53 protein-coding genes and 5 tRNA genes (1 of these 58 running past the window's edge) are annotated in these 57059 nt (G+C 57.6%); 47 read left to right on the plus strand and 11 right to left on the minus strand.

Going from position 1 to position 57059, the window contains the following annotated elements; translation table 11 throughout:
* Nucleotides 1-85: 85 nt before the first annotated feature.
* The 5 genes from QLG03_RS19525 (at nt 86) to QLG03_RS19545 (ending at nt 641) form a co-directional block, all read left to right on the plus strand.
* Nucleotides 86-170, plus strand: a tRNA-Leu gene (locus QLG03_RS19525).
* A gap of 23 nt (nt 171-193) precedes the next feature.
* A tRNA-Gln gene (locus QLG03_RS19530) sits at nt 194-268 on the plus strand.
* A gap of 23 nt (nt 269-291) precedes the next feature.
* Nucleotides 292-368, plus strand: a tRNA-Met gene (locus tag QLG03_RS19535).
* A 47-nt stretch (nt 369-415) separates the two neighbouring features.
* Nucleotides 416-490: transfer RNA gene (locus QLG03_RS19540), tRNA-Gln, on the plus strand.
* Nucleotides 491-566: 76 nt separating this feature from the next.
* Nucleotides 567-641 (plus strand) — tRNA-Gln (locus QLG03_RS19545).
* A 118-nt stretch (nt 642-759) separates the two neighbouring features.
* Here the strand turns inward: QLG03_RS19545 and ubiF are convergent.
* Entirely contained in the window at nt 760-1935 is a 1176-nt protein-coding gene (ubiF, locus tag QLG03_RS19550; RefSeq protein ID WP_101989802.1) for a 3-demethoxyubiquinol 3-hydroxylase, read from the minus strand.
* Between the two features lie 179 nt (nt 1936-2114).
* Here ubiF and miaB point away from each other — a divergent pair, with 179 nt between their 5' ends.
* From miaB to QLG03_RS19605, 11 genes are all read left to right on the plus strand, one after another.
* Nucleotides 2115-3539, plus strand: a complete 1425-nt coding sequence (gene miaB, locus QLG03_RS19555) for a tRNA (N6-isopentenyl adenosine(37)-C2)-methylthiotransferase MiaB (RefSeq protein ID WP_004885906.1) — start codon at nt 2115-2117, stop codon at nt 3537-3539.
* Between the two features lie 153 nt (nt 3540-3692).
* A complete protein-coding gene (locus QLG03_RS19560) occupies nt 3693-4739 on the plus strand; it encodes a PhoH family protein (RefSeq protein WP_004176871.1) in 1047 nt (348 codons plus the stop codon).
* A complete protein-coding gene (gene ybeY / locus QLG03_RS19565; protein WP_023288844.1) occupies nt 4736-5209 on the plus strand; it encodes an rRNA maturation RNase YbeY in 474 nt (157 codons plus the stop codon). Before QLG03_RS19560 ends, ybeY begins: the two co-directional genes overlap by 4 nt.
* A 145-nt stretch (nt 5210-5354) precedes the next feature.
* Nucleotides 5355-6233, plus strand: coding sequence for a CNNM family magnesium/cobalt transport protein CorC (gene corC / locus QLG03_RS19570; RefSeq protein ID WP_004197606.1), 879 nt, complete (start codon nt 5355-5357; stop codon nt 6231-6233).
* A gap of 128 nt (nt 6234-6361) precedes the next feature.
* Complete coding sequence (gene lnt / locus QLG03_RS19575; protein ID WP_217259388.1) at nt 6362-7900, plus strand: apolipoprotein N-acyltransferase; 1539 nt, start codon at nt 6362-6364, stop codon at nt 7898-7900.
* Between the two features lie 356 nt (nt 7901-8256).
* Nucleotides 8257-9168 (plus strand): amino acid ABC transporter substrate-binding protein, encoded by a 912-nt coding sequence (locus tag QLG03_RS19580; RefSeq protein WP_023288842.1) that lies wholly within the window; start codon nt 8257-8259, stop codon nt 9166-9168.
* 164 nt (nt 9169-9332) lie between these two features.
* A complete protein-coding gene (locus tag QLG03_RS19585) occupies nt 9333-10073 on the plus strand; it encodes an amino acid ABC transporter permease (protein ID WP_032455129.1) in 741 nt (246 codons plus the stop codon).
* Entirely contained in the window at nt 10073-10747 is a 675-nt protein-coding gene (gene gltK / locus QLG03_RS19590; protein ID WP_002894707.1) for a glutamate/aspartate ABC transporter permease GltK, read from the plus strand. The genes QLG03_RS19585 and gltK overlap by 1 nt, the downstream gene beginning before the upstream one ends.
* Entirely contained in the window at nt 10747-11472 is a 726-nt protein-coding gene (locus tag QLG03_RS19595; protein ID WP_004885898.1) for an amino acid ABC transporter ATP-binding protein, read from the plus strand. The genes gltK and QLG03_RS19595 overlap by 1 nt, the downstream gene beginning before the upstream one ends.
* A gap of 300 nt (nt 11473-11772) precedes the next feature.
* Complete coding sequence (locus QLG03_RS19600) at nt 11773-13443, plus strand: ShlB/FhaC/HecB family hemolysin secretion/activation protein (protein ID WP_023288840.1); 1671 nt, start codon at nt 11773-11775, stop codon at nt 13441-13443.
* A gap of 63 nt (nt 13444-13506) precedes the next feature.
* On the plus strand, nt 13507-15285 hold the full coding sequence (locus tag QLG03_RS19605; RefSeq protein ID WP_255988259.1) for a filamentous hemagglutinin N-terminal domain-containing protein: 1779 nt from the start codon (nt 13507-13509) through the stop codon (nt 15283-15285).
* Between the two features lie 309 nt (nt 15286-15594).
* On the opposite strand, the gene QLG03_RS19610 is transcribed toward QLG03_RS19605, so the two are convergent.
* Nucleotides 15595-16077: a zinc ribbon-containing protein gene (locus tag QLG03_RS19610; protein WP_025999140.1), complete on the minus strand. Its 483-nt coding sequence runs from the start codon at nt 16075-16077 to the stop codon at nt 15595-15597.
* Between the two features lie 226 nt (nt 16078-16303).
* Here QLG03_RS19610 and leuS point away from each other — a divergent pair, with 226 nt between their 5' ends.
* The 15 genes from leuS to lipA all read left to right on the plus strand — a co-directional run bounded on the left by leuS (nt 16304) and on the right by lipA (nt 31778).
* On the plus strand, nt 16304-18886 hold the full coding sequence (leuS, locus tag QLG03_RS19615) for a leucine--tRNA ligase (protein WP_044521615.1): 2583 nt from the start codon (nt 16304-16306) through the stop codon (nt 18884-18886).
* 14 nt (nt 18887-18900) lie between these two features.
* Nucleotides 18901-19491, plus strand: coding sequence for an LPS assembly lipoprotein LptE (gene lptE, locus QLG03_RS19620; RefSeq protein ID WP_004885890.1), 591 nt, complete (start codon nt 18901-18903; stop codon nt 19489-19491).
* A complete protein-coding gene (gene holA, locus QLG03_RS19625) occupies nt 19491-20522 on the plus strand; it encodes a DNA polymerase III subunit delta (RefSeq protein ID WP_255988521.1) in 1032 nt (343 codons plus the stop codon). Before lptE ends, holA begins: the two co-directional genes overlap by 1 nt.
* Nucleotides 20515-21165 carry a nicotinate-nucleotide adenylyltransferase gene (nadD, locus tag QLG03_RS19630; protein ID WP_032455122.1) on the plus strand — a complete coding sequence of 217 codons (651 nt, stop codon included), beginning with the start codon at nt 20515-20517 and terminating at the stop codon, nt 21163-21165. Before holA ends, nadD begins: the two co-directional genes overlap by 8 nt.
* A gap of 72 nt (nt 21166-21237) precedes the next feature.
* Entirely contained in the window at nt 21238-21867 is a 630-nt protein-coding gene (locus tag QLG03_RS19635; protein WP_023288835.1) for an adenosylcobalamin/alpha-ribazole phosphatase, read from the plus strand.
* 222 nt (nt 21868-22089) lie between these two features.
* Nucleotides 22090-22407 carry a ribosome silencing factor gene (rsfS, locus tag QLG03_RS19640; protein WP_023288834.1) on the plus strand — a complete coding sequence of 106 codons (318 nt, stop codon included), beginning with the start codon at nt 22090-22092 and terminating at the stop codon, nt 22405-22407.
* A 3-nt stretch (nt 22408-22410) separates the two neighbouring features.
* Nucleotides 22411-22878, plus strand: a complete 468-nt coding sequence (gene rlmH / locus QLG03_RS19645) for a 23S rRNA (pseudouridine(1915)-N(3))-methyltransferase RlmH (protein WP_002894620.1) — start codon at nt 22411-22413, stop codon at nt 22876-22878.
* A gap of 27 nt (nt 22879-22905) precedes the next feature.
* Nucleotides 22906-24807: a peptidoglycan DD-transpeptidase MrdA gene (mrdA, locus tag QLG03_RS19650; RefSeq protein ID WP_023288833.1), complete on the plus strand. Its 1902-nt coding sequence runs from the start codon at nt 22906-22908 to the stop codon at nt 24805-24807.
* Nucleotides 24807-25919 carry a peptidoglycan glycosyltransferase MrdB gene (mrdB, locus tag QLG03_RS19655; RefSeq protein ID WP_004885876.1) on the plus strand — a complete coding sequence of 371 codons (1113 nt, stop codon included), beginning with the start codon at nt 24807-24809 and terminating at the stop codon, nt 25917-25919. Before mrdA ends, mrdB begins: the two co-directional genes overlap by 1 nt.
* Nucleotides 25920-25930: 11 nt before the next feature.
* On the plus strand, nt 25931-27079 hold the full coding sequence (gene rlpA, locus QLG03_RS19660; RefSeq protein WP_060589627.1) for an endolytic peptidoglycan transglycosylase RlpA: 1149 nt from the start codon (nt 25931-25933) through the stop codon (nt 27077-27079).
* Between the two features lie 139 nt (nt 27080-27218).
* Nucleotides 27219-28418 carry a D-alanyl-D-alanine carboxypeptidase DacA gene (gene dacA / locus QLG03_RS19665; protein ID WP_255988263.1) on the plus strand — a complete coding sequence of 400 codons (1200 nt, stop codon included), beginning with the start codon at nt 27219-27221 and terminating at the stop codon, nt 28416-28418.
* A gap of 112 nt (nt 28419-28530) precedes the next feature.
* Nucleotides 28531-28794: a DUF493 family protein YbeD gene (gene ybeD, locus QLG03_RS19670; RefSeq protein WP_002894474.1), complete on the plus strand. Its 264-nt coding sequence runs from the start codon at nt 28531-28533 to the stop codon at nt 28792-28794.
* A gap of 104 nt (nt 28795-28898) precedes the next feature.
* On the plus strand, nt 28899-29543 hold the full coding sequence (lipB, locus tag QLG03_RS19675; protein WP_023288830.1) for a lipoyl(octanoyl) transferase LipB: 645 nt from the start codon (nt 28899-28901) through the stop codon (nt 29541-29543).
* 129 nt (nt 29544-29672) lie between these two features.
* Nucleotides 29673-30632: a YbeF family transcriptional regulator gene (locus QLG03_RS19680; RefSeq protein ID WP_023288829.1), complete on the plus strand. Its 960-nt coding sequence runs from the start codon at nt 29673-29675 to the stop codon at nt 30630-30632.
* 180 nt (nt 30633-30812) lie between these two features.
* The gene (gene lipA / locus QLG03_RS19685; RefSeq protein WP_023288828.1) at nt 30813-31778 is read left to right on the plus strand and encodes a lipoyl synthase; all 966 of its coding nucleotides are present in this window, start codon (nt 30813-30815) and stop codon (nt 31776-31778) included.
* Between the two features lie 190 nt (nt 31779-31968).
* Here the strand turns inward: lipA and tatE are convergent, their stop codons facing one another.
* Together tatE and QLG03_RS19695 are read right to left on the minus strand one after the other, a co-directional pair.
* Nucleotides 31969-32175, minus strand: a complete 207-nt coding sequence (gene tatE / locus QLG03_RS19690) for a twin-arginine translocase subunit TatE (protein WP_023288827.1) — start codon at nt 32173-32175, stop codon at nt 31969-31971.
* A gap of 242 nt (nt 32176-32417) precedes the next feature.
* On the minus strand, nt 32418-33206 hold the full coding sequence (locus QLG03_RS19695; protein ID WP_032455116.1) for a deaminated glutathione amidase: 789 nt from the start codon (nt 33204-33206) through the stop codon (nt 32418-32420).
* An 89-nt stretch (nt 33207-33295) separates the two neighbouring features.
* Between QLG03_RS19695 and crcB the strand changes: the two genes are divergently transcribed.
* On the plus strand, nt 33296-33679 hold the full coding sequence (gene crcB / locus QLG03_RS19700; RefSeq protein ID WP_002894459.1) for a fluoride efflux transporter CrcB: 384 nt from the start codon (nt 33296-33298) through the stop codon (nt 33677-33679).
* A gap of 67 nt (nt 33680-33746) precedes the next feature.
* Here crcB and cspE read toward each other — a convergent pair whose 3' ends face one another.
* Nucleotides 33747-33956, minus strand: a complete 210-nt coding sequence (cspE, locus tag QLG03_RS19705; protein ID WP_002439184.1) for a transcription antiterminator/RNA stability regulator CspE — start codon at nt 33954-33956, stop codon at nt 33747-33749.
* 194 nt (nt 33957-34150) lie between these two features.
* Nucleotides 34151-34672 carry a lipid IV(A) palmitoyltransferase PagP gene (pagP, locus tag QLG03_RS19710; RefSeq protein WP_223171797.1) on the minus strand — a complete coding sequence of 174 codons (522 nt, stop codon included), beginning with the start codon at nt 34670-34672 and terminating at the stop codon, nt 34151-34153.
* A 335-nt stretch (nt 34673-35007) separates the two neighbouring features.
* Between pagP and dcuC the strand changes: the two genes are divergently transcribed.
* The 4 genes from dcuC (at nt 35008) to uspG (ending at nt 38475) form a co-directional block, all read left to right on the plus strand.
* Nucleotides 35008-36381, plus strand: a complete 1374-nt coding sequence (dcuC, locus tag QLG03_RS19715) for an anaerobic C4-dicarboxylate transporter DcuC (RefSeq protein ID WP_023288824.1) — start codon at nt 35008-35010, stop codon at nt 36379-36381.
* Nucleotides 36382-36473: 92 nt separating this feature from the next.
* Nucleotides 36474-37271, plus strand: coding sequence for a ribonuclease I (rna, locus tag QLG03_RS19720; RefSeq protein WP_023288823.1), 798 nt, complete (start codon nt 36474-36476; stop codon nt 37269-37271).
* A 177-nt stretch (nt 37272-37448) separates the two neighbouring features.
* Nucleotides 37449-37859 carry a nucleoside diphosphate kinase regulator gene (gene rnk, locus QLG03_RS19725; RefSeq protein WP_032455114.1) on the plus strand — a complete coding sequence of 137 codons (411 nt, stop codon included), beginning with the start codon at nt 37449-37451 and terminating at the stop codon, nt 37857-37859.
* 187 nt (nt 37860-38046) lie between these two features.
* A complete protein-coding gene (gene uspG / locus QLG03_RS19730; protein ID WP_002894401.1) occupies nt 38047-38475 on the plus strand; it encodes a universal stress protein UspG in 429 nt (142 codons plus the stop codon).
* Between the two features lie 76 nt (nt 38476-38551).
* Here uspG and ahpF read toward each other — a convergent pair whose 3' ends face one another.
* The gene (gene ahpF, locus QLG03_RS19735) at nt 38552-40117 is read right to left on the minus strand and encodes an alkyl hydroperoxide reductase subunit F (RefSeq protein ID WP_255988269.1); all 1566 of its coding nucleotides are present in this window, start codon (nt 40115-40117) and stop codon (nt 38552-38554) included.
* Between the two features lie 370 nt (nt 40118-40487).
* On the minus strand, nt 40488-41051 hold the full coding sequence (gene ahpC, locus QLG03_RS19740; protein WP_002894394.1) for an alkyl hydroperoxide reductase subunit C: 564 nt from the start codon (nt 41049-41051) through the stop codon (nt 40488-40490).
* Between the two features lie 410 nt (nt 41052-41461).
* Between ahpC and dsbG the strand changes: the two genes are divergently transcribed.
* From dsbG to QLG03_RS19760, 4 genes are all read left to right on the plus strand, one after another.
* On the plus strand, nt 41462-42211 hold the full coding sequence (gene dsbG / locus QLG03_RS19745) for a thiol:disulfide interchange protein DsbG (protein WP_255988271.1): 750 nt from the start codon (nt 41462-41464) through the stop codon (nt 42209-42211).
* A gap of 180 nt (nt 42212-42391) precedes the next feature.
* Nucleotides 42392-43324, plus strand: coding sequence for a LysR family transcriptional regulator (locus QLG03_RS19750; RefSeq protein WP_044521604.1), 933 nt, complete (start codon nt 42392-42394; stop codon nt 43322-43324).
* A gap of 113 nt (nt 43325-43437) precedes the next feature.
* Nucleotides 43438-44661 (plus strand): DUF3440 domain-containing protein, encoded by a 1224-nt coding sequence (locus tag QLG03_RS19755; RefSeq protein ID WP_048334386.1) that lies wholly within the window; start codon nt 43438-43440, stop codon nt 44659-44661.
* Nucleotides 44646-45272 (plus strand): ParB/RepB/Spo0J family partition protein, encoded by a 627-nt coding sequence (locus tag QLG03_RS19760; RefSeq protein ID WP_023288818.1) that lies wholly within the window; start codon nt 44646-44648, stop codon nt 45270-45272. The genes QLG03_RS19755 and QLG03_RS19760 overlap by 16 nt, the downstream gene beginning before the upstream one ends.
* Here the strand turns inward: QLG03_RS19760 and QLG03_RS19765 are convergent, their stop codons facing one another.
* Nucleotides 45273-46418, minus strand: coding sequence for a pyridoxal phosphate-dependent aminotransferase (locus QLG03_RS19765; protein ID WP_074186690.1), 1146 nt, complete (start codon nt 46416-46418; stop codon nt 45273-45275).
* Nucleotides 46419-46559: 141 nt separating this feature from the next.
* Here QLG03_RS19765 and mtnC point away from each other — a divergent pair, with 141 nt between their 5' ends.
* Nucleotides 46560-47249 (plus strand): acireductone synthase, encoded by a 690-nt coding sequence (gene mtnC / locus QLG03_RS19770; RefSeq protein ID WP_023288816.1) that lies wholly within the window; start codon nt 46560-46562, stop codon nt 47247-47249.
* Nucleotides 47246-47788, plus strand: a complete 543-nt coding sequence (locus QLG03_RS19775) for an acireductone dioxygenase (RefSeq protein ID WP_255988276.1) — start codon at nt 47246-47248, stop codon at nt 47786-47788. The genes mtnC and QLG03_RS19775 overlap by 4 nt, the downstream gene beginning before the upstream one ends.
* A 107-nt stretch (nt 47789-47895) precedes the next feature.
* On the opposite strand, the gene QLG03_RS19780 is transcribed toward QLG03_RS19775, so the two are convergent.
* A complete protein-coding gene (locus QLG03_RS19780; RefSeq protein ID WP_255988278.1) occupies nt 47896-50205 on the minus strand; it encodes a molybdopterin-dependent oxidoreductase in 2310 nt (769 codons plus the stop codon).
* Between the two features lie 408 nt (nt 50206-50613).
* On the opposite strand from QLG03_RS19780, the gene QLG03_RS19785 reads away from it, so the two are divergent.
* The 5 genes from QLG03_RS19785 to QLG03_RS19805 are packed head-to-tail and all read left to right on the plus strand — an operon-like array spanning nt 50614 to nt 56081.
* The gene (locus QLG03_RS19785) at nt 50614-51594 is read left to right on the plus strand and encodes a sugar ABC transporter substrate-binding protein (RefSeq protein ID WP_023288813.1); all 981 of its coding nucleotides are present in this window, start codon (nt 50614-50616) and stop codon (nt 51592-51594) included.
* Between the two features lie 44 nt (nt 51595-51638).
* Nucleotides 51639-53141, plus strand: a complete 1503-nt coding sequence (locus QLG03_RS19790) for a sugar ABC transporter ATP-binding protein (RefSeq protein ID WP_074186689.1) — start codon at nt 51639-51641, stop codon at nt 53139-53141.
* Entirely contained in the window at nt 53138-54127 is a 990-nt protein-coding gene (locus QLG03_RS19795; protein WP_132134030.1) for an ABC transporter permease, read from the plus strand. The genes QLG03_RS19790 and QLG03_RS19795 overlap by 4 nt, the downstream gene beginning before the upstream one ends.
* Complete coding sequence (locus QLG03_RS19800; RefSeq protein WP_132134033.1) at nt 54124-55128, plus strand: ABC transporter permease; 1005 nt, start codon at nt 54124-54126, stop codon at nt 55126-55128. The genes QLG03_RS19795 and QLG03_RS19800 overlap by 4 nt, the downstream gene beginning before the upstream one ends.
* 11 nt (nt 55129-55139) lie before the next feature.
* Nucleotides 55140-56081, plus strand: a complete 942-nt coding sequence (locus tag QLG03_RS19805; protein WP_132134036.1) for a sugar kinase — start codon at nt 55140-55142, stop codon at nt 56079-56081.
* A 41-nt stretch (nt 56082-56122) separates the two neighbouring features.
* On the opposite strand, the gene QLG03_RS19810 is transcribed toward QLG03_RS19805, so the two are convergent.
* Nucleotides 56123-57059: the 3' portion of a 2-hydroxyacid dehydrogenase gene (locus QLG03_RS19810; protein ID WP_255988284.1), read on the minus strand. 92 nt of this gene lie beyond the right edge of the window; 937 of the gene's 1029 nt are visible here — the last part of the coding sequence; the start codon falls outside the window, past its right edge — the gene reads right to left on this strand; it ends in the stop codon at nt 56123-56125.

Raw genomic sequence — 57059 nt, forward strand, 5'->3', positions numbered from 1 at the left:
GCTACGTAGCTCAGCTGGTTAGAGCACATCACTCATAATGATGGGGTCACAGGTTCGAATCCCGTCGTAGCCACCATCTTTTTTTGCGGGAGTGGCGAAATTGGTAGACGCACCAGATTTAGGTTCTGGCGCCGCAAGGTGTGCGAGTTCAAGTCTCGCCTCCCGCACCATTCACCAGTCAGCGTTGTACGGATGGGGTATCGCCAAGCGGTAAGGCACCGGTTTTTGATACCGGCATTCCCTGGTTCGAATCCAGGTACCCCAGCCATCGAAGAAACAGTAAGACAATTTGGCTACGTAGCTCAGCTGGTTAGAGCACATCACTCATAATGATGGGGTCACAGGTTCGAATCCCGTCGTAGCCACCATATTCGGGACGTATCGATACACATCGATAAATCCGCAAACAATTTGTTGGGGTATCGCCAAGCGGTAAGGCACCGGATTCTGATTCCGGCATTCCGAGGTTCGAATCCTCGTACCCCAGCCAAATTAAAAAGTCGTTCAGCAATGAACGCACTGTTGCGCTAAAACCGGGGTAGTGACGGTTAAATGCAACAGACAATTGGGGTATCGCCAAGCGGTAAGGCACCGGATTCTGATTCCGGCATTCCGAGGTTCGAATCCTCGTACCCCAGCCACTTCAATGCAAAAAAGCCCACCTCGGTGGGCTTTTTTGTTATTGGCGTTTTGCCATCCTGGCGCATCACTGACTGCCGGGCAGGCGCTTTCCACGACGCCCCTGCCCGCGACGCCGGTTTACAAGCCTAACGCATACTTCAGCGCCTGACGCTTCAGCACCCCGGCGCGTTCGGCCGCCATCAGGCCAATATTGCGCAGCATCCGCACCGGCGCCAGGTCATTGCTGAATCCGGCGTAAAACAGATCCATCCCCGACTGCATAATAAAATTATCCGCCCGCCGCCGCCCCTGGTAGCGCTTGAGCACCGGCAGGCTGGCCCACTCTTCGCCGCGGCCGCGCGCTTGCGTCAGGACCTCCAGCAGGGCGTCGACATCACGATAGCCAAGGTTAACCCCCTGCCCCGCCAGCGGATGAATGGTGTGCGCCGCATCGCCCACCAGCGCCAGACCAGGCTGAACATACTGCAGCGCATGACGCCGGGTGAGCGGGAAGGCGCCGGCCGCCTGCGGCGTCACCCGCCCGAGACGCGCCGGGAAATGGCGGGCGATCTCCTGCTGGAGCTGGGGCATGGACATACCCTGCAGCTGACGGATCCGCGCCGGGGCGTCATACCACACCAGCGAGGCCCAGTTGTCGAACAGCGGCAGGAAAGCGCGCGGTCCGCTGGGGGTAAACTGCTGCCAGGTGCTGTCGCCGGGATCGTCGGCGCATTTGACGCTAATGAGCATACAGGATTGCTGATATTGCCAGGCATGCACGCCGATGCCGGCCATCTCCCGCACCTGAGAGCTGGCGCCGTCGGCGCCGATAACCAGCCGGGCGTGGATCGTCTCCCCGTCGCGTAAACGCAACGCCGTCTCCGCCTCGCCGCGCTGCATCGCCTCCAGTTCGCCGCCAACACGCAGGGTAACCCCTTCGTGCGCCGTCAGCGCTTGCCACAGGCCCCACTGCAGGACCTTGTTCTCGACCATATAGCCCAGCTCCGGCAGCTTAAGCTCGGCGGCGTCAAAGGCGACGTGGGCGCTCTCCCACTCCCAGGTCTCCAGACGACGGTAAGCGTGGACGCGCATCGCCCGCACGGCATCCCAGACGCCAAGGCTTTTCAGCAGGCCGACCGAGGCCGCGCTGATCGCCGAGATCCGCACATCCGGAGCGGATGCCGGATCGAAAGCCGGAGGCGCCGTTTTCTCAAGCACCGTCACGGTAAATCCCTGTTGCGCCAGCCCCAACGCCAGGGCGCCGCCGACCATGCCGCCGCCCACGATGGCGACATCTGTTGCGTGAATTGTCATGGCTATTATCCTTAAAGCAGAATCCGTTAAGTTTACCGGATTTTTCGCCCTCTTGCGGTGATAACGCTCGCACTGGTCAGGGGGCGACCAAAGCATTACAATACGCGCCCTGGAATGCGAAATTCACCCTGTATATATCCCCGCGTTTTGGATATCTATTACTGAGCATGAGCAAGTCAATGACAAAAAAACTCCATATTAAAACCTGGGGCTGTCAGATGAACGAGTATGATTCATCAAAGATGGCCGATCTGCTGGATGCGACACATGGGTATCAACTGACCGAAGTGGCGGAAGAAGCAGATGTGCTGTTGCTCAATACCTGCTCAATTCGTGAGAAGGCCCAGGAAAAAGTTTTCCATCAGCTTGGCCGCTGGAAGCTGCTGAAAGAGAAGAACCCGGACCTGATTATTGGCGTTGGCGGCTGCGTGGCTTCCCAGGAAGGCGACCATATTCGTCAGCGCGCGCACTATGTCGATATTATTTTCGGGCCGCAAACCCTGCACCGCCTGCCGGAGATGATTAACTCCGTGCGCGGCAACCGCAGCCCGGTGGTTGATATCAGCTTCCCGGAAATTGAAAAATTCGATCGCCTGCCAGAACCGCGCGCCGAAGGCCCGACCGCCTTTGTCTCGATTATGGAAGGCTGCAACAAATACTGCACCTACTGCGTGGTGCCCTACACCCGCGGAGAAGAAGTCAGCCGCCCGTGCGACGATATCCTGTTTGAAATCGCCCAACTGGCGGCGCAGGGCGTGCGTGAAGTCAACCTGCTGGGCCAGAACGTGAACGCCTGGCGCGGCGAGAACTACGACGGCACTACCGGCAGCTTTGCCGACCTGCTGCGCCTGGTGGCCGCTATCGACGGCATCGACCGCATTCGCTTCACCACCAGCCACCCGATCGAATTTACCGACGATATCATCGACGTCTATCGCGATACGCCGGAGCTGGTGAGCTTCCTGCACCTGCCGGTGCAGAGCGGCTCCGACCGCGTGCTGAACCTGATGGGACGCACCCATACCGCGCTGGAGTATAAAGCGATTATTCGCAAGCTGCGTGAAGCGCGTCCGGATATTCAGATAAGCTCCGACTTTATCGTCGGCTTCCCCGGCGAAACTACGGAAGATTTCGAAAAGACAATGAAGCTTATCGCCGACGTCAATTTCGATATGAGCTACAGCTTTATCTTCTCCGCCCGCCCGGGCACCCCGGCGGCCGATATGGTTGACGACGTGCCGGATGCCGATAAGAAACAACGTCTGTATATTCTGCAGGAGCGCATCAACCAGCAGGCGATGGCCTGGAGCCGTCGCATGCTCGGCACGGTACAGCGCATCCTGGTGGAAGGCACGTCGCGCAAGAACATCATGGAGCTTTCCGGACGTACGGAGAACAACCGGGTGGTCAACTTTGAAGGCACCCCGGACCTCGTCGGCAAGTTTGTGGATGTCGAAATTGTCGATGTTTACACCAACTCGCTGCGCGGCAAAATCGTGCGCACCGAAGCGGAGATGGGTCTGCGTATCGCTGAATCACCTGAATCAGTGATTGCCCGCACCCGTAAAGAGAACGATCTTGGCGTAGGTATCTATCAGCCGTGATCCCTTCAGGCCTGTCGGTTCCGGCAGGCCTTGTAATTCCTCTCTCCGTCCCTATATCTACAGCAATGCTTGCGCCATTCTCCTGTGACGTAAATAATTTCCTGATTAGCCGGCCACGCGCCGCGTCCGGCCACCTGCGTAAAGAGGAACAGTTTGAACATAGACACTCGTGAAATTACCCTGGAGCCAGCGGATAACGCACGCCTGTTAGCCCTGTGCGGCCCGTTTGACGACAACATCAAACAGCTGGAACGTCGGTTAGGCATTGAGATCAACCGCCGTGACAATCACTTTAAACTGACCGGACGCGCCCTATGCGTGCACGCCGCCGCCGATATTCTGCGCAGCCTGTATGTCGACACGGCGCCGATGCGCGGTCAGATTCAGGATATTGAACCAGAGCAGATCCATCTGGCGATCAAAGAGGCGCGCGTGCTGGAGCAGAGCGCCGAGAGCGTGCCGGAGTACGGAAAAGCCGTCAATATCAAGACCAAGCGCGGGGTGATCAAACCGCGTACGCCGAACCAGGCGCAGTACATCGCCAATATCCTCGATCACGACATCACCTTCGGCGTGGGTCCGGCAGGTACCGGGAAAACCTATCTGGCGGTGGCGGCGGCGGTCGATGCGCTGGAGCGCCAGGAGATCCGCCGCATTCTGCTGACCCGTCCGGCCGTCGAGGCGGGCGAAAAGCTCGGCTTCCTGCCCGGCGATCTGAGCCAGAAGGTCGACCCGTATCTGCGCCCGCTGTACGACGCGCTGTTCGAGATGCTCGGCTTTGAGAAGGTGGAAAAGCTGATTGAGCGTAACGTCATCGAAGTGGCTCCGCTGGCCTATATGCGCGGACGGACGCTGAATGACGCCTTTATCATTCTTGATGAAAGCCAGAACACCACCATCGAGCAGATGAAGATGTTCCTGACCCGCATCGGCTTTAACTCCAAGGCGGTGATCACCGGCGACATCACGCAGATTGACCTGCCGCGCAGCACCAAATCCGGTCTGCGCCACGCCATCGAAGTGCTGGCGGAAGTGGATGAGATCAGCTTTAACTTCTTCCATAGCGAAGACGTGGTCCGCCATCCGGTGGTCGCCCGCATCGTGAACGCCTATGAGGCATGGGAAGCCGCAGACCAGAAACGTAAAGCAGAACTGGCCGCCGAGCGCAAACGCGAAGCCCAGGAACAGGAGCAAAAATGAGTCAGGTGATCCTCGATTTACAGCTGGCCTGCGAAGAGACCAGCGGCCTGCCGGACGAAGCCCTTTTTCAACGATGGGTCGACGCCGTCATTCCGCCGTTTCAGGAGGAGTCAGAGTTAACGATTCGTCTGGTCGACGTTGCAGAAAGCCATGAGCTGAACCTGACCTATCGCGGCAAGGATAAACCGACCAACGTCCTCTCTTTCCCGTTTGAAGCGCCGCCGGGGATTGAAATGCCGCTGCTCGGCGATCTGATCATTTGCCGTCAGGTGGTGGAGCAGGAAGCCAGCGAGCAAGGGAAGCCGCTGGAGGCGCACTGGGCGCATATGGTGGTTCACGGCAGCCTCCATCTGCTGGGTTACGATCACATCGAAGATGACGAAGCGGAAGAGATGGAAGCCCTCGAAACAGAGATAATGCTTGCTCTGGGCTATGAGGACCCGTACATTTCCGAGAAGATTGCTGAATAGCCCCCTGCCGGATGGCGGCGCTTGCGCCTCATCCGGCCGCTGTTCATGCATTTACCCGCCTGAACCTCAGGCAACCCATGCCGTCCGGCGCTGAGTGTACGCGCGACGAGCGACATTAAATCAACATGAGAACCCAAACGACGCCATGAGCGACGACAATTCACACAGTAGTGACACAGTAAACAGCAAAAAGGGATTTTTCTCCCTGTTACTCAGCCAGCTCTTTCACGGGGAACCGAAAAACCGCGATGAACTGCTGGCGCTGATCCGTGATTCCGGGCAGAACGACCTTATCGATGAAGATACCCGTGACATGCTCGAAGGGGTAATGGATATCGCCGACCAGCGGGTCCGCGACATTATGATCCCCCGTTCACAAATGATTACCCTGAAACGCAATCAGACGCTGGACGAGTGCCTTGATGTCATCATCGAATCCGCCCACTCGCGCTTCCCGGTCATCAGTGAAGATAAAGATCACATCGAAGGGATTCTGATGGCCAAGGATCTGCTGCCGTTTATGCGCAGCGACGCCGAAGCTTTCAGCATGGAAAAAGTGTTACGGCCGGCGGTTGTCGTTCCGGAAAGCAAGCGGGTCGACCGCATGCTGAAAGAGTTTCGCTCACAGCGCTACCATATGGCGATCGTTATTGACGAATTCGGCGGCGTCTCCGGTCTGGTGACCATCGAGGATATCCTTGAGCTCATCGTCGGGGAAATTGAAGACGAATACGACGAAGAAGAAGATATCGATTTCCGCCAGCTGAGCCGCCATACCTGGACGGTGCGCGCTCTGGCCTCCATCGAAGACTTCAATGACGCCTTCGATACGCACTTCAGCGATGAAGAAGTGGATACCATTGGCGGACTGGTAATGCAGGCCTTTGGCCACCTGCCGGCTCGCGGCGAATCTATCGACATTGATGGTTACCAATTCAAGGTAGCAATGGCAGATAGTCGTCGTATCATTCAGGTGCATGTTAAGCTGCCGGATGACGCTCCTCAGCCGAAGCTGGAAGAGTAAGCGGCGGCGCTGAAGGTCACGGCCAGCCGGGAGACAGACCGTGGGCGATCCCCGGTTGTCCCCTCCCCCGGCTGGCAAACAGCATAGCCTGTGGCAACAGGCGTTAATTAACGGGACGATTAGCCTAAATGGTATTTGCCTCTCTTCTTGAACGTCAGCGCGTACGTCTGCTGCTGGCGCTGCTATTCGGAGCCAGCGGAACGCTGGCTTTTTCACCTTATGACTTCTGGCCCGCGGCGATTATTTCGCTGGTCGGTCTGCAGGCGTTAACCCTCAACCGCCGCCCGCTGCAAAGCGCCGGCATCGGCTATTTCTGGGGGCTCGGCCTGTTCGGCACGGGTATCAACTGGGTCTATGTCAGCATCGCGCAGTTTGGCGGTATGCCGGGCCCGGTTAACGTCTTCCTCGTCGTGCTGCTGGCGGCCTATCTCTCGCTCTACACCGGCCTGTTTGCCGGCCTGCTCGCCCGTCTGTGGCCCAAAACCAGCTGGCTGCGGGTGGCGATCGCCGCTCCCGTCGTCTGGCAGATCACCGAGTTCCTGCGCGGCTGGGTGCTGACCGGTTTTCCGTGGCTGCAGTTCGGCTACAGCCAGATTGACGGCCCGCTGAAAGGCCTGGCGCCGGTGATGGGCGTCGAGGCGATCAACTTCCTGCTGATGATGGTAAGCGGCCTGCTGGCCCTGGCCCTCGTACAGCGCAACGGGAAGTCGCTGGTCATTGCCGCGCTGCTGTTCGCCCTGCCGTTCCCGCTGCGCTATATCCAGTGGTATCAGCTGCTGCCGGCGCGTGCGACGCAGGTCTCGCTGGTGCAAGGCGATATCCCGCAGGCCATGAAGTGGGACGAGAAGCAGCTGGTTAACACTCTGAAAACCTATCTGACGCTGACCCAGCCGCATATCGGCCACTCGCAGCTGATTATCTGGCCCGAATCGGCGATCCCGGATCTCGAGATCAACCAGCAGCAGTTCCTCAGCATGATGGACGATCTGCTGCGCGCAAAAGACAGCTCACTGATCACCGGCATCGTCGACGCGCGTCTCAATAAGCAGAACCGCTACGACACCTACAACACCATCATTACCCTCGGCAAAGATAACCCGTACCGCTACGACTCGACCAACCGCTACAACAAGAACCATCTGGTGCCGTTCGGCGAGTTTGTACCGCTGGAGTCGATTCTGCGTCCGCTGGCGCCATTCTTCGACCTGCCGATGTCCTCCTTCAGCCGCGGTCCCTACGTGCAGCCGCAGCTGATGGCGCATAACCTCAAGCTGACCGCGGCCATCTGCTACGAGATCATCCTCGGGGAACAGGTGCGGGATAACTTCCGTCCGGACACCGACTTCCTGCTGACCATCTCCAACGACGCCTGGTTCGGCAAGTCCATCGGCCCGTGGCAACACTTCCAGATGGCGCGGATGCGCGCCCTGGAGCTGGCCCGCCCGCTGCTGCGCAGCACCAACAACGGCATTACCGCCGTCATCGGCCCGCGCGGCGAGATTCAGAAGATGATCCCGCAGTTTACCCGCGAGGTGTTGACCACCACCGTGACGCCCACCAGCGGCTTGACCCCTTACGCCCGCACTGGCAACTGGCCGCTGTGGGCGCTGACGGCGCTGCTCGGCTTCGGCGCGCTGCTGATGAGCCTGCGTCAGCGTCGCCGATAAATGCTCTGCCGGCGACGCCCGTCGTCGGCTTTTTTTTCTTCCCGTCATTTGCCACCCTGGCACAGTCATTGCTTTATTTAATCGGGTAGCGCCGTCCTCTGGCCCAGTGCAACCGGGTTGCACCATAAACGATCGGCGGTCGCGCTATTTTGGTGCAATGGAAGATATTTGCCTCCGATTGGTGCGGAGCGCTTCGCAAAAATAAACAATAAAACAGCAAAATCTTTACATTAAGCCAAACTAAATGCTAACAAACACATACAAATGCGGCACGTGGATGCGTGCCCCCAATAACAACACACACAATCACAATGGGTATCAATAGCGTCGGTGACGCTGCGGATAAGGAGTTGGATATGCAATTACGTAAACTGGCCACGGCAATGCTGGTAATGGGAATGACCGCTGGTCTGGCGCAGGCGGAAGATGCTGCCCCGGCGGCTGGCCAGAGCACTCTGGATAAGATCGCGAAAAATGGCGTTATCGTTGTCGGCCATCGCGAATCTTCCGTCCCTTTCTCTTACTACGATAACCAACAGAAGGTTGTGGGTTACTCTCAGGACTACTCCAACGCCATCGTCGATGCCATCAAGAAGAAGCTGAACAAACCCGATCTGCAGGTCAAACTGATCCCGGTTACCTCGCAGAATCGTATCCCGCTGCTGCAGAATGGCACCTTTGATTTCGAGTGCGGCTCAACCACCAACAACCTCGAGCGCCAGAAACAGGCGGCCTTCTCCGATACTATCTTCGTCGTCGGCACTCGTCTGCTGGTGAAGAAAGGCGGCCCGATCAAAGATTTCCCGGACCTGAAGGATAAGGCGGTCGTTGTCACCTCCGGGACCACCTCAGAGATCCTGCTGCATAAGCTGAACGATGAGAAAAAAATGAATATGCGCATCATCAGCGCCAAAGATCATGGCGACTCTTTCCGCACCCTGGAGAGCGGACGCGCGGTGGCCTTTATGATGGATGACGCTCTGCTGGCCGGCGAACGCGCCAAGGCGAAGAAACCGGATAACTGGGAAATCGTCGGCACCGCGCAGTCGAAAGAAGCCTATGGCTGCATGCTGCGTAAGGACGATCCGGCCTTCAAGGCGCTGGTCGATGAAACCGTTGCCCAGGCCCAGACCTCTGGCGAAGCGGCGAAGTGGTTCGATAAATGGTTCAAAAACCCGATTCCGCCAAAAAATCTTAACCTGAACTTCGAGCTGTCGGACGACATGAAAGCGCTGTTCAAATCACCTAATGACAAAGCACTGAACTAATTATAACAACCAGGGGCGGGATATCCTGCCCTCCCGATGATTGTCACAGCACGGACAGACTATACGGCGGCTGGTCGTTCCCCAGCCGCCGCGAATACCGAAACAAGCTGGACAACCGTCTTCGAGGGTAGCAATGGCTACCCTTTTTTTTCCAGGAGTCATGTATGTCAATAGACTGGAACTGGGGGATATTCCTGCAACAGGCCCCCTTCGGCAACACTACCTACCTGGGCTGGCTGTGGAGCGGTTTTCAGATCACCGTCGCCCTCTCCATCTCGGCCTGGATCATCGCTTTTCTCGTCGGCTCGCTGTTCGGTATTTTACGCACGGTGCCCAATCGTCTGCTCTCAGGGATTGGCACCTGCTATGTCGAACTGTTTCGCAACGTGCCGCTGATCGTGCAGTTCTTTACCTGGTACCTGGTGGTGCCGGAATTCCTGCCGGAAAATATCGGCATGTGGTTTAAATCGGAGCTGGACCCAAACATTCAGTTCTTTGTCTCCTCCATGCTGTGCCTGGGGCTGTTTACCGCCGCTCGCGTCTGCGAGCAGGTACGCGCCGCGATCCAGTCGCTGCCGCGCGGGCAAAAGAACGCCGGTCTGGCGATGGGGTTGACCCTGCCGCAAACCTACCGCTACGTGCTGCTGCCGAACGCCTATCGCGTTATCGTGCCGCCGATGACCTCGGAGATGATGAACCTGGTGAAAAACTCGGCCATCGCCTCCACCATCGGTCTGGCCGATATGGCCGCGCAGGCGGGCAAACTGCTGGACTACTCCGCTCATGCCTGGGAGTCTTTTACCGCCATCACCCTGGCCTATGTTTTCATCAACGCGGTGATTATGCTGATTATGTATGTGGTCGAGCGTAAGGTTCGCCTGCCTGGCAATATGGGAGGCAAATAATGTACGATTTTGACTGGAGTTCGATCGTTCCCTCCATGCCCTACCTGCTGGCGGGGCTGGTGATCACCCTGAAGATCACAGTGATCGCCATCGTGGTCGGTATCGTCTGGGGCACCCTACTGGCGGTAATGCGCCTGTCCAGCTTTCTGCCGCTGGCCTGGTTTGCTAAATCCTACGTTAACGTGTTCCGTTCTATCCCGCTGGTGATGGTTCTGCTGTGGTTCTACCTGATTGTCCCAGGCTTCCTGCAGAACGTGCTGGGATTGTCGCCGAAAACGGATATTCGCCTGATCTCGGCGATGGTGGCGTTTTCGATGTTCGAAGCCGCCTACTACTCGGAGATTATCCGCGCCGGCATCCAGAGCATCTCCCGCGGCCAGTCGAGCGCCGCGCTGGCGCTGGGAATGACCCACTGGCAGTCGATGCGGCTGGTGATCCTGCCGCAGGCCTTCCGCGCCATGGTACCGCTGCTGTTAACCCAGGGGATCGTCCTCTTCCAGGATACCTCGCTGGTGTATGTTTTGAGCCTCGCCGACTTCTTCCGTACCGCCTCGACGATTGGCGAGCGTGACGGGACCCAGGTTGAAATGATCCTGTTCGCGGGCGGCGTCTATTTTGTGATTAGCCTCAGCGCCTCGCTGTTGGTCAGCTGGTTGAAGAAAAGGACTGTGTAATGATTACCCTGAAAAATGTTTCAAAATGGTATGGTCACTTTCAGGTGCTGACCGATTGCTCCACGGAAGTGAAAAAAGGCGAAGTCGTGGTGGTCTGCGGGCCGTCAGGCTCCGGTAAATCCACACTGATTAAAACCGTGAACGGCCTTGAGCCGGTGCAGCAGGGGCAGATTATCGTCGATGGCACCGTGGTTAACGATAAAAAGACCAATCTTGCCAAACTGCGCTCGCATGTCGGAATGGTGTTTCAGCATTTTGAACTGTTCCCGCACCTGTCGATTATCGACAACCTGACGCTGGCGCAGGTTAAGGTGCTCAATCGTGACAAAGCGTCATCGCGCAAGAAGGGTCTCAAGCTGCTGGAGCGCGTGGGCCTGGCGGCGCATGCGGAAAAATACCCGGCGCAGCTCTCCGGCGGCCAGCAGCAGCGCGTGGCCATCGCCCGTGCGCTGTGCATGGACCCGATCGCCATGCTGTTTGATGAACCTACCTCCGCGCTCGACCCGGAGATGATCAACGAGGTACTGGACGTCATGGTGGAACTAGCCAACGAAGGGATGACTATGATGGTGGTTACCCACGAAATGGGCTTCGCCCGCAAGGTGGCCAACCGGGTGATCTTTATGGATGAAGGAAAGATTGTCGAAGACGCCGATAAAGAAGCGTTCTTCGCTAACCCACAATCCGATCGCGCCAAAGACTTCCTCGCCAAAATTCTGCACTAACTTCTGCGGCGCGCACGATATCACCGTGCGCGCCTGTCAGCCCCTCCCCTTTTCAATCGCTTCATCTCAAAGCGACAGCTTCACAACGTGAAGTAAAAATTTCACAAAGAATTCAGGGGCCGTAGAATAGATTAACCGCCACGTCATCGTTAGCATACGGCATCTTGTAATAATCCCCGTGAGTTTAAATTTCTTGAAAATAATATTTCAATTGACTTGCTATACGTCGCGCAGGCTATTTCATGCCGCGCACAACCATTAATTATAATCTTACTCAATGAAACAAACGGATATTGCTTCATGCGGACTAACACTAACAGACTGGCCATTATTTTGTGTTTAAATTTGCTCACCTGCTTTACCGCCTGGGCGGGTATTGAGGCCGCAACGGTAAACCAGGTTGAACAGGATAAAGCCCGTGAAAGCGCATTAATGCCCCATCAGCAGCAATACCAATCTTCTCGTACCCATACGAAAAAGCAAACCTTGATATTTCCCGAAGAAGCGACCTGTCGGTATATCACGAAAGTTGATATTACCTCCGAGGACAACGCAAAAACCACCGCCCTCCTCGGGAAGATCGCAGCCCAGGCGCCCGGCCATTGCCTCGGAATAGAAGGGATTCGCCTGCTGACGAACGCCTTACAAAATGAACTGATAACGCAAGGGTATATTACTTCCCTGATCGATATCCCTTCTCAGTCACTAGAAGGGGGCATTCTCAAAATAACGCTGACTTATGGCAAAACGGGGCATATTGATTTTGCGCCGAAGAGCGCCGTGACGAACCTGTGGACCTCCATGCCCACGCATACCGGTAAAATCCTGCGCCTCAGCGATCTTGAACAAGGGATGGCTAACCTGCAGCGGCTGCCTGGCGCCAGCGCCCATATGAAGCTGCGGCCCGGGGAACACATTGGCGAAAGTGATATTGAAATCGCTCGGGTAATGGATAAACAGTGGCAGGTTGGCGCCTGGCTTGATGACGCAGGCAGCCGCGCCAGCGGTCGCTATCAGGGCGGCGGCGCGCTATACCTTTACGATTTATCTTCATTGAACGATATTCTTTCCATCTCGGCAGGCGGCGACGTTGAATTCAACCAGCACAACGACGGCAACCATAACGGCAACCTTTACTACTCCGTGCCTTTTGGTTACTGGTCATTGAGCCTGTACGGCTCCTACAGCCAGTACCGCCAACTGTTTAAAGGAAGATGGTCAAGCATCGACTACAAAAGTAAAAACCGTTATTACAGCGCGACCCTTAGCCGCCTGCTTTCGCATACCCGACAACAAAAAACGACCGCCGATCTGCGCATAGCAAAGAGCAGTTCGCACTACTTTTTCGGCGGCGATGAGCTGCATGTGATGCGTAAACAAAATCCTGTCTGGGAATTTACCCTGCGCCACCAGCGCTATTTTAACAATAAAATTGTCGACGCCAGCGTAGGTATTCAGCGCAGCCTGCCGTGGCTCAGCTCCGTGCCTACGCCGGAGGAAAAAGCCGGTTTATATAGCCGCCATTCGCGCATCGTTCACGCCGATATACAGGCCTTAATGCAGTTTGCCGCAACCGGCGATAAGTTTAGCTGGATGCCGCGTTTCCATGCCCAGTTCAGCCCGGATAGATTATCTTCGGACAACCAGTTTAATATCGGCAATCGCTGGACGGTTCGCGGCTTTGATGGTGAAAATACGCTTTCGGCCAATCAAGGCTGGTACTGGCGCAATGATTTTAGCTGGAATATTCCCACCCCCGACCGGCAGGTATATCTTGGTCTTGACTTCGGCCGGATCATTGGTAGCGAGCGCGCCAGGCAAGGAAAAAGTCTTTCTGGCGCAGTCGGCGGCGTCCGCGGAGAAATAGCGTCTACGCAATATGACTTTTTTATCGGCACGCCCATCAGTAAACCTGACGACTTTCATAGCGATGCCATGAATATGGGCTTTTCATTACAGTGGAGGTATTAGTTTTCATCAGCACATTACTGCAATTTACTGATTCATTTTTTCATATTTAAAGGAATAAATTACATGTTTAAATTCAAGGTTTCATATGTTGCGCTGGCTGCAGCGCTAAGTTCATCCGTTGTTTATGCCGATCCGTCAAGCTATACGCATAAATCAGGGGCAAATGTTATTGATATCGAAGCCCCTAACGCCGCTGGCGTCTCACATAACTTATATCGCGAATTTAACGTCGGCCCTAACGGCACCATATTAAACAATAGTGCCAGTGACGTTAATCACGACACTCACGGTAATATCGCAAAGAATAACAATCTGACCAACGGCAGCGCTTCCGTCATTTTAAATGAAGTGACCTCCAATAAAATGAGTAACCTGCAGGGCTTTATCGAGGTTAACGGACAAAAAGCCGATGTCGTTATCGCCAACCCTAACGGCATCTCCTGCTCCGGATGCAGTTTTATTAATACTAACAAAGCAGTGCTGACGACAGGCCAGGTCAAATTGAGCGACACCGGCGCGATTGATAGCTATACGGTCACGCAGGGTAAAATCACCATCGGCGATAAAGGTATGAACGCCTCCTCAAACTATGCGATCTTGCTTGCGGATGCCATTGCGATTAACGGTACCCTGAACGCCGCCAGCACCGCCCTCAGCGCGGGTAACTTCACATATAATAACGCTACCGGAGAGATAGCAAACCATGGGAAAACGGCTACGGTCATGCAGATGCTCATACCGGAATATAGTATTGATATCAGCAATCTAGGCGGTATCAAGGCCAATAGCATCAGTATGGTGGGGAATACCTTAGGCCTCGGCGTGCGTAATAAAGGCGTTATTAGCGCAAACTCTATGCTTATGATGACGAGCTATGGTTCTCTGATTAATGAGGGCGCCATCAACGCGGACGGCCTTGTCGCTAATATGGTGTCGGCAGGCGATATGAAAAATAAAGGTACCATTAATAGCACCGCTTACGCTACGGCGTTGTCCAGTTTGGGGACATTAAACAATGAAGGCACTATTGCCAGCAGCAAAACACTTGGCGTAAATGCTAGCGGCGATCTCGTTAACGCGGGTACTTTTAGGGGAACTCAGATGCTATCCGTAGCCAGCGGGGGCAATCTCACTACTCGCTATGGGTCCTATATCGACACCGATGGCCAGTTAGCCGTGTCCGCCGTCAATATCGATAACGGCGGCTCAATCCTGGGCGATGTCACAAACATTGCTTTCAGCGGCAATACGCTTAACGTCACCGGCAACATCCGGGCTAACTCCAGCCTGACCGTGCAAGCTAAAAAGGATGACAACATCACTTCGGGGAAGATATATAACAAAGGTCGCATTGAAGGTAACGATGTATCCATAGTGACTAACGGCAATCTGGATCAGGAGGGGAATATTGTTGGTCAACATTCCCTGTCGATTAAAGGCGATGTGATCGATAATACTTATTATATTTACGGCGACACGCTGAGCATCGAGAGTAATTACCTGCGGAACAGGGCAACGATCGACGGGAATGCTGTCAACATCACCGCGAATAACGGCATACTTAATGAGGGTCAAATGATGAGTAGCGGGGACATGACTCTGTATACGCAACAAACCGCTGACATCACCAACTATAAAACGATTAAGGCGAATGGTTCCCTGACGATGACCACCCGGTATGTCAAAAATGGTGGCTACCGCTGCGGTTTCCTGAACCTTTCAATTTGTAATGCAGGTTCTCTTTCTGCTGATAAGTTAGTGGTCAATTCTTACCATAACTACGCCTCTGACATGGGTGGTCGCCAGCAGTATAAACAGGCAGAAATAAATACTATTCGTTGACAATAAGCGATGCGCTGGCGACAGCGCATCGCCGATGAGTCTCCGCAAATGACATAGCCTTGTTATCAGACAGCGCCCACGCCCCATTAGCAAGCGCACCGCGCATCTTATTCCAAATTAATTTGGTCAATATCATACGCTGAGCTGGCTGCGATACGCTGCGCGTTATGCTCCACGATAATCCGTGGCGGTGTAAAAAATATGAGCATAACACCAATAAATCTATAAGGTTTATATTGCCCCATTAAATTTATCATTAGTTATTTTTTCACCGGCCCGGCGCAATCATTCAGCACCGGGCCCGATCGATCAGGGCTCAAACGGGCGACGCTGGAACTGATCGTGGCCGCACTTCGGACAGCGCGGTAGCACATCCGGGGTATACACCGCCAGGTGATAGTGACACTTCTCACACACCAGGTTGCCTAAACCGACCACTTCGCCGCTGTGGTATACGCCGTGGTGATTCAGATCCTGAAAAACCTCCCGCCACTCAAGCTGGGTTTTGTCAGTGATATCGGCCAGCTCCTGCCACAGGCTCTCTTTGATCACCCGCATAAACACGCTGTCGCTCTCGTCTTCATGACTCTCTTCGTAGCTGCGGGCAAACTCCTCAAGATCGCGCTTGACCGCGGCTATTACCGACTCAATCTCGCTCTGCGTCAGATCGCCGGCGCGGACAATTTTATCGCGTGCCTGCGTCACCAGCGCGTCAATATCGCGTTCTCCATGGCGGAGCCGTTCGCTGAGCGAGGAGACCAGTTCACGGTAATATTGAGCAACCTTGTTCATCATTTCGCCTCCGGTGTGGTTAACGTCTTCTGATAATAGACCTTATTCCTCTCCCGCTGTGTCTGACAAGCCACAGACTCGCGAAATAATCTGCCCAGCTTTTGCCGATGTTGATGTGCGAAAAGCTGTTTTGACGTTGGCGTTTGGGCTATGCTATGCCGATCTGAAATAACACATCCATTGGCTACATTTTGTAGCTGTATTGAAAACAGGACCACTGGCTGCCATGCAAGAGCAATACCGCCCGGAAGAGATAGAATCGAAAGTCCAGCTTCACTGGGACGAAAATCGTACATTTGAAGTAACTGAAGACGAGAGCAAAGAGAAGTATTACTGCCTGTCGATGCTTCCTTATCCTTCTGGTCGACTACACATGGGTCACGTGCGTAACTACACCATCGGCGACGTGATTGCCCGCTATCAGCGCATGCTGGGTAAAAACGTCCTGCAGCCGATTGGCTGGGATGCGTTCGGTCTGCCTGCGGAAGGCGCGGCGGTAAAAAACAACACCGCGCCAGCGCCGTGGACCTACGACAACATCGCCTACATGAAAAACCAGCTCAAAATGCTGGGCTTCGGCTATGACTGGAGCCGCGAGCTGGCGACCTGCACCCCGGAATACTACCGCTGGGAGCAGAAGTTCTTCACCGAGCTGTACAAAAAAGGCCTGGTGTACAAAAAAACCTCCGCGGTGAACTGGTGCCCGAACGACCAGACCGTACTGGCCAACGAGCAGGTTATCGACGGCTGCTGCTGGCGCTGCGACACCAAAGTCGAGCGTAAAGAGATCCCGCAGTGGTTTATTAAAATCACCGCCTACGCCGATGAGCTGTTGAACGATCTGGATAAGCTGGACCACTGGCCGGACACCGTGAAGACCATGCAGCGCAACTGGATCGGCCGTTCTGAAGGGGTGGAAATCTCCTTTGACGTTAACCATTACGCCGACAAGCTGACCGTCTACACCACTCGCCCGGACACCTTTATGGGCTGTACCTACCTGGCGGTCGCTGCGGGTCACCCGCTGGCGCAGCAGGCTGCGGCCAACAATCCGGCGCTGGCCACCTTTATCGACGAATGCCGCAACACCAAAGTGGCGGAAGCCGACATGGCGACGATGGAGAAAAAAGGCGTCGATACCGGCTTTAAAGCTATCCACCCGCTGACCGGCGAAGAAATTCCGGTATGGGCGGCTAACTTCGTGCTGATGGAGTACGGCACCGGCGCGGTGATGGCCGTTCCGGGTCACGACCAGCGCGACTACGAGTTCGCCAGCAAATACGGGCTGAACATCAAGCCGGTGATCCTCGCCGCCGACGGTTCTGAGCCAGATCTCTCGGAGCAGGCGCTGACCGAGAAAGGCGTCCTGTTTAACTCCGGCGAGTTCAGCGGCCTCGATTATGAAGCGGGCTTCAACGCCATTGCCGACAAACTGGCAGCCATGGGCGTCGGCGAGCGTAAAATTAACTACCGCCTGCGCGACTGGGGCGTGTCCCGTCAGCGCTACTGGGGCGCGCCGATCCCGATGGTCACCCTGGAAGACGGCACCGTGCTGCCGACCCCGGAAGATCAACTGCCGGTGATCCTGCCGGAAGACGTGGTCATGGACGGCATCACCAGCCCGATCAAAGCCGATCCTGAATGGGCCAAGACCACGGTTAACGGCCAGCCGGCGCTGCGCGAAACCGACACCTTTGACACCTTTATGGAATCCTCCTGGTACTATGCGCGCTACACCTGCCCGCAGTATCAGGAAGGGATGCTGGATTCGCAAGCGGCCAACTACTGGCTGCCGGTCGATATCTACATCGGCGGTATCGAACACGCGATCATGCACCTGCTCTACTTCCGCTTCTTCCACAAGCTGATGCGCGACGCGGGCATGGTCAACTCTGATGAGCCGGCGAAACAGCTGCTGTGCCAGGGCATGGTGCTGGCTGACGCTTTCTACTACGTAGGCGAAAACGGCGAACGTAACTGGGTCTCCCCGGTTGACGCCATCGTCGAACGTGACGAAAAAGGCCGCATCGTTAAGGCCAAAGACGCGGCGGGCCACGAGCTGGTGTACACCGGCATGAGCAAGATGTCCAAGTCGAAAAACAACGGCATCGACCCGCAGGTCATGGTTGAGCGCTACGGCGCGGATACCGTGCGTCTGTTCATGATGTTCGCCTCCCCGGCGGATATGACCCTCGAGTGGCAGGAATCTGGCGTCGAAGGGGCGAACCGCTTCCTGAAACGCGTCTGGAAGCTGGTCTACGAACACACCACCAAAGGGGACGTTGCGGCCCTGAACGTGGCGGCGCTGAGTGAAGATCAGAAAGCGCTGCGTCGCGATATCCACAAAACCATCGCCAAAGTGACCGATGACATCGGTCGTCGTCAGACCTTCAACACCGCCATCGCGGCGATCATGGAGCTGATGAACAAGCTGGCGAAAGCGCCGCAGGAAGATGAGCAGGATCGCGCTCTGATGCAGGAAGCCCTGCTGGCGGTCGTGCGTATGCTCAACCCGTTCACCCCGCACGCCAGCTTCACCCTGTGGCGTGAGCTGAACGGTGAAGGCGATATCGACAACGCGCCGTGGCCGGTGGCAGATGAAAGCGCGATGGTGGAAGACAGCACCCTCGTCGTCGTCCAGGTCAACGGCAAAGTTCGTGGTAAAATTACCGTTGCGGTAGACGCAACTGAAGAGCAGGTCCGCGAGCGCGCCGGCCAGGAGCATCTGGTGGCGAAGTATCTCGACGGCAAAACCGTGCGTAAAGTGATTTACGTTCCGGGTAAACTGCTCAATCTGGTCGTTGGCTAAGCGCGGGAGGAAGCGTGCGATATCTGGTAACAATGTTGTTATCTCTGGCGGTGCTTGCCACCGCCGGCTGTGGCTGGCATCTGCGTAGCACTACCAAGGTGCCCACCACCATGAAAACCATGATCTTCCAGTCGAGCGATCCGAACGGGCCGTTAAGCCGCGCGGTGCGTAATCAGCTGCGTCTTAACGGCGTGGAACTGATCGACGCCAGCACGCTGCGTAAAGATGTCCCTTCTCTGCGCCTCGATGGATCGTCGATTCAGAAAGATACGGCATCGGTGTTCCAGGACGGTCGTACGGCGGAATATCAGATGGTCATGACCGTTCATGCCAGCGTCCTGATCCCGGGTCACGATATCTATCCGATAACCACCAAGGTCTATCGTTCGTTCTTTGATAACCCGCAGGCGGCGCTAGCCAAAGACGCCGAGCAGGATATGATTATCCAGGAAATGTACGATAAAGCGGCGGAACAGCTGATTCGTAAACTGCCAAGCGTTCAGGTAGCGGATGTTGAAGCCACCCAGCAGGAAGAAAAACCGGTCGCGGGCAGCACCGCGCCGGCGTCCTCGGGTAACCGCGTCTCCACCACGCTGGGTCAATGATGATTCGGTTGTACCCGGAACAGCTCCGCGCGCAGCTCACTGAAGGGCTGCGCGCGGCCTATCTGCTGCTTGGCAACGATCCTCTGCTGTTGCAGGAAAGCCAGGACGCTATTCGCGAAGCCGCTGCCGCGCAGGGCTTTACCGAACACCACACCTTCACTATCGATAGCAGCACCGACTGGCAGGCGCTTTTCGCCTTAAGCCAGGCGATGAGCCTGTTTGCCAGCCGGCAAACCCTGCTGTTGATCCTGCCGGAAAACGGCCCCAACGCGGCGATCAATGAACAGCTGGCGACGCTGGTCGGTCTGCTGCACGACGACCTGCTGCTGATCGTTCGCGGCAGTAAGTTGACCAAAGCCCAGGAGAATGCCGCGTGGCTCACCGCGCTGGCTCAGCGCGCCGTCCAGGTCAGCTGCCAGACGCCGGAATACGCGCAGCTGCCGCGCTGGCTGGCTGCGCGGGCCAAACAGCATCAGCTGCAGCTCGACGACGCGGCCAGCCAGCTGCTGTGCTACTGTTACGAAGGCAATCTGCTGGCGCTGGCGCAGGCGCTGGAGCGGCTGGCGCTCCTCTGGCCGGACGGTAAGCTGACCCTGCCCCGCGTTGAGCAGGCGGTGAACGATGCCGCGCACTTTACCCCTTACCATTGGGTCGATGCCCTGCTGGCAGGCAAAAGCAAGCGCGTGCTGCACGTTCTGCAGCAGCTCCGTCTTGAAGGCTGCGAGCCGGCGATCCTGCTGCGTACGCTACAGCGGGAGCTGCTGCTGCTGGTCACTCTCAAGCGCCAGTCGGCACAGACGCCGCTGCGTTCGCTGTTTGATAAACATCGGGTCTGGCAAAACCGCCGTCAGCTGCTCAGCGACGCCCTCGCCCGACTCAGCGGCGAACAGCTGCGCCAGGCGGTGACCCTTCTGACCCGCGCGGAACTGACCTTTAAACAGGATTACGGGTACGACATCTGGCCCGAACTGGAAAGTCTTTCGTTGTTGCTCTGCCACAAAGCCCTGGCGGACGTTTTTATTGATGGTTGATATGACTCACTTACAGGCAATCTATGGCGGCACCTTCGATCCGGTGCATTATGGTCACCTCAAGCCGGTCGAGATCCTGGCGAATCAGATTGGCCTGAGCAAGGTCATCATCATGCCTAATAACGTCCCGCCGCATCGTCCCCAGCCGGAAGCCACCAGCGCCCAGCGCGTGCACATGCTGAAGCTGGCGATTGCCGATAAGCCGCTGTTCACGCTCGATGAACGCGAACTGCGGCGCGATACCCCCTCCTGGACGGCGCAAACGCTGCAGGAGTGGCGCCAGGAGCAGGGGCCGCACAAGCCGCTGGCGTTTATCATTGGCCAGGATTCGCTGCTCACCTTTCCCACCTGGCATAACTATGAAACCATCCTCGACAATGTCCACCTGATTGTCTGCCGCCGGCCGGGTTACCCGCTGACCATGGCCCATGAGGCCGATCAGCGCTGGCTGGATCGCCATTTAACCCACGACGTGGAGTCTTTGCATCACCGTCCTTCCGGCGTGATCTACCTGGCTGAGACCCCGTGGTTCGATATTTCGGCGACGATCATTCGCCAGCGCCTTGAGCGCGGCGAGTCCTGCGCCGAGATGCTGCCGGCCGCGGTGCTGGACTACATCCGCGAGCAGGGTCTCTATTGCTGACCCCGGGCTGGGCCTGGCGCGAAAAAAGCGCTATCGTAACGCCACCTCTCCAACGCCTGTCAGAGCCTGTTCATGAAATTGTGGTTAGTTCGCCATGGCGAAACCGAAGCTAACGTTGCCGGGTTATACAGCGGCCACGCCCCCACGCCCCTGACGCCGCGCGGCGTCGCTCAGGCGCGAGCGCTCGGTGAACGACTGCGCGCGGTGCCTTTCGATAAAGTCTTCTGCAGCGAGCTGGCGCGGACCGGGACAACGGCCGATCTGCTGCTTGGCGATCGCGCTATCCCGCGCGAATGCCATGCCGCGCTCAATGAGATGTTTTTCGGTGACTGGGAGATGCGCCATCATCGCGACCTCCAGCGAGAAGATGCGGAAAACTATGCCGCATGGTGCGCTGACTGGCAGCACGCGGCCCCGACCAACGGCGAAAGCTTTCAGCGTTTTGCCCGCCGCGTCAGCGAATTTACCCCCACGCTGACCGACTGCCGCCATCTTGACCACCTGCTGATCGTCGGCCATCAGGGCGTCCTGAGCCTGCTGACCGCCCTGCTGTTGCAGATGCCCGCCGCGGCGATGTGGCACTTTCCGATAGCCCATGGCGCCTGGAGTCTCCTCGACATTCGCGACGATTTCACCACCCTGCGGGTATTAAATAGCCAGGCCGTCTGGCAGCCGCAAGAAGAATTCCCGCCGAACCATTGACAGGCCAGAGCAGGCTGCTATTCTCCGCTGCCAGGCAGCATCCGCCAAAGCAGGTTTGCAGAAATTGTTTTACAAAAATGGCGATGCAATCCTCGGCGAGGGATGGGATGATACTCCGCCGCGAACGCCTGCCGACAGACATTTCACCCGACTTTTTCATTAGTTCAGGTATACTGTCAGGCTCTTTATGATTATCAATCTTCACGCACCCAGGGGGAACACTTGCAGGGTAAAGCACTCCAGGATTTTGTTATCGACAAAATTGATGACCTGAAAGGTCAGGACATCGTTGCCATTGATGTACATGGCAAATCCAGCATCACCGATTGCATGATTATCTGCACCGGCACCTCCACGCGTCATGTGATGTCCATCGCCGACCACGTGGTTCAGGAATCCCGCGCCGCCGGCTTGCTGCCCCTGGGCGTTGAAGGGGAAGCCGCCGCCGACTGGATCGTCGTCGACCTCGGCGACGTGATGGTTCACGTCATGCAGGAAGAGAGCCGTCGTCTGTACGAGCTGGAAAAACTCTGGAGTTAATGCGTGAAGTTGCAGCTGGTGGCCGTTGGCACCAAAATGCCGGACTGGGTACAGACCGGCTTTAGCGAGTATCTGCGCCGTTTTCCCAAAGATATGCCGTTCGAACTGGTGGAGATCCCTGCCGGTAAGCGCGGCAAGAACGCTGATATCAAGCGCATCCTCGAAAAAGAGGGCGAGATGATGTTAGCCGCTGCCGGTAAAAACCGCATCGTGACCCTGGATATTCCGGGTAAACCATGGGATACGCCGCAGCTGGCGCGCGAACTGGAACGCTGGAAACAGGACGGGCGCGACGTCAGTTTGCTGGTCGGCGGCCCGGAAGGCCTCTCTCCAGCCTGTAAAGCAGCGGCGGAACAGAGTTGGTCGCTCTCCACCCTCACCTTACCTCACCCGCTGGTGCGCGTACTGGTGGCCGAGAGCCTGTATCGGGCGTGGAGCATTACCACCAACCATCCGTACCACCGTGAGTAATGATGATCAGGGTAGACTGAGCAGCGAATGAAATTACAGAATTCTTTCCGCGACTATACGGCTGAATCCTCGCTGTTCGTGCGCCGGGCGCTGGTCGCTTTTTTGGGGATTTTGCTGCTTACCGGCGTTCTGATCGCCAACCTGTACAATGTGCAAATCGTTCGCTTCGACGACTATCAGACGCGCTCGAACGAAAACCGCATCAAGCTGGTGCCGATCCCGCCGAGCCGCGGCATTATTTACGATCGCAACGGCACCCCGCTGGCGCTTAACCGCACCATTTATCAGCTGGAGATGATGCCGGAGAAAGTCGATAACGTGCAACAGACGCTGGATGCGCTACGCGACGTCGTCGATTTAACCGACGATGATATCGCCGGTTTCAAAAAGGAGCGCGCCCGCTCCCATCGCTTTACCTCGATTCCGGTCAAGGTCAACCTCAGCGAAGTGCAGGTGGCCCGCTTTGCCGTCAACCAGTACCGCTTTCCCGGCGTGGAAGTCAAAGGCTACAAGCGCCGTTACTACCCCTATAACTCGGCGCTGACGCACGTCATCGGCTACGTGTCGAAAATTAACGATAAAGACGTCGACCGCCTCGATAAAGAGGGCAAACTGGCCAACTACGCCTCGACCCATGACATCGGTAAGCTGGGTATTGAGCGTTATTACGAGGACGTCCTGCACGGTCAGACCGGCTACGAAGAGGTTGAAGTAAACAACCGCGGCCGCGTTATTCGTCAGCTCAAAGAGGTGCCTCCGCAGGCCGGACGCGACATCTATCTCACCCTCGACCTCAAGCTACAGCAGTATATCGAAACGCTGCTGGCCGGTAGCCGCGCCGCGGTGGTGGTCACCGACCCGCGTACCGGCGCCATTCTGGCGCTGGTTTCGACGCCGAGCTACGACCCGAACCTGTTCGTCGACGGCATCTCCAGCAAAGATTACTCCGGCCTGCTCAACGATCCCAACACGCCGCTGGTCAACCGTGCGACGCAAGGGGTTTATCCGCCGGCATCGACGGTCAAACCGTACGTCGCCGTCTCGGCGCTGAGCGCCGGAGTGATCACGCGCAATACCAGCCTGTTCGACCCTGGCTGGTGGCAGCTGCCCGGCTCGGAAAAACGCTATCGTGACTGGAAAAAATGGGGCCACGGCCACCTGAACGTCACCAAAGCGCTGGAGGAGTCCGCGGATACCTATTTCTATCAGGTCGCCTATGACATGGGCATCGATCGCCTCTCGGAGTGGATGAGCAAGTTCGGCTACGGCCACTATACCGGTATCGACCTCGCCGAAGAGCGCTCGGGCAACATGCCGACCCGCGAATGGAAGCTCAAACGCTTTAAAAAACCCTGGTACCAGGGGGACACCATTCCGGTGGGCATCGGCCAGGGTTACTGGACCGCCACGCCGATCCAGATGAACAAAGCGCTGATGATCCTGATTAACGACGGGGTGGTGAAAGTGCCGCACCTGCTGCAAAGTACCGTGGAAGACGGCAAGCCCGTTCCGTGGGTCCAGCCTCATGAGCCGCCGGTAGGCGACATCCATTCCGGCTACTGGGAAATCGCCAAAGACGGCATGTTCGGCGTGGCCAACCGCGGCAACGGCACCGCGCACAAATATTTCGCCAGCGCGCCGTATAAAATCGCGGCCAAGTCCGGTACCGCCCAGGTGTTCGGCCTGAAGGCAAACGAAACCTATAACGCGCACCGAATCTCTGAGCGTCTGCGTGACCATAAACTGATGACGGCGTTTGCGCCTTATAACAACCCGCAGGTTGCCGTGGCGATGATCCTGGAAAACGGCGGTGCCGGCCCGGCGGTCGGTACGATTATGCGCCAAATCCTCGATCACATCATGCTGGGCGATAACAACACCACGCTGCCAAGCGAAAACCCGGCGGTAACCGCAGGGGAGGATCAATAATGACGGATAATCCGAACAAAAAATCGCTGTGGGATAAGATCCATCTTGACCCCACTATGGTGCTGATCCTGCTGGCGCTGCTGACCTACAGCGCGCTGGTTATCTGGAGCGCCAGCGGTCAGGACGTCGGCATGATGGAGCGTAAAATCGGCCAGATCGCCATGGGCGTGGTGATCATGATCGTCATGGCGCAGATCCCGCCGCGGGTCTATGAGGGCTGGGCGCCCTACCTCTATATTTTCTGTATTATTCTGCTGGTGGCCGTCGACGCCTTCGGCGCCATCTCCAAAGGGGCGCAGCGCTGGCTGGATCTCGGTATCGTCCGCTTTCAGCCGTCGGAGATTGCAAAAATCGCCGTGCCGCTGATGGTGGCGCGCTTTATTAACCGCGACGTCTGCCCGCCTTCTCTGAAGAATACCGGTATTGCCCTGGTGCTGATCTTCCTGCCGACGCTGCTGGTGGCGGCGCAGCCTGACCTCGGGACCTCGATTCTGATCGCCCTCTCCGGTCTGTTTGTGCTGTTCCTCTCCGGCCTCAGCTGGCGCCTGATCGGCATTGCGGTGGTGCTGGTCGCCGCCTTTATCCCGATTTTGTGGTTCTTCCTGATGCACGACTATCAGCGCCAGCGCGTGATGATGCTGCTCGATCCGGAAACCGACCCGCTGGGCGCGGGGTATCACATTATTCAGTCTAAAATTGCCATTGGCTCCGGCGGTCTGCGCGGCAAAGGCTGGCTGCACGGCACCCAGTCGCAGCTGGAGTTCCTGCCGGAACGCCATACCGACTTTATCTTCGCCGTACTCGCCGAAGAGCTGGGTCTGATTGGCGTACTGATCCTGCTGGCGCTCTATATTCTGCTGATCATGCGCGGACTGTGGATCGCCGCCCAGGCGCAGACCACCTTTGGCCGGGTCATGGCCGGTGGTTTAATGTTGATTTTATTCGTTTATGTCTTCGTAAATATTGGTATGGTGAGTGGTATTTTACCGGTGGTGGGCGTACCGTTGCCGCTGGTGAGCTACGGGGGCTCCGCCCTGATCGTATTGATGGCCGGGTTTGGTATCGTGATGTCGATCCATACCCACAGAAAAATGTTGTCGAAAAGCGTTTAAAGGGGTTCGCAATGCGTAAGCAATGGCTGGGGATCTGCATAGCAGCGGGGCTGCTGGCGGCATGTTCGAGTGATGACGTGCAACAAAAGACGGTCAGTACTCCACAGCCGGCCGTCTGTAATGGCCCGACGGTTGAGATCAGCGGCGCCGATCCGCAGTATGAAACGCCGAACGCGACGGCGAATCAGGATTATGAGCGCGACGGTAAGCGCTACAACATCGTCCAGGATCCGGCAAACTTTACTCAGGCCGGTTTCGCGGCGATCTATGACGCGGAACCCAACAGCAACCTGACCGCCAGCGGTGAAACCTTCGACCCGACGCAGTTGACCGCGGCGCACCCGACGCTGCCGATCCCGAGCTATGCGCGGATCACCAACCTCGCCAACGGGCGCATGATCGTCGTGCGGATTAACGATCGCGGTCCCTACGGCAACGATCGGGTTATCTCACTCTCCCGCGCGTCCGCCGACCGCCTGAACACCTCGAATAACACCAAAGTGCGTATCGACCCGATCATCGTCGCACCTGACGGTTCGCTTTCCGGCCCGGGAATGGCTTGTACCACCGTCGCCAAACAGACTTACGCCCTGCCCGCCCGTCCGAATCTGGACGGCGGTGACGCCGCTGGCATGAGCCAGCCCGCGCCCACTGACGTTCGCCCGATCAGCAACAGCACGCTGAAGCCGGAAGACAGCGTTGGCGCACCGGTGAACAGCGGCGGTTTTCTCGGCGCCCCGACGCCGCTGAACAGCGGCGTGCTGGAGAGCAGCGAACCCGCAGCCGCCGCCGCGACGGCACCTGCCGCCGGCGCCACGCCAGCAGCGCCGGTAACCGCGCCCGGCTCCATCCAGGGTAGCGTCGCGCCCGCAGCAGCCACCGCCGCAGCCGCCGGCGCCGTTGCCGCTTCGTCTTCCGCCGCCTCCAGCGCCAGCGGTAGCTTTGTCGTGCAGGTGGGCGCAGTGAGCGACCAGGCGCGGGCGCAGCAGTATCAGCAGCGTCTGAGCCAGCAGTTCTCTGTGCCAGGCCGGGTCATGCAAAACGGCGCGGTGTGGCGTATTCAGCTGGGGCCGTTTGCCGACAAGGCGCAGGCCAGCGCCGTTCAGCAGCGCCTGCAAAGCGAAGCGCAGCTGCAGTCCTTTATTACTCGCGCCAACTAAAGGCCGCGGGCAGCCCGTTCACCTTGCGCATGTAAAAGTCATTAACAAACTCATGCGCAATGTCGGATGCTGGCCCGCAGAGCATTTGCTATAGTAAGGCACTTTTTTTAACTCCATCACGGATGCCGTTGTTCTGACCATGAAGACCTCTTTCACCGCTCGTTTACTCATCACGGCGCTCTCCGTTGCAGCGCTCTCCTCCGCTGCCCGCGCCGATGACCTGAATATCAAAACGATGATCCCAGGCGCCCCGCAGATTGACGCCGAATCCTGGATCCTTATCGATTACAACTCTGGCAAGGTGCTGGCTGAAAACAACGCCGACTCCCGCCGCGACCCGGCCAGTCTGACCAAAATGATGACCAGCTATGTTATCGGTCAGGCGATGAAAGCGGGCAAATTCAAAGAGTCCGATCTGGTCACCGTCGGCAACGACGCCTGGGCCACCGGCAACCCGGTATTCAAAGGCTCTTCCCTGATGTTCCTCAAGCCGGGGATGCAGGTGCCGGTTTCCCAGCTGATCCGCGGTATCAACCTGCAGTCCGGTAACGATGCCTGCGTGGCGATGGCCGACTATGTCGCCGGCAGCCAGGACGCCTTCGTCAGCCTGATGAACAACTACGTCAACGCCCTCGGCCTGAAAAACACCCATTTCCAGACTGTTCACGGCCTCGATGCTGACGGCCAGTTCAGCTCGGCGCGCGACATGGCGCTGATTGGCCAGGCGCTGATCCGCGACGTGCCGAACGAGTACTCCATCTATCGTGAGAAAGAGTTCACTTTCAACGGTATCCGCCAGCTGAACCGTAATGGCCTGCTGTGGGATAACAGCCTGAACGTCGACGGCATCAAAACCGGCCACACCGACAAAGCGGGCTACAACCTTGTCGCTTCCGCCACCGAAGGGCAGATGCGTCTGATCTCGGCGGTAATGGGCGGCCGGACGTTCAAAGGGCGTGAGTCGGAAAGCAAAAAACTGCTGACCTGGGGCTTCCGCTTCTTCGAAACCGTCAACCCAATTAAAGCCGGCAAAGAGTTTGCTTCCGAACCGGCCTGGTTCGGCGACAGCGATCGCGCTTCGCTGGGGGTGGATAAAGACGTCTACCTGACCATCCCGCGCGGCCGGATGAAAGATCTGAAAGCCAGCTACGTGCTGAATAACACTGAGCTGCACGCCCCGCTGCAGAAAAACCAGGTCGTCGGCACCATTAACTTCCAGCTGGATGGTAAAACCATTGACCAGCGCCCGCTGGTGGTGCTGCAGGAAATTCCGGAAGGTAATTTCTTCGGTAAAATGATTGATTACATTAAATTAATGTTCCACCACTGGTTTGGTTAAAAATCGAACACTTGAAAGTGTGATTTCCATCCCCATATACTATTCATCCAAGTAACCTGATAACTCCCGCCCTTGGTGGGAGTTATTATTTTGTCGTAACACCGGAGCTGACATGAAAACCAAACTTAACGAACTGCTTGAATTCCCTACGCCATTTACTTACAAAGTAATGGGGCAGGCGTTGCCTGAGCTGGTTGATCAGGTGGTGGAAGTGGTACAGCGCCATGCGCCTGGTGATTACTCGCCGTCAGTAAAACCGAGCAGCAAAGGTAACTACCACTCGGTCTCCATCACCATCAACGCCACTCACATTGAACAAGTGGAAACGCTGTACGAAGAGTTAGGCAATATCGATATCGTTCGGATGGTGCTGTAACCTTTTCCCTGACCCGGCCGCCGTGCCGGGTCTTCTCATTCCCTCCCGCACGGCTGTGATATACTCCCCGACCTGAATTCTCTCTTCCCGGCGGAGATGTTGTTTTGCAGCACAATAAAATTCTAATCCGGCAGCTTGGCCTGCAACCTTACGAACCCGTCTCGCAGGCGATGCACGAATTTACCGACGCCCGTGATGAAGATACCCTTGATGAGATCTGGCTGGTGGAACATCACCCGGTCTTCACCCAGGGTCAGGCCGGCAAAGCGGAACATCTGCTGGTGCCCGGTGATATTCCGGTGATCCAGAGCGATCGCGGCGGCCAGGTAACCTATCACGGCCCGGGACAGCAGGTAATGTACGTCCTGTTGAACCTCAAGCGCCGCAAGCTGGGCGTGCGTGAACTGGTGACGCTGCTGGAGCAAACGGTCGTCAATACCCTTGCCGAATACGGTATTGAGTCGCACCCCCGCGCCGATGCCCCTGGCGTCTACGTCGGCGATCGCAAAATATGCTCTCTGGGGCTGCGGATCCGCAAAGGCTGCTCTTTCCACGGCCTGGCGCTCAATATCGCGATGGATCTGACGCCGTTTCTGCGTATCAACCCCTGCGGCTATGCCGGTATGGAGATGACGCAAATGCGCCAGTGGCAGCCGGAAGCCACTCCGGAGACAGTGGCTCCGCGGCTGGTCGCCCATCTGCTGGCGCTGCTGAACAATCCCCCGCACGAATACCTTCCTCAGGGTTAAGGGCAGACCAGCGCCCCGCTGACGGCGGGGTGCTGAACGAGTAACACATTATTTTTGCAATCAATTGTCACGCACGGCAACGCGGTGGGCCGCTATACTTGGCCTATCATTCCCAACCGGACTCATCGCGTGCCAGAGAATACGCCGCCGTCAGAATCTCCTGACCGACAGGACGAACGTTACGACCGTCAGATGTTTCGCATCCTGCGTAATATTGACCTCAATCTGTTGACCATCTTCGAAGCCGTGTACGTACACAAAGGTATCGTCAATGCCGCGAAGATACTCAATATCACGCCGTCGGCCATTAGCCAGTCAATAAACAAACTGCGGGCGCTGTTCCCCGATCCGCTGTTTATCCGTAAAGGCCAGGGCGTAACGCCCACCGCCTATGCCACCCATCTTCACCAGTACATCAGCCGCGGTATGGAGGCTTTCCTCAGCGCGCTGGATATCACCGGCAGCCCGCATCAGCAGCGGGTGATCACTATCGCCACCACGCCAGCGATGGGGGCGCTGCTGATGCCTGGCCTGGCCAGCGCGCTGAAGCCGGTCTTTCCGCAGATCCTGCTGCACAACATCGCCCTCACCGACGCCGCGCGGCAGCTTGACCAGCGCCAGGTGGATTTGTTGATTGATACCCATCTGCACAGCGGCCAGGCGATAAGCCATCACGTGCTGTATCAGGAACGGGTGCAGATGTACTGCCGCGCTGGGCATCCCGCGCTGGAGGGTCCGCAGGATGAATCCGCCCTTGCACAATACGAGTTTGCGCTGCTGCTGCCGGAAGGCCAGCGCTACCCTACGCTGCACCGTCGGCTGCAGGAGGAGATGGGCGAGCGCCGCTGCGGTTTCAGCACCTTCAACCTGCTAACCCAGGCGGCAATGATCGCCGAGAGCGACATGCTGGGGCTGACCACCGAGCGCCTGTTCGCCATGGTATCCCGTCTCTGGCCGCTGCAGACCCTGGACTTCCCCTCCCTGCGGGAAGAGCAGATTGATGTTGCGCTGCACTTCAATAAGCAGAGCGGGAAAGAGCCATTGCTGAAAGAGATCATTGAGACCGTGATCCAGGCGTTTAAGGCGTAGCGCACGGAAGGGAAAAGGATAAAACAACAACTATTTTACAATTTGCCGGGCAGGCAGGCTGCTTTCTGCCCCTTTTCAATGGTATACTGCCTGCTCTTGATTCAAAAATAGTTGATAATTGCAACATTTCATTGAATTAATTCGCTTTCCTTCGTGACTCGCAACTGGAACACGCACGCTATGAGTAAACCCATTGTGATGGAACGCGGTGTTAAGTACCGCGACGCCGATAAAATGGCCCTTATCCCGGTGAAGAACGTGGCAACTGAGCGTGAAGCTCTGCTCAGAAAACCGGAATGGATGAAAATCAAACTTCCGGCAGACTCGTCCCGTATCCAGGGAATCAAAGCAGCGATGCGTAAGAACGGCCTGCACTCCGTGTGCGAAGAGGCCTCCTGCCCGAACCTTGCAGAGTGCTTCAACCACGGTACCGCGACCTTTATGATCCTCGGCGCGATCTGTACCCGCCGTTGCCCATTCTGCGACGTGGCGCATGGCCGCCCGGTCGCGCCAGATGCGAACGAGCCACAGAAGCTGGCGCAAACTATCGCCGATATGGGGCTGCGCTACGTGGTGGTCACTTCGGTGGACCGTGACGACCTGCGCGATGGCGGCGCACAGCATTTTGCCGACTGCATCAGCGCCATTCGCGAGAAAAACCCGACGATTAAAATCGAAACACTGGTCCCGGATTTCCGCGGCCGCATGGATCGCGCCCTTGATATTCTGACGGTGACCCCGCCGGACGTCTTCAACCACAACCTCGAAAACGTACCGCGCCTCTATCGTCAGGTGCGTCCGGGCGCGGATTACAACTGGTCGCTGAAGCTGCTGGAGCGTTTTAAAGAAGCGCACCCGGAGATCCCGACAAAATCCGGCCTGATGGTGGGCCTGGGCGAAACCAACGACGAGATCATCGAAGTCATGCGCGACCTGCGCCGTCATGGCGTCACCATGCTGACATTAGGCCAGTATCTGCAGCCGAGCCGTCACCACCTGCCAGTGCAGCGTTACGTTAGCCCGGAAGAGTTTGAAGAGATGAAAGCGGAAGCCATGGCGATGGGCTTCACCCACGCCGCCTGCGGCCCCTTCGTTCGCTCTTCCTATCACGCCGACCTGCAGGCTAAAGGGATGGAAGTTAAATAACCTGCCGCTTCTCCCGCTGCGTCACGTCCTGGCGCAGCGGCGCTCTCCGCTTCATTCGCTTCGCCTTCCCGTAACAGTTAGTTGCATCTTTCCTGCGCGGCGTCGACAAAAACAACAAAGGCCGCAACGTCAAACGTCGCGGCCTCTTCGCCGTACCACCCGCATCCCGCCAGGGGACGCAGCCGGAGAATTACTCTTTATGAGAGAGCTTCTGCGCCGGTGCTTCGTCTTCAGCGGTGGTTTTTTTCGCGCTATCGTCATCTTCGTTCATGGCTTTTTTAAAGCCCTTGATAGCCGACCCCAGGTCGCCGCCCAGCGTACGTAATTTCTTGGTACCAAACACTAAGATAATCAGTGCTGCGACTACCAGCAGTTTGGTAATACTAATCTCACCCATAGCTAACCTTCTTCTCTATACAAGCTGCGAATACGCCATCATACACGCATTTATCCGTCATATTGTAATCCACCTGTGCGTGGGCTGCGTGATTCAGCCCGAGGCCTCCCCTCCGGGAGTGAGCGCTGGGGTGTCCGTCCTGACGTGCACAGCGAATTATTGGGATAAACAATACGGGTATTTGGCGCGCGGACACAATAGCAATCTGTAACAAGGTGAATCAAGCCTTGTTTAAAAAAACGTCACAATAATTGCGGTGGCGCAAACCGTCGGTTCTGCAGCACCGGCAAACGCTCGCGAACCCGCGCAAGGTAGTCTGCGGAAATATCGGCATAGATCAGCTGCGGCTCGCTCCCCGCGCCCGCCACGGTGGTCCCCAGCGGATCGACGATGCGGCTCTGCCCGATGTTACGCGTCCCGCATTCGCCTGCCGCCACGACGTAGCAGGTCGTGTCCAGCGCGCGCGCCGCCAGCAGCGTCGCCCAGTGATGCTCTTTTTGCGGCCCTTTCACCCATGCGGTGGGCAGCACCAGCAGCTGCGCCCCGTTCAGCGCCAGCGACAGCGCCAGCTCCGGAAAACGCAGATCGTAACAGGTCATCAGGCCAACGCGGAAACCCGCCACTTCAATCACCGGCGGGATTTGCCGGCCGGGATCCACCCGCCGGGACTCCTGCATTGCGAAGGCGTCGTATAAATGAAGTTTGTGATAATGTGCAATAACCTTCCCTTCACGCAATACCACCAGCGTGTTGGTTGCTCTCCCCTCCCCCGACGGCACATGCAGCGTCAGGATCGTCGTCAGGCCGTTACGCGCGCTCTCGGCCAGCAGCAGCTGTAAAAACTCTCCATCCAGCGTTTGGGCCGATTTCACCGACAGATCCGGGTCGTTGTCATCACGTGCCAGCAACGCCTCCGGCAGCACCAGCAGCGCCGCCCCTTCACGCGCCGCCTGCTGCATCATCGCCACACAAGTTTGCGCATTCGTCCGCCATACTGGCGTGACGATAAACTGCCCTGCCGCTACCCGCATGTTTTTCTCCCGTCAGGTTATGAATAGCCAATTGCGCCTGTTGCGCGCTACACTTGACACTCTCTTACATCAAATAGCAGGAAACGACCGTGTTTCAACTTCTTTGCGCCGTTTTTATTGGCGGCGGCACCGGCAGCGTTTTGCGCTGGTGGCTCGGCATGAAGCTCAATCCTGTGCACCATGCTATCCCGATTGGGACGCTGACTGCCAACCTGTTAGGCGCCTTTGTGATCGGCGCCGGGCTGGCGTGGTTTAATAGACTGACCGGCATTGACCCGATGTGGAAACTGCTGATCACCACGGGTTTCTGCGGCGGGTTGACCACCTTCTCCACCTTCTCTGCGGAAGTGGTGTTTCTTCTGCAGCAGGGGCGAGTGAGCTGGGCGCTCCTCAACGTCGCGGTGAACTTGCTGGGCTCGTTTGCCATGACGGCTGTCGCCTTCTGGCTCTTCTCGCAGGCCGCCAGCCGCTAAAGGCGTAATCAACAGGCAAAAAAAAACCCGCTGATTAGCGGGTTTTTATATTCTACTGACGCGTTGCTTACAGAGCGATTACGTTTGCAGCAGAAGGGCCTTTGGCACCGTTAGTGATTTCGAACTCTACGCGCTGACCTTCAGCCAGAGTTTTGAAACCGTTGGACTGGATTGCAGAGAAGTGTACGAATACATCTTTGCTGCCATCTTCCGGAGTAATGAAACCGAATCCTTTGGACTCATTAAACCACTTAACGTTACCTTTAATCTTAGACATCAAAATTACCTTTATATGAAAAATCGACACTAATGCTGTGTCGGGTATCAGTACACCAATTGTGGTACCTTTTGTCCAGTGCAACTTTGCTAAAAAGTGATAAAAGTCGCTATCTTTTTTAGTGGGTAACGCTTTAGTCCTTGTTTTTCCACAAGACGCATCGCTTATCTCATTTATTGCTAAGACTTAGCGAATTAAAACTGTATGCGAGCCCAGGCGAAGTAAACGTTACCGTTATTGTAGGTACCGGGAATATAGGTCATCTGGAACGTTGCCGGACCGTAACCTATTGACGCTAAGGGCAAGATCACCGGAATCGGGATGTAGTTCCAGTTATCGCGCGCCGTCACCCCGAGGGTATAGCCGAGACCGAGGCGGAAGTTCTGGTCCGTCAGCGGACGCCAGGTTTTCTCCCAACCGTAGCCGCCGATGGGTTCCCACTTATTGAAAGAGTCTTTAAACGCCATCAGGTACAGGCCGTGCCAGTTCCCTTTCTCATCCCAGCGCGAAACGCCGAAGCCTGCCCCCCACGGACGTTCATTATACTTGTCCGTCTTTTCCTTATCATAAGCAAAGCGCGCGTGCCAGGTGATGGCTGGAACGTACAGATCATAGTGCTCCGGCTCATTCCAGGTCTGCGCAACGTTATTACTTAAGGTATGGTAACCTTCGCTAAGGGTCGATGAAAACGACGCGCTGGCGTTTCCGGATACCAATAACCATCCTAAAAAACCAAGAGAAAACAATGAAAAACGACGTAACATCAACACTTTTCTATTACCACTTTCATTTAAAAGCCACCTAAGATAGCAAAGATAGTCTCAATACAGGTTGAACGAAATAAGGCAAACTCCTGATTTTCGCCCGCTGACCATCAGAACCGCTTAACTATCCATCTGGTGATTATATCCAGGCGGGACGGGAGGGGCGTAGTTCTTATCGCTTTATTGATTTGCATCAGCGAGTTTCGTCCGTTTTTTCGGCACATTCGCACATTAAAATTTGGTGTGGCGCTTTTTAACTACATATTCTTTGGGCTTAGGGGAAATGAATGCTGACGTTTGTTGAGATCCTGATCGGGATTGCGGTCATTGTGGGCGTCGCCCGCTATATCATTAAGGGCTATTCAGCCACCGGCGTGCTGTTCGTCGGCGGCTTAATATTGCTGATCGTCAGCGCCCTGCTGGGTCATAAAGTCTTACCAGGCAATACCGAGGGCACCGGTTACTCCGCCACTGACATTATTGAATACATTAAGATTCTACTCATGAGCCGTGGCGGCGATTTGGGTATGATGATCATGATGCTGTGCGGCTTCGCCACCTATATGACGCATATTGGCGCCAATGATATGGTGGTGAAATTAGCCTCAAAGCCATTACGCTATATCAATTCGCCCTATCTGCTGATGATTGCCGCCTACTTTGTCGCCTGCCTGATGTCGCTGGCCGTCTCCTCCGCGACCGGCCTCGGCGTCCTGCTGATGGCGACGCTGTTCCCGGTGATGGTAAACGTCGGTATCAGCCGCGGTGCGGCGGCGGCCATCTGCGCCTCCCCGGCGGCGATTATCCTTTCGCCTACCTCGGGTGACGTCGTGCTGGCGGCAAAAGCGGCCGAAATGCCGCTGATCGACTTTGCCTTCAAGACCACGCTGCCGATCTCCATCGCCGCTATCATCTGCATGGCGATCGCTCACTTCTTCTGGCAGCGCTACCTGGATAAAAAAGAGAACATTTCCCACGAAATGCTCGACGTCAACGAGATCACCACCAATGCCCCGGCGCTGTACGCCATCCTGCCGTTTACCCCGATTATTGGCGTACTGATCTTTGATGGCAAATGGGGGCCGGAACTGCACATTATTACCATCCTCGTCGGCTGCATGCTGCTGGCGGCGATCCTCGAATTCCTGCGCGGGTTCAACACCAAAAACGTCTTCAGCGGACTGGAAGTCGCCTACCGCGGGATGGCTGACGCCTTCGCCGGGGTGGTGATGCTGCTGGTCGCCGCCGGCGTTTTTGCTCAGGGATTAAGCACCATCGGCTTCATCAACGGTCTGATCTCCATCGCCACTTCCTTCGGCTCGGCCAGTATTATTCTGATGCTGGTGCTGGTGATCCTGACCATGCTGGCGGCGATGACCACCGGCTCCGGCAATGCCCCGTTCTACGCCTTTGTCGAGATGATCCCCAAGCTGGCGCACTCCTCCGGCATCAATCCCGCCTATCTGTCGATCCCGATGCTGCAGGCCTCTAATCTTGGCCGCACGATCTCGCCGGTCTCCGGCGTGGTGGTGGCCGTCGCCGGGATGGCGAAGATCTCCCCGTTCGAAGTGGTCAAACGCACCTCGGTGCCGGTGATGGTTGGCCTGCTGGTGGTGATTGTCGCGACCGAGATCCTCGTCCCGGGCAGCGCGGTCCACTAATGGTCTAACCACGTGAAAAGGCGCCAGCAGGCGCCTTTTTTATGCTTTAATAACTCCCCGTTATCTTTTGCCATCCACAATCAGGAATAAACATGTTCAGGAAGGAATTCGCCGCGCTTGCCCTTGTGCTTACCGCCACTCAGGCCGGCGCTGAACCGCTCACCGCGACGCGATACGCTGATTTTGACCGCTATGTCCTGGCCCTCTCCTGGCAAACCGGATTCTGTCAGAGCATGTATGACCGTAACCGCAACGAACCGGAAGAGTGCCGCCTGCAGCAGGAAACCGCGAATAAAGCCGATTTTCTGACCGTGCACGGCCTGTGGCCCGGGCTGCCAAAGTCCATTGCCGCGCGCGGAGTGGATGAACGACGCTGGATGCGCTACGGCTGCGCCACGCGCCCGCTGCCCGACATGCCGGAGGTGAAAGCGAACCGCAAATGTCAGGCGGCGGAGACGGGATTGTCGCTGGAGATGGCCAACAAACTGAATAGCGTAATGCCGGGCGCGGGCGGCACCTCCTGCCTCGAACGTTACGAATATGCCAAACATGGTGTCTGCTTCGGCTTCGATCCCGACAGCTATTTTGGCGCCATGGTGCGCCTGAACGGGGAAATTAAGCGCAGCCCGGTTGGTGATTTCCTTGCCAAACACTATGGCCAAACCGTCAGCCGGGCCGACTTCGACGCCGCCGTGGCCCGCGCCTGGGGTCCGCAGAGCGTGAAGGCGTTTAAATTAACCTGTAACGGCAATCCTGCCTATTTGACCGAGATGCAAATCTCGCTCAACGCCGCGACCATCAACGCCCCACTGGCCACCTCCGCCTTTCTGCCCCAGCCTCACCCGGGTAACTGCGGCGCGCAGTTTATCCTCGATAAGGTTGGCCACTAGCGCAACGCGGCATACTGTTCAGAAAACGTCCTTCGCCGGAGGCGTTGCGCGCTGATTGTGCGTTTCATCACTTCAAACTGCCGGCAACTCTCAGTATGATGGGAGAACCTTAACCCTTGCCTTTTTCGGCGAGGGTTTTCTTTTACGGACAGGTTCCTGGATAACATGGAGTATGCAATGACCAGACCCGCAATCATCATTAACGAACTGGATGCCGAACGTATCGACAGGCTGCTGGAGCAGCCGGCTTTCGCCAGCTCGCCGGTTGCCGATGCCCTGAACGACGAGCTCGACCGCGCGCAAATGCTGGCGCCGGAAGCGATGCCGCACGATGTCGTCACCATGAACAGTACGGTTAAATTCCGCGATTTAACCAGCGGCGAAGAGCGCGTGCGGACGCTGGTGTTTCCGACGCAGGTGACCGACAGCGCCAGCCAGCTCTCCGTCCTCGCGCCGGTGGGCGCCGCGCTGCTCGGCCTCAAGGTCGGCAGCACCATTCACTGGGAGCTGCCGGGCGGGGCGTCGACGCACCTGGAAGTGCTGGCGCTGCTGTACCAGCCGGAAGCCGCTGGCGAATTCCACCGTTAATCCCCGCTGCCTGAGGCGTATCGCGCTTTATTCAGAGGATGTCCACACATCCTCTTTCTGCTGTCTTTCCCCCCGCTAACCTTTTTTACGCTTTGCGCCTGCCTGACTGACAGTTTTGCGACCTGAATGACACAATATCCGCATATAATATGTTGATATAGACGCAAACGAACAAGGAGGATTGCATATGTATAAGACTATCATTATGCCGGTTGATGTCTTTGAGATGGCGCTGAGCGATAAAGCCGTCCGGCATGCGGAGTTTCTGGCCCAGCAGGACGGGGTGATCCATCTGCTCCACGTCTTACCCGGTTCAGCGAGCTTCACGATGAGCCGTTTTACCGCCGACCTGCGGCGTTTTGAGGAACATCTGCAGCACGAGGCGGAAACCCGCCTGCAGACCATGGTCAGCCATTTCAGCATTGACCCATCGCGGATCAAGCTGCATGTGCGTTTCGGCAGCGTGCGCGACATGGTCAACGAACTGGCCAGCGAAATAAACGCCGACGTGGTGGTGATTGGCTCACGCAATCCCTCCATCAGTACCCACCTGTTGGGCTCCAACGCCTCGAGCGTCATCCGTCACGCCCATATTCCGGTGATGGTCGTCAGGTAAGGCTGAGGAAAAGCGCATAAAAAAAGAGGCTACCCCCGGGTAGCCTCTTTGTTATGCAGGTCTATTGTCTGACTTGTTATGCGGTTTTCGTGCGGATCAGATAGTCGAAGGCGCTCAGCGACGCTTTCGCCCCCTCCCCTGCCGCGATGATAATCTGCTTGTACGGCACGGTGGTGCAGTCACCGGCGGCGAATACGCCTTTAACGTTGGTTTCGCACTTCGCATCGATGATGATCTCGCCCATGCGGTTACGCTCAACCGCGCCTTCCAGCCAGGTGGTATTAGGCAGCAGGCCGATCTGCACGAAGATGCCCGCCAGCGCGACGTGATGCTCATCGCCGCTCACCCGGTCACGATACTGCAGACCGGTGACCTTGCTGCCGTCGCCTTTCACTTCCGTGGTCTGCGCATTGAGAATGATGTCGACATTCTTCAGACTGCGGACTTTATCCTGCAGCACCTGGTCGGCCTTCATCTCCGGTGCGAATTCCAGCAGGGTCACGTGTTCCACGACGCCCGCCAGGTCGATGGCGGCTTCCACGCCGGAGTTCCCCCCGCCGATCACCGCCACGCGCTTACGTTTAAACAGCGGGCCATCGCAGTGCGGGCAGTAGGTTACGCCCTTGGTGCGATACTGATCTTCGCCCGGCACGTTCATGTTGCGCCATTTCGCCCCGGTGGCAATGATGACGCTGCGCGCCTTCAGCACCGCGCCGGAGGCGGTTTCGATCTGATGCAGGCCGCCCTCTGTCGCCGCTGGCGTCAGTTTGGTCGCGCTCTGGGAGTCGATCACATCGACGTTATAGTCGCTAACGTGCGCTTTCAGGGCCCCGGCCAGCTTCTGGCCTTCGGTTTTCGGCACCGAAATGTAGTTTTCGATATCCACGGTATCCAGCACCTGGCCGCCGAAGCGCTCGCCCATCAGGCCGGTACGAATCCCTTTACGCGCAGAGTAAACCGCGGCCGCCGCGCCGGACGGGCCGGAACCGACGATCAGCACATCGTAAGCGTCACGCTGATTCAGCTCTTCCGCTGCGCGTTTTTCCGCACCGGTGTCCACTTTGGCGACGATTTCCGTCAGCGTCATCCGCCCCTGACCAAACTCCTGGCCGTTCATGAACACCGCCGGCACGCCCATCACGTTGCGCTCGGTGATCTCATTCTGGAAAGTACCACCGTCAATCGCCGTATGTTTGATACGCGGGTTGAGCACCGCCATCAGGTTCAGCGCCTGGACCACGTCCGGGCAGTTATGGCAGGAGAGCGAGTAGTAGGTTTCAAACTCGAAGTCGCCATCGATATCGCGGATCTGCTCCAGCAGAGACTGAGCCTCTTTCGACGGATGACCGCCGGTCCACAGCAGCGCCAGCACCAGCGAGGTAAACTCGTGGCCCAGCGGGGAGCCCGCAAAGCGTGGGCCCTGGTCGGAACCGGGGTTAGTAATCAGGAACGATGGCTTGCGTACCGCCAGCGTATTGTCTTCTTTAAAGGTGACTTTGTCTGACAGTTCAGCAATTTCAGCCAGCAGTTCCCTGATTTCTGCCGATTTAGCGCTGTCATCCAGCGTGGCAATCAGCTCAACAGGCTTGGTCAGCTTCTCAAGATAGGCCTTGAGCTGGGTTTTCATGTTGGTGTCGAGCATTGTTATCTCCTGGGCTTAAAACATCATCATGCAAGCGGCCTCGTCCAGGCAGCCTGAATGCGCTTGCATCATGGTGTTGGAATGAAATGGGCGCAGGTGCGCCCATGACTGAAGTAATTTCCAAAGTATTTCGCGTCAGAGCAAGGCGGCTAGCCTGAGAATCCCCGAGAGCTTACTGAAGTAAGCGACCGGGGTGAGCAGGCGACGCCAACGCAGCTATGGCATGAAAGACGACGGAAATTTTAATTCACCAGTATTTCGCGTTAGAGCAAGGCGGCAAGCTTATGAACCCCCGGGAGCTTACACGAGTAAGTGACCGGGGTGATTAAGCGCAGCCAACGCCGCTATGATGCGAAAGACGCCGTGATTATTAGATTTTGCCGACCAGGTCCAGGGATGGAGCCAGCGTCGCTTCGCCTTCTTTCCATTTCGCCGGGCACACTTCGCCTGGGTGGGAAGCAACATACTGCGCCGCTTTGATTTTACGCAGCAGGTCAGACGCGTCACGGCCGATACCTTCAGCGGTAACTTCGATCGCCTGGATGATACCCTGCGGGTCAACCACGAAGGTGGCGCGGTCAGCCAGACCTTCATCTTCACGCATGTTGTCAAAGTTACGGGTCAGGGCGCCAGTCGGGTCGCCAATCATCGCGTATTTGATTTTCGCGATGGTTTCAGAGCTGCTGTGCCACGCTTTGTGGGTGAAGTGGGTATCGGTAGAAACAGAGTAAACGTCTACGCCCAGCTTCTGCAGTTCTTCGTAATGGTCAGCCACGTCGCCCAGTTCGGTCGGGCAGACGAAGGTGAAGTCAGCCGGATAGAAGAAGAAGACGCTCCAGCGGCCTTCGGTGTCTTTCTCGGTGACTTCGATGAATTCACCATTTTTGAATGCCTGGTTTTTGAACGGTTTGATTTTGGTGTTAATTAAGGACATCTATACTTCCTCCGTGTTTTCGTTGAGGTCTAAGTTAACGAATTTTTCCTGACCCGACCAATGCGTTTACATTATCGAATCAATAAGCGTTATCTAACAACCGGAACAAGACAACAATGTGAACCTGTCGACGCGTTCAGCGCAGTTCGCTGTTTTTCGCATCATTTGCCGCGACAAAAGTAAAAAGGCCACCCTTTCAGGCGGCCCCGTTACCTGAAATACCCGAAGGTAGGTTCAGCGCCAGTCAGACTGGCTATGTGTTGCGCTCTACATTACCTTAATGTAACAGCATCCAGGATTACATCACCCACGCCAGGAAAGGGCAATCCGTCGTTCTGCTGATCCTGCCTATAACTGTAATAGGTTTGGCAATGTTTCTTCCTTTCCTGCTGATTTTACAAGGAATACTCATGTTAAAACGTCTGCTGTTGCTCAGCCTTTTGCCTTTTTGTAGCTATGCGGAAGAACTGCCCGCCCCGGTAAAAGCAATTGAAAAACAGGGCATTACCATCATCAAACCCTTTGACGCGCCGGGGGGAATGAATGGCTGGCTGGGGAAATACCAGGATATGGGCGTCGCCATCTACCTCACGCCTGACGGCAAACATGCCATTTCCGGTTATATGTACGACGAAAACGGCAACAACCTCAGCGAGCAGTTATTTCAAAAAGCGCTCTACACGCCGGCGGGACAGGAGATGTGGAAGAAGATGGCCAGCGCCCACTGGCTGCAGGATGGCGACAAAGACGCCCCCATCGTGCTGTATGTCTTTGCCGATCCCTTCTGCCCTTACTGCAAACAGTTCTGGCAGCAGTCCCGTCCCTGGGTGGAGGCCGGTAAAGTGCAGATCCGCACCCTGCTGGTGGGCGTGATCAAGCCGGAGAGCCCGGCCACCGCCGCGGCGATCCTCGCCAGTAAAGATCCGGCGAAAACCTGGCACGATTACGAGCAATCGAACGGCAAAATGGCCCTGACGATACCGAAGGCTATCCCGCCGGAGAAGATGAAAATGCTCAACGTCAACCAGCAGCTAATGGACGATCTGGGGGCCAACGTCACGCCAGCTATTTATTATATGAATAAGGATAATATGCTGCAGCAGGTGGTCGGCCTGCCGGATAAAGAGAAGCTGTCTATTATGATGGGTGAAAAAGAGTAATTTCGTCCCGGTGTGGCGCCTGGCGAATCCGACCGCTGGTGCCACTGCCGATAGTAAGATATATTAAGCAAAACTTAATTTTATTTGCCCACAATTAAATTCACACCGCAAATACTAAGACGAAATATATTATCGTTAGAAATATTTTAACTTACACTGGCAATAAACAGGACTGTGTTAATGGCAAATCTTTACGATCTGAAAAAGTTCGATCTAAATTTATTGGTTATTTTTGAATGTATCTATCAGCATTTAAGCATCAGCAAAGCGGCGGCGATGTTATTTATCACCCCGTCAGCGGTAAGTCAGTCATTGCAGCGTCTGCGTCAGCAGTTAGACGATCCGCTATTTGTGCGCGTCGGGAAGGGAATGACGCCCACCACCGCCTGCGTGAATCTTCATTACCACCTGCAGCAAAATCTGGAGCAGCTGGAAAAAACGATCAATCTCAATAACCGCTCCGATCTGCGTAAACGTATTGTAATATATGGCCCCCCGCTGTTCTGTTCAGTAAACAGCCACTTTATGATTAACCAGCTTTGTCATCAGGCCAACTTGCAAATTGAACACCATAACCTGACCACCACCGAATCGGCAGAGGAGCTGCTGGCATATCGCCAGGCTGACCTGGTGTTCACCCGAATGCCCATCACCAACCGCGCCACCATCTGTCAGCCCTATCAGACGGTGCAGACCCTCGCGGTGTGTCGGACGAACCATCCGCGGCGCGAGGCGCTCACGTCAGTTGACGCGCTGGCGCAGGAGTTTTTCACCCACTATATTACCAACGATCCCGTTATCCAGCGCGTTCAGCAAAGCAGCACGCCCTGGCTGAACCCGCGTAATATTGCCTTTCGCAGCGACTCTTTTATGACCATTCTTAACATGATCAATAAAACCGATCTGATTGGTTTCTTGCCGTCCTATTTATATGATTTTATTTCGCCAGCCATGCAACTTCACGTCCTCGATATAAACGAACTTTTTCCAGACATTACGATATATATTAACTACCATCAATCATCCGCACAAAATCATTTTTTATCTGAATTAATCACCATTTTAATGAATGACAGAGAGATATCACGTCCCCAATTCAATAACAGCCAATAACGATCCAACTTATTGACCCTCCCCAAGGGAAAGGAAAGTCGTCCATTAATTTCCCGCTCGTCATCGTTTATACTGAGCGAACGGGAATCTCTAGTATTAAAGGATTAATGGTCATGTCGTTTATCAAATATCCCTTAGCGGAATCGGTGCTGCAGGCGACGGAGCAGCGGATCGATTGGGTTATGGATAATTTTTCACGCATTTGCGTCTCTTTCTCTGGCGGAAAAGACTCTACCGTTATGCTCCATTTAACCGCGCAGGCAGCGCGGTTACAGGGTAAGAAAATCAGTGTGCTGTTTATTGACTGGGAAGCGCAGTTCTCCTGCACCATCGCTCACTGTGAAAAACTGCGCGCCCTCTATCAGGATGTTATCGATACCTTTTACTGGGTCGCTCTGCCGCTCACTACCCAAAATGCCCTGACGCAGTATAAGCCGCAATGGCAATGCTGGCAGCCCGGCACCGCCTGGGTCCGCCAGCCCCCCTCCTGGGCCATTACCCACCCGGGCTATTTTTCGTTTTATCAGCCGGGGATGAGCTTTGAAGCCTTCGTCAGCCACTTTGCCGAGTGGTTTTCACAGCGCCGTCCCGCCGCCGTGCTGGTGGGTATTCGGGCAGATGAGTCGCTGAATCGCTTTATGACCATCTCTTCTCAGCGAAAACAGCGCTTCGCCGACGATAAACCGTGGACCACCTCGGCGCCGGGCGGCCACGCCTGGTATATCTACCCGATCTATGACTGGAAAACCGCCGATATCTGGACCTGGTTTGCTAAAAGCGGCCAGCCCTATAACCCGCTGTACGACCTGATGTATCAGGCCGGTGTGCCGCTGCGCTATATGCGCATCTGCGAGCCCTTCGGTCCGGAGCAGCGCCAGGGGCTATGGCTGTACCATGTGCTGGAGCCGGAGCGCTGGGCCGCGATGTGCCAGCGGGTGAGCGGCGCGCACAGCGGCGGCGTCTATGCCGGGCATGATAATCAATTCTACGGTCACCGAAAAATCGACAAACCGGACCATTTGACATGGAAAAGCTATGCGCTGTTTCTGCTCGACAGCATGCCGGAAACCACCGCCGAGCATTACCGCAATAAGATCGCCGTCTACCTGCGCTGGTACCAGAAAAAAGGCATGGAAGAGATCCCCGATACTCAGCCCGCGGACGTTGGCACCAAAGATATCCCCTCCTGGCGACGGATCTGCAAAGTGCTACTCAATAATGACTACTGGTGCCGCCAGCTCTCCTTCAGCCCAACCAAAAGCAGCCACTATCAGCGCTACCGAAAACGTATGGAAAAACATCGCCAACAATGGGGGATATTATGCAACAACAACTAACGCAGGCGCTGGAGGATTTCCTGCAAACGCTGGATGACGAAGCGCGTATTGAGGCTATCAACGCGTTTCGCCAGGTGCTCCACCAACATAGCCCCTTCCGCTCGCAGCCCGTTGACTGTGTGCTGTGGGTCAAACAGGAGCAGGTTATCCCGAACGACTATAATCCGAATAACGTGGCGCCGCCGGAGAAGCGCCTGCTGCAGACCTCGCTGGAGGCCGATGGCTTTACCCAGCCGGTGGTGGTCATCAGGCAGGGACCGCAGGGGTACGCGATTGTCGACGGTTTTCACCGCCATGAGCTGGCCTGCAGCAAAGCGTCGCTGAAAAAAAAGCTGAAAGGCTATCTACCGGTCACCTGCCTGACGCATGAAAACGCCTCACGCGACGGGCTGATGGCAGCGACAATACGCCACAACCGGGCGCGCGGACGCCACCAAATCCACGCCATGTCAGATATTGTCCGCGAGCTAACCCGGCTCGGCTGGACGCCGCAGAAGATCGGCAAAGAGCTGGGGATGGATGCCGATGAGGTGCTGCGCCTGAAGCAAATTAGCGGCCTGGCAGAGATGTTCGCCGACCGCCAGTTCTCTCAGGCGTGGACCATAAAGTAACTACAGCTCGCACAAACGCGCCGCCGCGGCCAGCAGGGTCTCCGGTTGTTTAGCGAAGCACAAGCGGATCAGCTTGTGCGGGAACGGGTCGGCGCAGAAGACGGAGAGCGGGATCGCCGCCACCCCAACCTCTGTCGTCAGCCAGCGGCAGAAGCTGACGTCGTCAAGGTCGGAGATGGCGCTGTAGTCCGCCAGCAGGAAATAGGTCCCCTCACAGGGCAGGAGCTCCAGCCGGCTGGGGCGCAGCGCCTCAATAAACAGATCGCGGCGTTCACGATAAAAGGCCGGTAGTTCTCGGTAGTGATCCGGCGCCTCGCGCAGCATGTCGGCGATCGCCAGCTGCGCCGGGGTATTTACCGAGAAGGTCAGATACTGGTGCACCTTGCGCAGCTCCGCGCTGATGGCCGCCGGAGCCACGCAGTAGCCAACCTTCCAGCCGGTCATATGAAACGTTTTGCCAAACGAAGAGACCGCCACCGCCCGCTCGCGCAATAGCGGATGCGCCAGCACGCTGGCGTGGCCGTCCTCGGCAAAGTTGATATGCTCATAGACCTCGTCGCTGAGAACATAGATCTCGCGTTCAGCAATCGCCTGCCACAGGGCGGCAAAATCCTCGCGTTGCCAGACCGTGGCCGAGGGATTGTGCGGGGTGTTGAGGATCACCAGCCGGGTTTTGTCGCTCAGCGTCGCGGCAAACTGCTGCCAGTCGACGCGAAAATGCGGCGGCTGAAGGGCAATACGGCGTAATTCGCCGCCGGCCAGCGCCACCGCGGGAGCATAGCTGTCGTAGCTGGGATCGAAACAGACCACCTCGTCGCCGCGGCGCACCAGAGCGGTAATCGCCGCGTACAGGGCCTCTGTCGCCCCGGCGGTGACCGTAATATCGCTGTTGACGTCGGGTCGATATCCATACCGCTCCGCCGTCTTGTCAGCGATCGCCTCGCGCAGCGCCGGCACGCCGGTCATCGGGGCATACTGATTCGCCCCCTGCGCCACGTGGTACGCCAGACGCTCCTGAAGATAGCGCGGGCCGTCGAAATCGGGAAAGCCCTGCGACAGGTTTATGGCCTGATGCTGCTGGGCGAGAGCGCTCATCTGGGTAAAAATGGTGGTGCCAAGTGACGGGAGTTTACTCTCTGGAATCAATGGGTTATTACTCATTCTTTTTGTACCGATTGTAATGCTGTTGTTGAAGCCACTATAACACGATGTTAATATTTGGCAATCAAGACGCTTAGACGTCTAAATGCTAATGTTATTCCACGCTACGCCCACTCTGGAGAAACCATGATCCGCGCCATCGTGACCGACATAGAAGGCACCACCAGCGATATCCGCTTCGTGCATAACGTGCTGTTCCCCTACGCCCGCGAACGACTGGCCGGCTTTGTGACCGCTCAGCAGCACGCTGAACCGGTGAGAACGATCCTCGACAACTTGCGCCGCGAGACAGACGCCCCCGCCGCCAGCACCGCCGACCTGATTGCTACCCTCTTCGCTTTTATGGACGAAGATCGGAAATCCACTGCGCTGAAGGCGCTGCAGGGGATCATCTGGCGCGATGGCTACCTCAACGGCGACTTTACCGGCCATCTCTACCCGGACGTGCTGCCGGCGCTGGAGAAATGGAAAGCACAGGGCATTGATCTGTATGTATATTCTTCTGGCTCCGTGGCAGCGCAGAAATTGTTATTTGGCTACAGCGATGAAGGTGATATTACTCATCTGTTTACGGGCTATTTCGATACCCTGGTAGGCGCCAAACGCGAAGCGCAGTCCTACCGCAACATTGCTGAACACCTGGGCCACGCCCCCGGGGCCATCCTGTTCCTGTCGGATATCCATCAGGAACTCGACGCCGCCGAAGCCGCGGGGTTGCGCACTGTCCAGCTGGTACGCGGCGACCGCGACCCGGCAAGCCGCCACCCTCAGGTTCAGCGTTTTGACGACATTCATCCGGAGCAGATCCCAGCATGAGCGCATTAACCCTTTTTTCCGTGAAAGATCCGCAAACGCCGGTCTGGCACAGCACCGACGCCAAAGCGATTCAGGAGCAGCTTAACGCCAAAGGCATCCGTTTTGAGCGCTGGCAGGCTGACCGCGATCTCGGCGCGGCCCCCAGCGCAGAAACAGTGATTGCCGCCTATCAGCATGCGATTGACAAACTGGTCGCCGAAAAGGGCTATCAGAGCTGGGACGTCATCAGCCTGCGCGCCGATAACCCGCAGAAAGAGGCGCTGCGGGAAAAATTCCTGAACGAACACACTCATGGCGAAGACGAGGTCAGGTTTTTTGTTGAGGGCGCCGGCCTGTTCTGCCTGCACATTGGCGACGAGGTATTCCAGGTGCTGTGCGAAAAGAACGATCTGATTTCGGTTCCCGCCCACACTCCGCACTGGTTTGATATGGGTTCAGAACCGAACTTCACCGCCATTCGCATTTTTGATAACCCGGAAGGCTGGATCGCCCAGTTTACCGGCGACGATATCGCCAGCGCCTACCCACGGCTGGCGTAACGTCGCCCTGTCATCAGCCTTAAACCGCCTGGCGCGCGCTTTCCCGGAGGCGGCGCATACCGCGCCTTCTCCGGGATAGCCGACCCGCCGCCGGCGATCCCTGACACCTAAACCGCAATAAACTTCGGCGGGTCAAAGGCGGTGATCGGCGGCAGTTCCTCTCGCCACGGGGCGATCTCCACCCAACAGCTCTGGGCGCTACAGCCCTGTCCCAGACGCGAACTGCCGCGATCCGCGGTTAACACGTTGGGATTACCGTGCTTATCGAGGGATCCTTTTTCATTCGGATCCAGAGGGTCATACCACGCGCCGGTGAACATCTGTACCACCCCCGGCAAAATCTGCTCGCTCAGGTGCACGCCCGCCAGAATCGCCCCACGGTCGTTATACACTTTCACCACGCTGCCTTCGCGAATGTCTCTTGCCTGCGCATCCTGCGGATGCATCCACAACGGCTCGCGTCCCTGAATTTTCGTCGCCCGGCTGACGCTGCCGTGGTCGTACTGACTGTGCAGACGGGCGCGCGGCTGACTGGAGAGCAGATGAAGCGGCCAGCGCGCCGCCTCCTGTCGCTGCCGGGCGGCCTCTTCCTCATCCCACCAGGGATGGCCAGGGCATTCGCGATAGCCAAACCCGGCGACGGTAGCGGAAAAGAGTTCAATCTTGCCGGAGGGTGTGGAAAGCGGATAGCGCTGCGGATCGGCGCGAAAATCGGCGAGAAAGACCTGCGGCCGCGCCGGCGCGCTGTACTCCAGCACCCCTTGCTGCCAGAAGTCTTCGAACGAGGGCAGCGCAATGCCCTCCTCCTGCGCCCGCGGTCTTGACTCCTCATAGAGATGGCGCAGCCATTGCCCGGCGTCCCTCCTCTCGCTGAACTGTTCTCCGAAGCCCAACCGCCCGGCAAGATCGAGGAAAATAGCGTAATCATCACGCGCCTCGCCCACCGGCGGGATCTGCGCGCTCATGGCAATCATAAACCCGTCGTGACCGCCGCTGCCGATATCCTCTCGCTCCAGCGAGGTGGTAGCCGGCAGAACGATGTCGGAGAATTTGGCCTGCGCGGTCCAGTACTGCTCATGCACCACCACCGTCTCCGGACGGCGCCAGGCCTCGCACAGTCGGTTAATATCCTGATGATGATGAAACGCATTGCCTCCCGCCCAGTAGACCAGACGGATGTCGGGATAATGCAGCTGCTGACCGTCGAACTCATAGGCTTCTCCCGGGTGCAGCAGCATATCGGACAGCCGCGCCACCGGGATGACGCTGTCCACCGCATTCTCCCCGGCGGGCAAGCGCGGGCCGGAAAACGCTTTTCGCACCGCGCCCGCCAGGTTGGTACAGGCATAGCCAAACCCGAGGCCGCCGCCCGGCGTGCCGATCTGTCCCAGCAGCGCGGTCAGGGCTACCGTCGCCCAGTAGGCCTGCTCTCCCTGACGGGCGCGCTGGATAGACCAGGAGATATTCACCATCGTCCGGTGGCGGGCCATCTCCCGCGCCAGGTCGGCGATGCGCTGCGCGTCCAGGCCGGTTATCGCCGCCGCCCACGCCGGGGTTTTCGCCACGCCGTCATGCTCGCCCAACAGATAGGCGCGATAGGGGGCAAACCCGACGGTATGGCTGGCGACAAACGCCTGGTCGTAGAGGGACTCAGCGATCAGAACATAGCTCAGCGCCAGCAGCAGTGCGGTATCGGTACCCGGCCGAATGGCCAGCCACTCGGCGTCGGCCACCGCGCTGAGGTCATTGCGCACCGGACTGATATTAATAAACCGCGTGCCGTTGGCCTGCATCTTATCCAGCCAGTACGGCAGCATATGGTCATTGGCGCCGCCGCCGTTGACCTGGGCATTGCGCAGCGGCAGACCGCCAATCGCGACAAACAGCTGACACTCCCGCGCCAGCTCGGAAAAATGGGTATGCTGACGGTGCAGCGGGCTCAGCGGCCCGAGAATATGCGGCAGAATGCGCTCACCCGCGGCGCTGCTATAGGTATTGGTGCTGGCGGTATACCCGCCAAAGCCCTTAAGAAAACGGTGCAGCTGGCTCTGCGCATGGTGAAAGCGCCCGGCGCTGGCCCAGCCGTAGGAGCCGCCGTAAATCGCCTCATTGCCGCAGCGCGCCTTGACCGAGCGCAGCTCGCGAGCCACCAGGTCCAGGGCCACCTCCCAGCTGACTTCGACAAAGGGCTCCTTGCCTCGCCCTTCTCGTGACGCCGGCCCGTGCTGCAGATAGCCGACGCGCACCGCCGGGCGGCGAATGCGCGTTTGGCTGGTCACCGCGTCGGGGAGCGATTGACCGATGCGTGAGGGGTTTTTATCCCAGGGCACCGGCTTAACCGCCACGATCTCGCCCTCGCGGCTCTCCACCTGCCAGGTTCCCCAGTGCATCACCGTATAATTATGCTGTTTCTTCATAGCGCCCGCGTTCTTCTCAGCCTAAGGTTCGTTAAAATAAAGCGGGGAAATGCGGTAATATTCCTTACCCGGCCAGACATTGCTCTGCTAAAAAAAGCGTTAGCCCGCGCAATCTTCTCTTTTTCGCAGTAGAGGCCGTATTTCCCATGCACTCATAATATTAAGAAAACTGTCTTTATCCGCTAAATAAACACAGAACAAACCAAAAATAAAACCACAAAATAAAAAGGCCTACCCGGCATCATGAAATATTTTCAGGTTCTTCATGACAAAATAAACTTTTTCTCTGTCGTTTCCGCGATATAACATTGCCGGCATAACTTAGACTTATTTTGTATTTGAGGTGGCGAGGTGCTTCTTGTCATGCTACCGGTCCGCAACCACCTTCATCACAGGATCATAATAACAATGTCGCAGAAGAGAAAATTATTGCCTGCCGCACTGGGACTGCTTTCCCTTGCCTCGCTGAGCGTCACCGCCGCTGACGCCCTCTCCTTACAGGGAAAAACCATTGGCGTTGCCGTCGTAGGCACCCAGCATTTCTGGGATCGCGAGGCTTTCAAAGGCGCGACAGAGGAAGTGGAGAAGCTGGGGGGCAAAGTCATTGGCGTCGATGGCGGCCGGGATAATCAGGTTCATGCCAATAATCACGATATTTTACTGTCACGCAAGGTGGACGCGGTAATTAGTATTCTCGGCGACAGCGCCGTCGAACCCAAATTTAAAGCCTTACGTGATGCCGGCATCCCGGTATTCACCGTGGATCATGTTTCACAATATTCGGTCAACAATTCCACCTCCGATAACTACACTCTGGGCTCCACCATCGGTCGCTACATGGCGGACGAATTAGGCGGCAAAGGTAATGTGGCGGTATTTAACGCGTTCTCCAGCGCGCTGCGTATTTGCGGAATTCGCTACGATCAGTGGAAATATGTCCTTAAGGATTATCCGGATATTCATATTATCCAGCCTGAGCTCGCGGAACAGTTCGCCAACTCGCCGGAAGACGCGCGGAAGAAAACCCTCGAATTACTCAGCCAGTATCCGAAAGGCAAACTGGATGCCATCCATGTCGCCTGCTGGGATCAACCGGCCATCGGCATCGTCCAGGCGCTGGAAGAGACCGGTCGTGATAAGGACGTGAAAGTGACGGCCATCGATGCCGGCCCGGAGACACTGGAGATCATGGCGGAGCCCGGCAGCCCCTTCGTGGCTAACGTCGCGCAGCAGCCGCATCTGATCGGCCAGACCTCCGCCGATAACGTGGCCCGCTACTTTGCCGGTCAGAAACTGCCGGTGCAAACCTTTATCCCGGTCATACCGGTGAAAGGTCCGCAGGAAGCGAAAGCGGTGTATAAACAGTTGGGATACGGCGAACTGCAGTGATAAATCAACACCCTGGCGGGGAGCGCCCCGCCGCGGGTCTGGTCATGGACCAGATCGGCAAACGTTTTGCCAGCGTAACGGCGCTGAATGCGGTTACCCTGCGCCTCAATCCTGGGGAGATTCACGGCCTGATTGGCGAGAACGGCGCCGGTAAATCGACGCTGATCAAAATCCTCGCCGGCGTCTATCAGGCCGACAGCGGCAGCGCGACCCTCGACGGCCGCCCGCTGCCCCTCGGCAACCCGGCAGCCATCGAAGCCGCCGGCATCCGCGTGATCCACCAGGAGCTTAACCTGATCCCGCACTTTACCGTCGCGGAATCGGTGTTTCTGGGTCAGGAGTATCGTACCCGCTGGGGGGCGCTGGATCGCCGACGGATGAGGGCCGCCACGGCGCAATTTTTCCAGCAAAACTGGCAGCTGGCGATCGACCCCGAACGCCTGGTGCGGGATCTGAGCCTGGCCGAGCGCAAGCTGGTGCAAATCGCCCGCGCGCTGATCGACGGCGCGGCGCGGCTGGTGGTATTCGACGAGCCCACCGCCCCCCTCGAGGCCCAGGAGGCCAGTCTGGTCTCCTCCGCCATTCTGCGCCTGCGCGACCAGGGCATTGCCATTCTGTATATTTCCCACTACCTCAATGAGATAGCCACCCTCTGCGACCGCGGCACCGTGCTGCGCAACGGGGAAGTGGTCGGCTACCCGGACCGCGACCTGCTGCAGAATACCGAGGCGCTGATCGCCATGATGGTCGGCCGGGAAATCGACCAGCTGTATACCCCGCGCCAGCGCCCGGCGGCAGACAACGGGGCGGCTCCATTACTCTCGGTGCGCCAGCTGAGCGACGGACGGCAGCTACAGGACCTCTCTTTTGATATTCACCCGGGGGAGATCGTCGGCGTCGCCGGCCTGCTCGGCGCCGGGCGCGATGTGCTGGTTGACTTACTCTACGGCTTACGCCCGGCGGAGCGCGGTACGATCCACCTCGACGGCCAGCCGCGACGTATCCGTACGCCAAAGCAGGCGATCCGCGCCGGAATGGCGCTGGTCCCGCGTGACCGCCGTCATCAGGGGCTGATCCTGCCTTTCACCACCGCTGACAACATTAATCTCGCCTCGCTGCCCGAGACCGCCACCTTTGGCTGGGAGCGGCGGGGGCTTGCCGAGCAGAAAGCGCGCGACTGGATAGCGCAGCTGGCGATCCGCCCGGGACGCCCGGCCCTGCCGGTACGCTACATGAGCGGCGGCAACCAGCAAAAAGCGATCCTCGCCCGCTGGCTCGGCACCGATGCCCGGCTGTTTATTCTCGATGAACCCACCCTTGGGGTTGATATCGGCGCCCGCCGCGATATTTACCAACGTACGCGCCAGCTGGCCGATCAAGGACGGGCGGTGCTGGTCTCCTCCAGCGACGCCACCGAATTACTCGGACTATGCGACCGGATCCTCGTCCTCTGGCGCGGCGCGCTGGCGGCCAATCTGCCCACCCGCGGGCTGACCCTCGACGCCCTGCTGGTGGCGATCAACGGCGGACAGGAGCCTTCACCATGAGTACCGCTATCCAGCGTCGCAGCCGTCCGGGCCTGGCGACGCTTATTGAAAAATTCCCCCTGATCCTGTTTCTGGCGCTGCTGGTGTGGCTGAGCGTGCAGTCGCCCTACTTCCTCAGCTGGCAAAATATCAGCCTGATGCTGGTCCAGAGCGTTCCGCTGGCGATCCTCTGTTTCGGCCTGGTCTGCGTCATCGCCGTTGGCGGAGATGACGTGGTCTCCGGCGGCATCGACCTCTCCCTGCCGGCGACCGCGGTGCTCGGCGTCGCGCTGCTCAGCCTTGGGCTGGCCGAATGGCACGCGCCGTATCTCCTGCTGCTGGCGCTGCTGGCGGCGGTTTGCCTGCTCTGCGGGGCGATCAACGGCTTCCTGGTGCTGGCGGCCGGCCTGCCGCCGCTGCTGGCCACCCTCTCGACTTCGGTGGCGTTTACCGGCCTGACGGACCTGTTGACCGGCCAGCGGCGCATCGCGGTCAGCGATCCGCTGATGGTCGCCTTTCGCGATAACAGCGTGCTGGGCCTGCCCTGGCCGCTGGTCTATCTGCTGGGGGTGTTTATCCTGTTCCAGTTCCTGCTCCATCACTCCCGCTTCGGCCAGCATGTGCAGGCGGTGGGCGGCAATCGCGATATGGCGCAGATGAGCGGCCTGAACGTGCGCCGCTTAACCCTGCTGGTCTGGCTGTTAGCGGGCATCGCCGCCGGGCTGGCTATTCTGCCGCTGCTCAGCCAGGGCTCCGGCAGCTCCAGCGGAACGGCTACGCCGCTGCTGCTGGAAACCGTGCTGGCGACCTTTATCGGCGCCGCCTTCTCGCGTCGTCGGGTGGTCACCATCTGGGGCGCGCTGCTGGGGGCGATTCTGGTTAACGCCCTCTCTAACGGGCTCGGCCTGCTGGGGGTCAATATCTTCTGGATGGGCGCCATTAAAGGCGGCCTGATCCTGGTGGTGCTGGCGGCATCGGCGGTCAGACACAAAGGAGGCGAGGCATGAGCCAAATCACCCTGAAAACCCCAGCGCCTGCGGAACAGACGGTCAGCAGCCCGCTGGCCTGGCTGTCGCAGGCCGGATTCGGCGTCATCACCCTGCTGGCCATTGCCCTGTTCGGCTGGGCGAATCCGGTATTTTTAACCGTGGATAACTGGACCAACCTGCTGCAGGGCAGCGCGATCCTGCTGATTGTGGCGATGGCGATGACCTTGATCGTCAGCGCGGGCGCGATTGACCTGTCGGTAGGCGTCGCGCTCGATTTTGGCGCCGCCTTCGCCCTCGTCGCCCTGAAAACCTGGCATCTGCCGTGGCAGGCGGCGGTGGGCTGCGCCCTGCTCGGCGGGGTGCTGATTGGCCTGCTCAATGCTTTTCTGATCCTCATCTGCCGGATCCGCCCCTTCCTCGCCACCCTCGGCACCTGGTTTATCGCCAGCAGCGCCGAACGCATCTATACCGATGGCGGCGGCGCGATAGCCTATCGGCGGATGGCCCCCGAGTATCACGACCTGGCGGTGGGTAACCTTGGCGGCATCCCCACGCCGGTCGCGATCGTGCTGGCGCTGTGGCTGGCGGCCTGGCTGGTCACCGAGCGTACCCTGTGGGGCAAATATATCCGCGCCATCGGTCAGAACAGCGAAGCGGCGCGCATCGCCGGGATCCGCGATCGCCTGACCATGCTCGGCGTGCTGGTGGCCGCCTCGGCCCTCTGCGCCGTGGGCGGGGTGATCCTCTCCGCCAACCTGCGGCAATTTACCCCGCTGGCCGGGCAGTCTTATCTGATGGACGCCATTGCGGCGGTGTTTATCGGCACCGCCTTTAACCGTCTGGGCCGGGTCAGCATCGCCGGCACGCTGGGCGGCGTGTTGTTCCTCGCCATTATTGATAATGGTCTGAATCTGATGGGGCTCAATTATCTGGTGAAGGACGCGCTGGTCGGCGTGATTCTGGTGGTGGCCCTCGCCCTATCCTTCTGGCAGGCGCGCCTGCGCCAAACGCATCGCTAAACGGGAGAACGATGGCAACCTTTGACGCCGTGTTTGTCGGCCTGACTATTCTGGATATCGCCGGGCGCCCGGTGGTGGCGATCCCGCCGCGCGGCGGCGTCGCCTTTATTGAGCAAATTCGCCTCAACCCCGCCGGCACCGCCGCGGGGGCCAATATTAACGCCGCGAAGCTCGGGATCCGCACCGCAGCGGTGGCCTGCCTGGGCGAAGATGAAAAAGCCGACTTTATCCTCGCCAGCTATGCCCGGCTGGGCATCGACTGCTCGCTTATCCAGCGCACCGCGCTGAAGGAGACCTCGGCGACGATCCTGCCGATTCGCCCCAACGGCGAACGTCCGGCCCTGCACTGCCGGGGTGCGTCTGACGCCCTGTTCGTCAGTGAGGCGGAATTTGACGCCGTCCTTGACTGTCGCTTCCTGCATCACGGCGGGACCGGACTGCTGGCGGCAATGGACCAGGGACAGAGCGCGCGGCTGTTGCAGGCGGCCAAAGCGCGCGGGGTCACCACCAGCTTTGATCTTATCGCCCCGAATGAACACACTCTGGAACTGCTGCGGCCCCTGCTGCCGTCGGTGGATTATTTCATGCCTTCGCTGGAGGAAGCCGCCTTTCTCTCCGGGGAGACGCAGCCGGAGGCCATCGGCCGCTTTTTCTTTGCGCTGGGCGTGGGCACCTGCATTCTGAAAGACGGCGAGAACGGCTCCTGGCTTATCGGCCGCGATGGCGCGCTGGAGCATATTGCGCCGTGGCCGGTCGAGGCGGTGGATACCACCGGCTGCGGCGACAGCTACTGCGGCGGGTTTATAGCCGCGCTGGCGCGCGGACTCAGCGTGAAAGCGGCGTGCGACGTCGCCTCGGCGGTGGCCGCGCTGGTGGCGACCGGGATGGGATCGGATGCCGGGGTGGTGGACTGGGAACAGACCCGGGCTTTTATGGCGGCCCATCGCCCCTGACGCTGGACCCGCGCCGCCGCAGGCGCGGCGGCGCTAGCGGCTTAACGCCACTGGTACAGCAGCGGCTCTCCGGCGACATAGCGCTGAAGATCGGCGGCAATCATCGCCGTGTGTTTGGCGATACTCTCCCGGGTAGCCCCGGCGATATGCGGCGTAATAATCACGTTATCAAACTCGGTGACAAATGGGTGATCGCGCCACAGCGGTTCGCGGTGATACACGTCCAGCGCCGCGCCGCCCAGCGGGCCGTGACGCAGGGCATCAATCAGCGCCGCTTCGTCGACCACCGCCGCGCGGGAGGTATTGATCAGCAGCGCGCCGGGCTTCATGCTGTTTAACAGCGCCGCATTCACCAGCCCGTCGCTGTGCGGTCCGCTGCTCAGATGCAGGCTGACGATATCCGCGTCGCGGAACAGCGCCTCGAGGGTCGTTTTCTGTAGCCCTGGCTCATTGATATCCTCTGCGACGACGAACGGATCCACCACCCGCACCGCCATGCCGAACGCCCGGGCGATACGCGCCACCCGGCGGCCAATGTTGCCATAGCCCACCAGCCCCAACGTTTTATTGCGCAGTTCACTGCCCTTAAACACTTCATAGGGGCTTTCCGGGCTCACGTCCCAGACCACATCCCGCCGCAGGCCCTGCTGGGTGGCGGCGGCGGCATTATCAGCCTGCGTGAACTCCCCCCGCTTCAGCGCCGCATGGGATTGCGGAATGTGGCGCGCCAGGCTGAGCATCAGGCCAAGCGTCAGCTCCGCGGCGGCATCGGCATTGCGCCCCGGGGTGTAGAGCACCCGGATGCCGCGCGCCTGCGCGGCCTGGGTATCAATATTCACCGGATTGGCGCGGGTACAGGCGATCACCTGCAGGCGCGGACAGGCGGCCATCACCGCGTCCGTCACTTCATCATAGCTGGTCACCAGCACCTCGGCGTCGTGGGCCAGCTCAATCAGCTGGCCGGCGCTGAGTTTCGGT

This window comes from Klebsiella sp. V115_8, assembly GCF_029967715.1.
Lineage (GTDB): Bacteria > Pseudomonadota > Gammaproteobacteria > Enterobacterales > Enterobacteriaceae > Klebsiella > Klebsiella quasipneumoniae.

Excerpts from the sequence above, each read along its gene's own strand:
- ubiF (WP_101989802.1), bottom strand. The coding sequence starts at position 1,935 with ATGACAATTCACGCAACAGATGTCGCCATCGTGGGCGGCGGCATGGTC.
- miaB (WP_004885906.1), top strand. The coding sequence starts at position 2,115 with ATGACAAAAAAACTCCATATTAAAACCTGGGGCTGTCAGATGAACGAG.
- ybeY (WP_023288844.1), top strand. The coding sequence starts at position 4,736 with ATGAGTCAGGTGATCCTCGATTTACAGCTGGCCTGCGAAGAGACCAGC.
- corC (WP_004197606.1), top strand. The coding sequence starts at position 5,355 with ATGAGCGACGACAATTCACACAGTAGTGACACAGTAAACAGCAAAAAG.
- lnt (WP_217259388.1), top strand. The coding sequence starts at position 6,362 with ATGGTATTTGCCTCTCTTCTTGAACGTCAGCGCGTACGTCTGCTGCTG.
- QLG03_RS19580 (WP_023288842.1), top strand. The coding sequence starts at position 8,257 with ATGCAATTACGTAAACTGGCCACGGCAATGCTGGTAATGGGAATGACC.
- QLG03_RS19585 (WP_032455129.1), top strand. The coding sequence starts at position 9,333 with ATGTCAATAGACTGGAACTGGGGGATATTCCTGCAACAGGCCCCCTTC.
- gltK (WP_002894707.1), top strand. The coding sequence starts at position 10,073 with ATGTACGATTTTGACTGGAGTTCGATCGTTCCCTCCATGCCCTACCTG.
- QLG03_RS19595 (WP_004885898.1), top strand. The coding sequence starts at position 10,747 with ATGATTACCCTGAAAAATGTTTCAAAATGGTATGGTCACTTTCAGGTG.
- QLG03_RS19600 (WP_023288840.1), top strand. The coding sequence starts at position 11,773 with ATGCGGACTAACACTAACAGACTGGCCATTATTTTGTGTTTAAATTTG.
- QLG03_RS19605 (WP_255988259.1), top strand. The coding sequence starts at position 13,507 with ATGTTTAAATTCAAGGTTTCATATGTTGCGCTGGCTGCAGCGCTAAGT.
- QLG03_RS19610 (WP_025999140.1), bottom strand. The coding sequence starts at position 16,077 with ATGAACAAGGTTGCTCAATATTACCGTGAACTGGTCTCCTCGCTCAGC.
- leuS (WP_044521615.1), top strand. The coding sequence starts at position 16,304 with ATGCAAGAGCAATACCGCCCGGAAGAGATAGAATCGAAAGTCCAGCTT.
- holA (WP_255988521.1), top strand. The coding sequence starts at position 19,491 with ATGATTCGGTTGTACCCGGAACAGCTCCGCGCGCAGCTCACTGAAGGG.
- nadD (WP_032455122.1), top strand. The coding sequence starts at position 20,515 with ATGGTTGATATGACTCACTTACAGGCAATCTATGGCGGCACCTTCGAT.
- QLG03_RS19635 (WP_023288835.1), top strand. The coding sequence starts at position 21,238 with ATGAAATTGTGGTTAGTTCGCCATGGCGAAACCGAAGCTAACGTTGCC.
- mrdA (WP_023288833.1), top strand. The coding sequence starts at position 22,906 with ATGAAATTACAGAATTCTTTCCGCGACTATACGGCTGAATCCTCGCTG.
- mrdB (WP_004885876.1), top strand. The coding sequence starts at position 24,807 with ATGACGGATAATCCGAACAAAAAATCGCTGTGGGATAAGATCCATCTT.
- rlpA (WP_060589627.1), top strand. The coding sequence starts at position 25,931 with ATGCGTAAGCAATGGCTGGGGATCTGCATAGCAGCGGGGCTGCTGGCG.
- dacA (WP_255988263.1), top strand. The coding sequence starts at position 27,219 with ATGAAGACCTCTTTCACCGCTCGTTTACTCATCACGGCGCTCTCCGTT.
- ybeD (WP_002894474.1), top strand. The coding sequence starts at position 28,531 with ATGAAAACCAAACTTAACGAACTGCTTGAATTCCCTACGCCATTTACT.
- lipA (WP_023288828.1), top strand. The coding sequence starts at position 30,813 with ATGAGTAAACCCATTGTGATGGAACGCGGTGTTAAGTACCGCGACGCC.
- tatE (WP_023288827.1), bottom strand. The coding sequence starts at position 32,175 with ATGGGTGAGATTAGTATTACCAAACTGCTGGTAGTCGCAGCACTGATT.
- QLG03_RS19695 (WP_032455116.1), bottom strand. The coding sequence starts at position 33,206 with ATGCGGGTAGCGGCAGGGCAGTTTATCGTCACGCCAGTATGGCGGACG.
- cspE (WP_002439184.1), bottom strand. The coding sequence starts at position 33,956 with ATGTCTAAGATTAAAGGTAACGTTAAGTGGTTTAATGAGTCCAAAGGA.
- dcuC (WP_023288824.1), top strand. The coding sequence starts at position 35,008 with ATGCTGACGTTTGTTGAGATCCTGATCGGGATTGCGGTCATTGTGGGC.
- rna (WP_023288823.1), top strand. The coding sequence starts at position 36,474 with ATGTTCAGGAAGGAATTCGCCGCGCTTGCCCTTGTGCTTACCGCCACT.
- rnk (WP_032455114.1), top strand. The coding sequence starts at position 37,449 with ATGACCAGACCCGCAATCATCATTAACGAACTGGATGCCGAACGTATC.
- uspG (WP_002894401.1), top strand. The coding sequence starts at position 38,047 with ATGTATAAGACTATCATTATGCCGGTTGATGTCTTTGAGATGGCGCTG.
- ahpF (WP_255988269.1), bottom strand. The coding sequence starts at position 40,117 with ATGCTCGACACCAACATGAAAACCCAGCTCAAGGCCTATCTTGAGAAG.
- ahpC (WP_002894394.1), bottom strand. The coding sequence starts at position 41,051 with ATGTCCTTAATTAACACCAAAATCAAACCGTTCAAAAACCAGGCATTC.
- dsbG (WP_255988271.1), top strand. The coding sequence starts at position 41,462 with ATGTTAAAACGTCTGCTGTTGCTCAGCCTTTTGCCTTTTTGTAGCTAT.
- QLG03_RS19750 (WP_044521604.1), top strand. The coding sequence starts at position 42,392 with ATGGCAAATCTTTACGATCTGAAAAAGTTCGATCTAAATTTATTGGTT.
- QLG03_RS19755 (WP_048334386.1), top strand. The coding sequence starts at position 43,438 with ATGTCGTTTATCAAATATCCCTTAGCGGAATCGGTGCTGCAGGCGACG.
- QLG03_RS19760 (WP_023288818.1), top strand. The coding sequence starts at position 44,646 with ATGCAACAACAACTAACGCAGGCGCTGGAGGATTTCCTGCAAACGCTG.
- mtnC (WP_023288816.1), top strand. The coding sequence starts at position 46,560 with ATGATCCGCGCCATCGTGACCGACATAGAAGGCACCACCAGCGATATC.
- QLG03_RS19775 (WP_255988276.1), top strand. The coding sequence starts at position 47,246 with ATGAGCGCATTAACCCTTTTTTCCGTGAAAGATCCGCAAACGCCGGTC.
- QLG03_RS19780 (WP_255988278.1), bottom strand. The coding sequence starts at position 50,205 with ATGAAGAAACAGCATAATTATACGGTGATGCACTGGGGAACCTGGCAG.
- QLG03_RS19785 (WP_023288813.1), top strand. The coding sequence starts at position 50,614 with ATGTCGCAGAAGAGAAAATTATTGCCTGCCGCACTGGGACTGCTTTCC.
- QLG03_RS19790 (WP_074186689.1), top strand. The coding sequence starts at position 51,639 with ATGGACCAGATCGGCAAACGTTTTGCCAGCGTAACGGCGCTGAATGCG.
- QLG03_RS19795 (WP_132134030.1), top strand. The coding sequence starts at position 53,138 with ATGAGTACCGCTATCCAGCGTCGCAGCCGTCCGGGCCTGGCGACGCTT.
- QLG03_RS19800 (WP_132134033.1), top strand. The coding sequence starts at position 54,124 with ATGAGCCAAATCACCCTGAAAACCCCAGCGCCTGCGGAACAGACGGTC.
- QLG03_RS19805 (WP_132134036.1), top strand. The coding sequence starts at position 55,140 with ATGGCAACCTTTGACGCCGTGTTTGTCGGCCTGACTATTCTGGATATC.